General features: G+C 39.4%; 54 protein-coding genes and 5 tRNA genes (1 of these 59 running past the window's edge). 26 read left to right on the top strand and 33 right to left on the bottom strand.

The window, feature by feature from the left end; translation table 11 throughout:
* On the top strand, positions 1-529 hold the 3' portion of the coding sequence (locus tag FKX92_RS10675; RefSeq protein WP_002894223.1) for a TetR/AcrR family transcriptional regulator. It extends 2 nt beyond the left edge of the window; 529 of the gene's 531 nt are visible here — the last part of the coding sequence; its start codon straddles the left edge of the window (only 1 of its three bases is visible, at position 1); it ends in the stop codon at positions 527-529.
* A gap of 103 nt (positions 530-632) precedes the next feature.
* Here the strand turns inward: FKX92_RS10675 and FKX92_RS10670 are convergent, their stop codons facing one another.
* The 15 genes from FKX92_RS10670 to mnmA form a co-directional block, all read right to left on the bottom strand.
* Entirely contained in the window at positions 633-1,577 is a 945-nt protein-coding gene (locus tag FKX92_RS10670; RefSeq protein ID WP_316250858.1) for a 3-oxoacyl-[acyl-carrier-protein] synthase III C-terminal domain-containing protein, read from the bottom strand.
* Between the two features lie 100 nt (positions 1,578-1,677).
* On the bottom strand, positions 1,678-2,937 hold the full coding sequence (locus FKX92_RS10665) for a F390 synthetase-related protein (protein WP_187759430.1): 1,260 nt from the start codon (positions 2,935-2,937) through the stop codon (positions 1,678-1,680).
* Positions 2,906-3,733, bottom strand: a complete 828-nt coding sequence (locus tag FKX92_RS10660) for an MBL fold metallo-hydrolase (RefSeq protein WP_049553051.1) — start codon at positions 3,731-3,733, stop codon at positions 2,906-2,908. The genes FKX92_RS10665 and FKX92_RS10660 overlap by 32 nt, the downstream gene beginning before the upstream one ends.
* A complete protein-coding gene (locus tag FKX92_RS10655) occupies positions 3,708-4,739 on the bottom strand; it encodes an NAD-dependent epimerase/dehydratase family protein (protein WP_149566297.1) in 1,032 nt (343 codons plus the stop codon). The genes FKX92_RS10660 and FKX92_RS10655 overlap by 26 nt, the downstream gene beginning before the upstream one ends.
* Before the next feature lie 200 nt (positions 4,740-4,939).
* On the bottom strand, positions 4,940-5,551 hold the full coding sequence (rpsD, locus tag FKX92_RS10650) for a 30S ribosomal protein S4 (RefSeq protein WP_002899562.1): 612 nt from the start codon (positions 5,549-5,551) through the stop codon (positions 4,940-4,942).
* 262 nt (positions 5,552-5,813) lie between these two features.
* On the bottom strand, positions 5,814-6,536 hold the full coding sequence (locus FKX92_RS10645; RefSeq protein ID WP_002918010.1) for an ABC transporter ATP-binding protein: 723 nt from the start codon (positions 6,534-6,536) through the stop codon (positions 5,814-5,816).
* Positions 6,536-7,534: an ABC transporter substrate-binding protein gene (locus tag FKX92_RS10640; RefSeq protein WP_187759435.1), complete on the bottom strand. Its 999-nt coding sequence runs from the start codon at positions 7,532-7,534 to the stop codon at positions 6,536-6,538. The genes FKX92_RS10645 and FKX92_RS10640 overlap by 1 nt, the downstream gene beginning before the upstream one ends.
* 44 nt (positions 7,535-7,578) lie before the next feature.
* A complete protein-coding gene (locus FKX92_RS10635; protein ID WP_002910959.1) occupies positions 7,579-8,358 on the bottom strand; it encodes an ABC transporter permease in 780 nt (259 codons plus the stop codon).
* Positions 8,359-8,633: 275 nt separating this feature from the next.
* Positions 8,634-9,257 (bottom strand): HAD family hydrolase, encoded by a 624-nt coding sequence (locus tag FKX92_RS10630; RefSeq protein WP_187759429.1) that lies wholly within the window; start codon positions 9,255-9,257, stop codon positions 8,634-8,636.
* A gap of 96 nt (positions 9,258-9,353) precedes the next feature.
* Positions 9,354-9,629 carry a Veg family protein gene (locus tag FKX92_RS10625; RefSeq protein ID WP_002894239.1) on the bottom strand — a complete coding sequence of 92 codons (276 nt, stop codon included), beginning with the start codon at positions 9,627-9,629 and terminating at the stop codon, positions 9,354-9,356.
* Positions 9,630-9,631: 2 nt separating this feature from the next.
* Positions 9,632-10,987: a replicative DNA helicase gene (gene dnaB / locus FKX92_RS10620; protein WP_149566294.1), complete on the bottom strand. Its 1,356-nt coding sequence runs from the start codon at positions 10,985-10,987 to the stop codon at positions 9,632-9,634.
* Between the two features lie 26 nt (positions 10,988-11,013).
* Positions 11,014-11,466 carry a 50S ribosomal protein L9 gene (rplI, locus tag FKX92_RS10615; RefSeq protein WP_149566293.1) on the bottom strand — a complete coding sequence of 151 codons (453 nt, stop codon included), beginning with the start codon at positions 11,464-11,466 and terminating at the stop codon, positions 11,014-11,016.
* On the bottom strand, positions 11,463-13,454 hold the full coding sequence (locus tag FKX92_RS10610; protein WP_457654770.1) for a GGDEF domain-containing protein: 1,992 nt from the start codon (positions 13,452-13,454) through the stop codon (positions 11,463-11,465). The genes rplI and FKX92_RS10610 overlap by 4 nt, the downstream gene beginning before the upstream one ends.
* Positions 13,455-13,641: 187 nt before the next feature.
* Complete coding sequence (gene mnmG / locus FKX92_RS10605) at positions 13,642-15,549, bottom strand: tRNA uridine-5-carboxymethylaminomethyl(34) synthesis enzyme MnmG (protein ID WP_149566292.1); 1,908 nt, start codon at positions 15,547-15,549, stop codon at positions 13,642-13,644.
* Positions 15,550-15,686: 137 nt separating this feature from the next.
* Positions 15,687-16,808 (bottom strand): tRNA 2-thiouridine(34) synthase MnmA, encoded by a 1,122-nt coding sequence (mnmA, locus tag FKX92_RS10600; RefSeq protein ID WP_149566291.1) that lies wholly within the window; start codon positions 16,806-16,808, stop codon positions 15,687-15,689.
* Between the two features lie 298 nt (positions 16,809-17,106).
* On the opposite strand from mnmA, the gene sdaAB reads away from it, so the two are divergent.
* Genes sdaAB through FKX92_RS10585 form a run of 3 tightly spaced genes read left to right on the top strand, consistent with a single transcriptional unit; the run spans position 17,107 to position 19,358 of the window.
* Complete coding sequence (gene sdaAB / locus FKX92_RS10595) at positions 17,107-17,778, top strand: L-serine ammonia-lyase, iron-sulfur-dependent subunit beta (protein ID WP_002908339.1); 672 nt, start codon at positions 17,107-17,109, stop codon at positions 17,776-17,778.
* Between the two features lie 8 nt (positions 17,779-17,786).
* On the top strand, positions 17,787-18,659 hold the full coding sequence (gene sdaAA, locus FKX92_RS10590; RefSeq protein WP_011837715.1) for an L-serine ammonia-lyase, iron-sulfur-dependent, subunit alpha: 873 nt from the start codon (positions 17,787-17,789) through the stop codon (positions 18,657-18,659).
* Positions 18,660-18,710: 51 nt separating this feature from the next.
* Positions 18,711-19,358 (top strand): HAD family hydrolase, encoded by a 648-nt coding sequence (locus FKX92_RS10585; protein ID WP_149566290.1) that lies wholly within the window; start codon positions 18,711-18,713, stop codon positions 19,356-19,358.
* 133 nt (positions 19,359-19,491) lie between these two features.
* Here FKX92_RS10585 and FKX92_RS10580 read toward each other — a convergent pair whose 3' ends face one another.
* The 8 genes from FKX92_RS10580 to yfmF all read right to left on the bottom strand — a co-directional run bounded on the left by FKX92_RS10580 (position 19,492) and on the right by yfmF (position 26,719).
* Positions 19,492-20,082: a LysM peptidoglycan-binding domain-containing protein gene (locus FKX92_RS10580; RefSeq protein ID WP_002894257.1), complete on the bottom strand. Its 591-nt coding sequence runs from the start codon at positions 20,080-20,082 to the stop codon at positions 19,492-19,494.
* 210 nt (positions 20,083-20,292) lie between these two features.
* Positions 20,293-21,087, bottom strand: a complete 795-nt coding sequence (locus FKX92_RS10575) for an energy-coupling factor transporter transmembrane component T family protein (protein ID WP_149566289.1) — start codon at positions 21,085-21,087, stop codon at positions 20,293-20,295.
* Positions 21,080-21,919: an energy-coupling factor ABC transporter ATP-binding protein gene (locus FKX92_RS10570; protein WP_149566288.1), complete on the bottom strand. Its 840-nt coding sequence runs from the start codon at positions 21,917-21,919 to the stop codon at positions 21,080-21,082. Before FKX92_RS10570 ends, FKX92_RS10575 begins: the two co-directional genes overlap by 8 nt.
* Positions 21,895-22,731 carry an energy-coupling factor ABC transporter ATP-binding protein gene (locus FKX92_RS10565; RefSeq protein WP_187759428.1) on the bottom strand — a complete coding sequence of 279 codons (837 nt, stop codon included), beginning with the start codon at positions 22,729-22,731 and terminating at the stop codon, positions 21,895-21,897. Before FKX92_RS10565 ends, FKX92_RS10570 begins: the two co-directional genes overlap by 25 nt.
* A 1-nt stretch (position 22,732) precedes the next feature.
* Complete coding sequence (gene pgsA, locus FKX92_RS10560; RefSeq protein WP_125382957.1) at positions 22,733-23,272, bottom strand: CDP-diacylglycerol--glycerol-3-phosphate 3-phosphatidyltransferase; 540 nt, start codon at positions 23,270-23,272, stop codon at positions 22,733-22,735.
* Between the two features lie 16 nt (positions 23,273-23,288).
* The gene (gene rodZ / locus FKX92_RS10555; RefSeq protein WP_149566286.1) at positions 23,289-24,143 is read right to left on the bottom strand and encodes a cytoskeleton protein RodZ; all 855 of its coding nucleotides are present in this window, start codon (positions 24,141-24,143) and stop codon (positions 23,289-23,291) included.
* A 33-nt stretch (positions 24,144-24,176) separates the two neighbouring features.
* Complete coding sequence (yfmH, locus tag FKX92_RS10550; protein WP_149566285.1) at positions 24,177-25,472, bottom strand: EF-P 5-aminopentanol modification-associated protein YfmH; 1,296 nt, start codon at positions 25,470-25,472, stop codon at positions 24,177-24,179.
* Positions 25,472-26,719, bottom strand: coding sequence for an EF-P 5-aminopentanol modification-associated protein YfmF (yfmF, locus tag FKX92_RS10545; RefSeq protein ID WP_314830607.1), 1,248 nt, complete (start codon positions 26,717-26,719; stop codon positions 25,472-25,474). Before yfmF ends, yfmH begins: the two co-directional genes overlap by 1 nt.
* A gap of 187 nt (positions 26,720-26,906) precedes the next feature.
* Here yfmF and yaaA point away from each other — a divergent pair, with 187 nt between their 5' ends.
* Positions 26,907-27,305 (top strand): S4 domain-containing protein YaaA, encoded by a 399-nt coding sequence (gene yaaA, locus FKX92_RS10540; protein ID WP_002894275.1) that lies wholly within the window; start codon positions 26,907-26,909, stop codon positions 27,303-27,305.
* Between the two features lie 2 nt (positions 27,306-27,307).
* The gene (gene recF / locus FKX92_RS10535) at positions 27,308-28,402 is read left to right on the top strand and encodes a DNA replication/repair protein RecF (RefSeq protein ID WP_149566283.1); all 1,095 of its coding nucleotides are present in this window, start codon (positions 27,308-27,310) and stop codon (positions 28,400-28,402) included.
* Between the two features lie 178 nt (positions 28,403-28,580).
* Here the strand turns inward: recF and guaB are convergent, their stop codons facing one another.
* Entirely contained in the window at positions 28,581-30,062 is a 1,482-nt protein-coding gene (gene guaB, locus FKX92_RS10530; RefSeq protein ID WP_032908038.1) for an IMP dehydrogenase, read from the bottom strand.
* A gap of 205 nt (positions 30,063-30,267) precedes the next feature.
* Complete coding sequence (gene trpS / locus FKX92_RS10525) at positions 30,268-31,293, bottom strand: tryptophan--tRNA ligase (protein ID WP_002899532.1); 1,026 nt, start codon at positions 31,291-31,293, stop codon at positions 30,268-30,270.
* A gap of 290 nt (positions 31,294-31,583) precedes the next feature.
* On the opposite strand from trpS, the gene FKX92_RS10520 reads away from it, so the two are divergent.
* Both FKX92_RS10520 and FKX92_RS10515 read left to right on the top strand, forming a co-directional pair.
* Entirely contained in the window at positions 31,584-33,206 is a 1,623-nt protein-coding gene (locus FKX92_RS10520; protein ID WP_002899531.1) for an ATP-binding cassette domain-containing protein, read from the top strand.
* Between the two features lie 75 nt (positions 33,207-33,281).
* Positions 33,282-35,867, top strand: coding sequence for a YfhO family protein (locus tag FKX92_RS10515; RefSeq protein WP_149566282.1), 2,586 nt, complete (start codon positions 33,282-33,284; stop codon positions 35,865-35,867).
* A 114-nt stretch (positions 35,868-35,981) separates the two neighbouring features.
* Here the strand turns inward: FKX92_RS10515 and FKX92_RS10510 are convergent.
* The 7 genes from FKX92_RS10510 to rlmH all read right to left on the bottom strand — a co-directional run bounded on the left by FKX92_RS10510 (position 35,982) and on the right by rlmH (position 39,194).
* Positions 35,982-36,055, bottom strand: a tRNA-Asn gene (locus tag FKX92_RS10510).
* Between the two features lie 5 nt (positions 36,056-36,060).
* A tRNA-Glu gene (locus FKX92_RS10505) sits at positions 36,061-36,132 on the bottom strand.
* Positions 36,133-36,177: 45 nt separating this feature from the next.
* The gene (comE, locus tag FKX92_RS10500; RefSeq protein ID WP_149566281.1) at positions 36,178-36,942 is read right to left on the bottom strand and encodes a competence system response regulator transcription factor ComE; all 765 of its coding nucleotides are present in this window, start codon (positions 36,940-36,942) and stop codon (positions 36,178-36,180) included.
* A 5-nt stretch (positions 36,943-36,947) separates the two neighbouring features.
* Positions 36,948-38,282 (bottom strand): competence system sensor histidine kinase ComD, encoded by a 1,335-nt coding sequence (comD, locus tag FKX92_RS10495; protein ID WP_149566280.1) that lies wholly within the window; start codon positions 38,280-38,282, stop codon positions 36,948-36,950.
* Between the two features lie 28 nt (positions 38,283-38,310).
* Complete coding sequence (locus tag FKX92_RS10490) at positions 38,311-38,418, bottom strand: competence protein (RefSeq protein ID WP_149566279.1); 108 nt, start codon at positions 38,416-38,418, stop codon at positions 38,311-38,313.
* Positions 38,419-38,598: 180 nt separating this feature from the next.
* Positions 38,599-38,672: transfer RNA gene (locus FKX92_RS10485), tRNA-Arg, on the bottom strand.
* 42 nt (positions 38,673-38,714) lie between these two features.
* Positions 38,715-39,194 carry a 23S rRNA (pseudouridine(1915)-N(3))-methyltransferase RlmH gene (gene rlmH / locus FKX92_RS10480; protein ID WP_149566278.1) on the bottom strand — a complete coding sequence of 160 codons (480 nt, stop codon included), beginning with the start codon at positions 39,192-39,194 and terminating at the stop codon, positions 38,715-38,717.
* Positions 39,195-39,397: 203 nt separating this feature from the next.
* On the opposite strand from rlmH, the gene FKX92_RS10475 reads away from it, so the two are divergent.
* The 5 genes from FKX92_RS10475 (at position 39,398) to FKX92_RS10455 (ending at position 44,578) form a co-directional block, all read left to right on the top strand.
* Entirely contained in the window at positions 39,398-40,570 is a 1,173-nt protein-coding gene (locus tag FKX92_RS10475; RefSeq protein ID WP_002899524.1) for a S1C family serine protease, read from the top strand.
* Positions 40,571-40,633: 63 nt separating this feature from the next.
* Positions 40,634-41,395, top strand: a complete 762-nt coding sequence (locus FKX92_RS10470; protein ID WP_187759427.1) for a ParB/RepB/Spo0J family partition protein — start codon at positions 40,634-40,636, stop codon at positions 41,393-41,395.
* Positions 41,396-41,608: 213 nt separating this feature from the next.
* On the top strand, positions 41,609-42,961 hold the full coding sequence (gene dnaA / locus FKX92_RS10465; protein ID WP_149566276.1) for a chromosomal replication initiator protein DnaA: 1,353 nt from the start codon (positions 41,609-41,611) through the stop codon (positions 42,959-42,961).
* A gap of 158 nt (positions 42,962-43,119) precedes the next feature.
* Positions 43,120-44,256 carry a DNA polymerase III subunit beta gene (gene dnaN / locus FKX92_RS10460; protein WP_149566275.1) on the top strand — a complete coding sequence of 379 codons (1,137 nt, stop codon included), beginning with the start codon at positions 43,120-43,122 and terminating at the stop codon, positions 44,254-44,256.
* A gap of 127 nt (positions 44,257-44,383) precedes the next feature.
* Positions 44,384-44,578 carry a DUF951 domain-containing protein gene (locus FKX92_RS10455; protein WP_002931702.1) on the top strand — a complete coding sequence of 65 codons (195 nt, stop codon included), beginning with the start codon at positions 44,384-44,386 and terminating at the stop codon, positions 44,576-44,578.
* A 126-nt stretch (positions 44,579-44,704) separates the two neighbouring features.
* Here FKX92_RS10455 and FKX92_RS10450 read toward each other — a convergent pair whose 3' ends face one another.
* Complete coding sequence (locus tag FKX92_RS10450) at positions 44,705-45,196, bottom strand: DUF1307 domain-containing protein (protein WP_149566274.1); 492 nt, start codon at positions 45,194-45,196, stop codon at positions 44,705-44,707.
* 166 nt (positions 45,197-45,362) lie between these two features.
* On the opposite strand from FKX92_RS10450, the gene ychF reads away from it, so the two are divergent.
* The 13 genes from ychF to FKX92_RS10385 all read left to right on the top strand — a co-directional run bounded on the left by ychF (position 45,363) and on the right by FKX92_RS10385 (position 57,515).
* Positions 45,363-46,478, top strand: a complete 1,116-nt coding sequence (ychF, locus tag FKX92_RS10445; protein WP_032907115.1) for a redox-regulated ATPase YchF — start codon at positions 45,363-45,365, stop codon at positions 46,476-46,478.
* A 73-nt stretch (positions 46,479-46,551) separates the two neighbouring features.
* Positions 46,552-47,121 (top strand): aminoacyl-tRNA hydrolase, encoded by a 570-nt coding sequence (pth, locus tag FKX92_RS10440; protein ID WP_149566273.1) that lies wholly within the window; start codon positions 46,552-46,554, stop codon positions 47,119-47,121.
* The gene (gene mfd, locus FKX92_RS10435) at positions 47,114-50,617 is read left to right on the top strand and encodes a transcription-repair coupling factor (RefSeq protein ID WP_149566272.1); all 3,504 of its coding nucleotides are present in this window, start codon (positions 47,114-47,116) and stop codon (positions 50,615-50,617) included. Before pth ends, mfd begins: the two co-directional genes overlap by 8 nt.
* A 90-nt stretch (positions 50,618-50,707) precedes the next feature.
* Complete coding sequence (locus FKX92_RS10430; RefSeq protein WP_002931706.1) at positions 50,708-50,974, top strand: RNA-binding S4 domain-containing protein; 267 nt, start codon at positions 50,708-50,710, stop codon at positions 50,972-50,974.
* Complete coding sequence (locus tag FKX92_RS10425) at positions 50,967-51,335, top strand: septum formation initiator family protein (RefSeq protein ID WP_002894303.1); 369 nt, start codon at positions 50,967-50,969, stop codon at positions 51,333-51,335. Before FKX92_RS10430 ends, FKX92_RS10425 begins: the two co-directional genes overlap by 8 nt.
* Positions 51,336-51,337: 2 nt before the next feature.
* The gene (locus FKX92_RS12185; RefSeq protein ID WP_002922810.1) at positions 51,338-51,466 is read left to right on the top strand and encodes an SP_0009 family protein; all 129 of its coding nucleotides are present in this window, start codon (positions 51,338-51,340) and stop codon (positions 51,464-51,466) included.
* Complete coding sequence (locus FKX92_RS10415) at positions 51,459-52,742, top strand: serine hydrolase (protein ID WP_149566271.1); 1,284 nt, start codon at positions 51,459-51,461, stop codon at positions 52,740-52,742. The genes FKX92_RS12185 and FKX92_RS10415 overlap by 8 nt, the downstream gene beginning before the upstream one ends.
* On the top strand, positions 52,739-54,016 hold the full coding sequence (tilS, locus tag FKX92_RS10410; protein WP_149566270.1) for a tRNA lysidine(34) synthetase TilS: 1,278 nt from the start codon (positions 52,739-52,741) through the stop codon (positions 54,014-54,016). Before FKX92_RS10415 ends, tilS begins: the two co-directional genes overlap by 4 nt.
* Positions 54,017-54,020: 4 nt before the next feature.
* Positions 54,021-54,563 (top strand): hypoxanthine phosphoribosyltransferase, encoded by a 543-nt coding sequence (hpt, locus tag FKX92_RS10405; RefSeq protein ID WP_032908267.1) that lies wholly within the window; start codon positions 54,021-54,023, stop codon positions 54,561-54,563.
* A 17-nt stretch (positions 54,564-54,580) separates the two neighbouring features.
* The gene (gene ftsH / locus FKX92_RS10400) at positions 54,581-56,560 is read left to right on the top strand and encodes an ATP-dependent zinc metalloprotease FtsH (RefSeq protein WP_002894312.1); all 1,980 of its coding nucleotides are present in this window, start codon (positions 54,581-54,583) and stop codon (positions 56,558-56,560) included.
* A gap of 105 nt (positions 56,561-56,665) precedes the next feature.
* Positions 56,666-56,737 (top strand) — tRNA-Glu (locus FKX92_RS10395).
* Positions 56,738-56,742: 5 nt separating this feature from the next.
* A tRNA-Asn gene (locus FKX92_RS10390) sits at positions 56,743-56,816 on the top strand.
* A gap of 213 nt (positions 56,817-57,029) precedes the next feature.
* The gene (locus tag FKX92_RS10385) at positions 57,030-57,515 is read left to right on the top strand and encodes a sigma-70 RNA polymerase sigma factor region 4 domain-containing protein (RefSeq protein WP_060976337.1); all 486 of its coding nucleotides are present in this window, start codon (positions 57,030-57,032) and stop codon (positions 57,513-57,515) included.
* Positions 57,516-57,671 lie beyond the last annotated feature (156 nt).

Genomic DNA, 57,671 nt, shown 5'->3' with positions numbered 1-57,671 from the left:
GTTAGAAAGCAATAAACGCCGAAAAACCAAGGCTATTATTGAAAGAGCCATGGTTTCACTACTGCATAAGCAGTCCTTCGACCATATCACAACTGTACAGCTAGCTCAAGCTGCTGGCATCAGCCGTAGTAGTTTTTATACTCACTACAAGGATAAGTACGATATGATTGAACGTTATCAGCAAAACCTCTTTCATCAGTTGGGATATATTTTTGAGAATAATCAAGAAGATGTTCAAACTGCGATTACAGAGGTCTTTCAGTTCCTCCAGCTAGAGCCACTCTTGGCTGCTCTTTTGACAGAAAACGGCACGAAAGAGATTCAGAATTTTCTGCGCCATAAGCTGCAGGTAATGTTGGCAGATAGTCTGCAGGACCGTTTTAGTAGACGTGTTTACAATCATTTTGAAAAAGAATACAGCAGAGTCTTTCTCGCCAATGCCTTCTTTGGTGTCTGCCAAATGTGGATTGCTAGAGGAAAAAAAGAAAGTCCTGAACAAATAGCAGAATTTCTTTTGAAAATGCTGTAAGAAGTTGCTGGAACCCAATGGGTTCCAGCTCTTTTCATATTTTGAAAAATTAAACAGGGTGTACAAAACCTCTTTTGGTTCTGTACACCCTATTTTTATTGTATTATAATTTCATAGCCAGCATATTAACTGTCATTCCAGCTGCTGTTCCCATCAGAGCGATGGTGTCCCCTTCCTTGACTAGATTACGCTCCAGAGCATAGCAGAGAGAAAAAGGCACTGCTACTGACACCATATTCCCATAGTCTTGCACAATATTAAGGTATTTATCATCAGGAATACCCAAGCTGCGCATGACCATTGGCAGGGCACGACTGGCCTGATGCGGAATGATATAATCCAAGTCAGACAGACTGAGGCCACTCTTTTCTTTAAATTCTTTAAACATTTCTGGAATTTTTCTGGCAGAGAGTAAGAGGATCTTCTTACCATTCATGTCAAACATGTAGTGAGTCTTGGTAGCATCTGAATACTCCTTAGGCTGAAACGATGTCAAACCACCGCGAATCTCTGTATCATGAGCTCCCTCAGACCAGGTCCGCTGCAGGCTGGAGATAACCCCTCTTTCCTCCTCCGTTGCTTCAAAAATCAAAGCTGCCGCCCCATCACTGAACAACTCAAAACTTTCCTTCTGATTGGGATTAAGCCCCAAACTTCCAACCTCACTGGACACGATGAGGATCCTATGATACTCACCAGCCTCCAACAAATGAGACATGAGACTCAAAGCCGAGATAAAACTAGTGCAAGTCGTATTGATATCCATAGCTGGAATGGACAAGCCCTTGGCTACCAACTCATGAATCAGAGCCGCAGTGCAGGGAATAGGCTGGACGCCCACTGCACTGGCCGACACGATGCAGTCAATGTCTTTGATAGTCAAGCCCGCTTGCTCCAGGGCTTTTTCAATCGCCATGACTGCCATGGAAAGCTGGGTTTCTTCATTTTCCACCACTCGATATCGAGTCTGATCCTTAAAAGTCACGGTATTTCTAGGTAGATGCGTACCGTAACCAACTATCTTTATATGATTCTTTACTGCAGTCATATTAAACTCCTTCTTGTCAGACTTGAGACTGCTTGACAGTTGGGTAAACTGCCAAAGCGCTTCAGCCTCTGATTCATATATTTTTCCACTGGGGGCATTCTTAAGCCCGATAGATGCGTTTCAACTTACGGCTTCTGTCCCGCTGATAATTTTCAAAAGAAATAGCCGGTATAAGAAAGTCTTTATCAGTCGCTAAGTTCTGAAATTGCTGGACAAGCTCGTCTTCTCGCTGCTGACTACGATGTTCGATAGCAATGGTCAGCGAATGATCCTGTTCCTGAGCTACCTGATATTCTCCAATCCCATCAACTAAGAGCAGACAACGGCGAATAAAGTCTGGAAAGACCTCCACCGACTGACCCGCAGCATTTTCAAAAATGAAAATATCATCTGAGCGTCCCTCAATCCTGTCAATCCGTGTAAAGACCGAACCGCAAGGGCAAGGTTCAGGATTTTCCACCAAGATATCATTCAGCTCATATTGAAAAATTGGCTGAGAAGTCCGCTTAAAATCCGTAATAATTGGGTAAAAGCGCCTATCATCCAGGTAGCGCTTATCTACATGGACAATGTCTTCGTTTAGATGAAGATTCCCATGGACACAAATGCAAGCTAGAAAGCCCTCGGTCGCCTGGTAGACCTGATCCACCTTTTTTAGACCAAATCCTGCTTGAATTCTCTGCCGATCCGGCTCTTCCAAAATTTCTGCCACTGATACGACTTTGCTAGGAACAATTTCCAAATTTCCTGCCTGGACTTGTTTTGCCAGCTCCAAGAGCATTGATGCTGGCGCTACCAAAATCGTTGGCTGGTAAGCATTCAAACGCTCTACATGCTCTTCGGCTCCCTGAAAAGTATCAAAGTACTCCAGAGAAATCAAGCCTGAATTGACAGTCTGATAGAGCTGGTTGTCTGCCCGAAGAAAGAAGGCGATTTTATGTCCAAAGAGTTTGCCTTTAGGCAGCATCTTGGCCAAGATGGCTGCCGCCCACATACTGCGCTCCTTTTCAGTGGTAACAAATAAACCTCGGTGACCAGATGTCCCAGAAGACAGGCCGACAGCAATTTCTCCTATCATGGGGCTGAAATCACGTGTCCGCTCGCTCTCCAGAGCCAAGGCTAACAACTCATCTCGATCCAGCCCCTGAGTATTGAGCTCATTGAAATGCTCCATCATAAAGGCCTTATTCATCTTAAAATCTGCTGGAATACCTGATTTAAAATAAGGTGATTCCTGCTGCAGAAATTCCCGATAGGCTGCTAAAGCCTTGATTTGATAGCGTTCCAAGGCCTGTCGATCCTTAAATCGATGCCCCCAGCGCATGACGCTAAAGGTTTTTAGAAATGTTCCTAGTTTCATACAAAATCTGCTCCGCTCTCTCAGCCGGATCATGACTGACCAGCACCTGATAGCCGACAGCAAGCAACTGCCGTAGCAAGGCCACACCGGCCATGTATTCTTCCTTACTATCTTGGATGAGTGACGGCAAGAGACGCATCTGCTCCGTATAAGGCAACAGATCCACGCCCCAGCACAAATCAGCTCCGATAAACAGATGATAATCTGGCAAAAAGAGACAAGCTTGACCAGCAGCATGCCCATCAACTGAGGCCAGATATATACTGCCATCGCCAAACAAGTCAACTGTCTTGCGATAGAGGAATGCTGCTTGGACCTGCTGAGGTTCCACCACTTCCAACCGACTCTCAAAATCCTGCGGAAGAAATTCCTTGAAAATCAAATCCTTCAGTTTGGCATGCTGATACGTTTTGAAAACGGTCTTGGTCAGAATGAAGCGGGCCTTGGGAAAGAAAGCGGCTCCGCCGATGTGATCTGGATGCAAGTGCGACAAGATGACATAAGAAATATCTTCTGGCGCAATTCCTTTTTGCTCAAGCAGACGATCTACACGCTCCTCTTCTGACATATCAACAGGCGTTCCCAGACCATAGAGCCAGTATTTGAAGTTGGGTTTCAGAATAGCTGGAGAATAGCCAGTGTCGTAGAGGATATAGCCTTTCTCACGATGCTTCAAGAGGAAAACGCCAGCTGGAAAAATTATTTTTTTCTTGGCAACTCCCTTAAACATCTGCTGCAAGTGACTGCTACAGCGCCCAGGCTGAAGATACTCAATTTTCTCGATAATGTTGGACATATTTTGCAATCCCTTCACTGATTGTCAACTTGGGTTGATAGCCCAAATCCCTTACTGCTGCTGATATATCCAGCGTTTGACTGTAACGCATTAAGTAATAAGTGTAAAGAGTCAAAGGTGGCTCTTTTTCAATGTGAAAGAAGCGATAAAAGCTTTCAAATCCCTGTGCCAGAATACCTAGAAAAGCAGCAGGCAACTTAACATAACGTTTACGGACCTGTAAACCATCCAAAGCTTCATCCAGCATATCCCTGAAACGACAGGATTCTCCGTTGGTAATGTTGTAAACTTTTCCTTGCGCTTCTGGCATTTCCAAAGCCAGACGAACAGCCAAGGCCACATTTTCCACACAGGTCATGTCCATCATTTGCTGACCATTTTTGATGAGTGGAATTCCTATTTTTTGGCTTAAGCGCAAAATTCTAGGAAAGATACTGGTATCTCCAATACCAAAAAGCCCTCTAGGGCGCAAGATAACCGATGGAACTTGAGGGTAGCTTCGGACAATCCGCTCAGCCATGAGCTTGCTTTTGATATAAAAATTCAGCTCATTCTCCTGAGGAGCAGCCTCTTCTTTGATAGCAAGTTGGTCACGCGGCGCAGCATAAACACTCGGAGAGGAAATATAGACCAGTCGTTGCACTCCAAAATGTCGGCAGGCTTCCATAACCAACTTGGTTCCTACTACATTGGTCTGATAAAACTGCTCCCATGGTCCCCAAATCGTTGAGAGAGCACCAGCGTGCACCACTGCATCCACTCCTTCGCAGGCTGCAAAAATTTCTTCTTCTCTGGTAAAATCTCCAGCAAAAAACTCTACTGAAGGACCTTCTAACTGCCGACCAGCCTTCAGATTACGGCCAAAAGCCCGCACCTGATAGCCTTGTTCAGCTAGCTCTTCTACAACATACTTTCCTAGAAAGCCAGTCGCACCTGTCACTAGAACCTTCATCGCTACTCCTTTCATACAATTTTCTGTTTGTGTCTTGTCCCCATTATACACCATTTCAGCAAATCTTCCGTAAAAAAGCTGGAAAAAATCTTTACAGAGTGTCTCACCTGATTGGATAGGAGCAGAAAAAAATCAGATAATTTCCCAAAACAGCTGTCTCAATCTATTGACTTTTTTTAGTTGGAAATAGCTCTAATTAATTCATTGAGAGTATAAAAAAGAAGCCGAGAAACCGACTTCTGAACAAATACAAATTAAAGCATTTTGTTGTAGAATTCAACGATAAGTGCTTCGTTGATTTCTGGGTTGATTTCGTCGCGCTCTGGAAGGCGAGTCAATGAACCTTCTAATTTTTCAGCATCGAATGATACGAATGCTGGACGTCCAAGAGTTGCTTCAACAGCTTCAAGGATTGCAGGCACTTTCAATGATTTCTCACGAACTGAGATCACTTGGCCTGGAGTTACGCGGTATGATGGGATATCAACGCGTTTGCCGTCAACAAGGATGTGACCGTGGTTTACGAATTGACGAGCTTGACGACGAGTAGTCGCAAGACCAAGACGGTAAACAACGTTATCCAAGCGACGCTCCAAGAGAAGCATGAAGTTGAAACCAAGGATTCCTTCTTTGATTTTTGAAGCTTGAACAAACAAGTTACGGAATTGTTTTTCACCTACACCGTAAGTGAAACGAAGTTTTTGCTTTTCAGCCAATTGCAAACCGTATTCTGACAATTTGCTGCGGTTGTTTGGTCCATGTTGACCAGGTACATAGTTACGGCGAGCCAATTCTTTACCTGTACCAGTAAGAGAAAGACCTAAACGACGAGCTTGTTTCCAAGATGGTCCTGTATAACGTGACATAAAAATGTCCTCCTGTAAAATATTTTTGAGGAAATAGTCACTTAAAAAGCCCTGATTCGTGCAGAACATTTTCGCCCAAACAGCTAAGGCTACTTTTATAGCTGATGTTCTGTTGACGAGCTCCATGCTTTCCTGCTGCTATTTCACACAAAGGCTATTGTACCATTAATAAAGTCAAAAGTAAAGGGCCTCAGACAAAAAATCAAGCCAAAAGGCTTGATTAAAGTTGTTTCTTTAAAGCAAAGGAATTCCAACAGTTGCTTCACACTCCCAAAATCCTCAAAATCTCCTGCTTATATCGCAGCTTCTGCAATTCCTTATCCTCACTGTCTGACCAAGTCAGTTGGAGATCTGTAACGACTTCTCCAGGCCGATTTTTCAGAATATAGATATGGTCGCTGAGAGCCAGAGCTTCCTCGATGCTATGAGTAATGAGAAGGGTCGTCAGACCCAGCCTGCGATGAATATCCAGATACCAAGCGTGCAGCTCCATCTTAGTCAGCTCATCCAAGGCACTAAAGGCCTCGTCTAGAAGAAATAGCTTGTGACCGAACATATAGGTCCGTAGCAGAGCCACGCGCTGCCGCATCCCCCCACTCAGCTCATGTGGATACTTGTCTGCTACATCAAAGAGCCCGAACTCTTTCAAAATCTGAGTTGCCTGCTCCGTCGCTTCCTTTTTTGATACTTTTCGGATTAGCAGGGGCAAGATGACATTGCCCAGCACTGTCTTGTGCTCCAGCAGCAAGTCCTTCTGCAGCATATAACTCACCCGGCCCTTGGGATTTTCCTGCCCGTCTAGGACAATCCTGCCCGATTGGACCTCCAAAATCCCAGCAATCAGATTAAAGAGGGTCGTTTTCCCGACTCCGCTAGGTCCCAAAATCGCTACGACCTGACCTGCTTCTACCTGTAGGCTGATATCTTTCAAAATCTGCTGCTCATCATAAGCATAGCTTACATTTTCAAGTTTAATTTCTGTCATTATTTTATATAGTTGTTGCTAAATCCCTTGTCACTCAAGTCATTGTCCACGATACCCTTATCCTTGGCCCATTTGTAAAAGGCATTCCAACGGCTAGCCTCAAACTGACCCCACTTGTCCTTATCTGATGCATATTGCTCGGACAAATATTTTTGAGAAGCCAAGACAAAGTCGCGCTTGTTTTTCAATTCCGGCGCATGCTTGATTAAAATATCCGCTGCTTCTTCAGGGTGCTCCATGGCATATTGATAGCCCTTCTTGATAGCCTGCAGGACCTTTTTCGCCTCGTCCGGATTCTTCTTGAGATAGTCATTATTGGCAATGATCACTGGAGAATAATAGTCAAACTCCTTGACATAGTCCTTCATGTAAAAGAAATTAGTGTCCATGCCTTGCGTCTCTGCCATGATGCCGTCCCAGCCATGATAAATCCAGGCAGCATCAAACAAACCATTTTCAATCGGCGTAATAGAGTTGGAATCGTTGTTAGGAACCTTTTCTACCTCATCAAACTGGCCGCCTTGGCTTTCAACCAAGGTTTTGAGCATGCCCAGCTCGACTGGATCATTCCAGGTACCGTATTTCTTGCCAGCTAGGTCCTTAGGTCCAGTAATCCCTGCAGACTTCTTAGAAATAATGCCCGAAGTATTATGCTCTACAATGGCAGCGACAGCTGTGATTTCTGCGCCCTTATCTAGTTTTTTAGCCATAGAATCCTGGAAGTAAATACCAAAAGGCGCCTTGCCGTTGATAATCAGATCCGAACTGCTATCTTCAGGCGGCAACTTGATATCCACATCCACGCCTGCTTCCTTGAAATATCCCTTTTCCTGAGCCACATAAAGACCAGTATGGTTGGTGTTAGGTGACCAGTCTAGGATAAAATCAATCTTTTTACCCTTGCTCTCAGACGTAGATTTCGACTGGCTGCAGGCCGCTAGGCCAATGATTGACACAGCAGCCAAACCTGCCAACAAGACTTTATAACTTTTTTTCATCATTATCCTCTTTTCTTTATTTGGAAAATAGCAGAGCTTAGCTCCTATTTCCACTTGATGACATATTTTTCACTGACAGCCACCAGCTTCATCCCCAGAAGACTGATAACCGAAACTAATATGATAATAGCAAACATGGTGTCGTACTGGAAAAGTTTCTTAGACTGAATCATATAAACACCCAGTCCTTCAAAACCGCCCAGCCATTCGGAAACCACGGTCGTGATAAAAGCATATGAAACACTGACTCGCAAGCCCGCATAGAAATAGGGCAGACTGGCTGGAATCTTAAAATGCCAGAGAATTTGCCAGCGATTGGCCTGCATAAGCTCAAAGAGAGTTAGAGTATCCCGGTCACAATGCCGAAAACCGTCCAGGATACTGACGATAATCGGAAAAGTCGTCGTCAGAATAATCAGCACAATCTTGGGCAAAATCCCATAACCCAGCCAGAGAACCAGGATTGGCGCCAAAGCAATGGTCGGAATCGTCTGCACCACGACCATCATGGGGTAGATTAGATCATTGAGCCAGCTCATGCTGTCCATGAGTATAGCTAGTATACAGGCCAAGATGACGCCCAAGACTAAACCCAGCAAGGCTACTTTTAAGGTCGCCCAGCTATGACTTGCTAGAAATCCAGCATCTCTGATAAAGGCCTGACCGATTTCCAGAGGCGTCGGCAGGATAAACTTGGGCAAGAGCTTGAGCCAGCCCATGACCTGCCAGATGACAAGTACACCCAGCATACCTAAGAGACCGATTTGCTGCCGCATCAGCCTTTGTAGTGCTTTCATTAGAACGATTTTCCTCCCTTCCTGCATTTTAGCGCTGCAATTCTTCAAGATATCACCATCGATAAAGATGATAAAAGAAAAGACCTTTTCCGTATATGGAAAAGGCGCACAAATACCACTATTTTCGGTATGATTCCTACGCTGGCATTACCCAGATCAGGTGCGGTCGAAGCTTACACTTCCTCTCAGACTGTACACAGACTCCCATATATAGGACTATGATAGCGCAATCATCAGCAAATGTCAAGGTTGGAGCTTGGACTCACTCCTTTTCAACGATAAGTGAAGCAAACGATCATCAATCAGTCAAACTTTCCTTTCGCAGCCAGCAAAGTCTCCATAGCCCTGATATTCTCTGTCTCGCTTGTGGATAAGATGGTTTCAAAGCCCAATTCAGCTGCCGTATCTAAGTTAGCCTGAATATCATCAATGAAGACGGATTCTACTGGATTCAGATTATATTTTTTCAACAGCTTTTGGTAAATCTCTGCTTCTGGCTTGACGACCCCGACCTCTGAGGAAAGGATATAGCCTGACAACAGTTGGTAAATGGGCAACAAACCAGCTTTTTCAATATGGTAAAAAATCTCACAAGTGGTTGACAAGATATAGATTCGATAGCCCTGGTCAGCCCACAACCGAATCCTTTCCTGTAAACCACTGTAAACATGCACAACCTCATACCAATGATAAAAGATATTCTTAACGACAGAATGATAGGAAGCATCTAGCTGAGTCTGGACTCCCTCACAGGCTTCTTTCAAACTCAGCTCTCCTTTGTCTGTCTTATGCCAGACACCTGACTCAAAAATGGCCTGTCTAAGGACCTGCCGCCGCTCTTTCTCAGGTTCAAAATATGTCAGGATTTTCTTAGAATTCCATTCAATCAGAACATTGCCCAAATCAAAAACTAAATTTTTAATCATGATGACCACCTGTTTTCTTTGCTTATCATCCTCTATATACATCGATTTGACTGAGGAATTGCTTCAAATATAAGTAAAAAGACCCACTGGGCCTTTCTATTCATCAAAATAACGGATGAGGTTCTTTTCTGTCAAAATGTCAGAATAAGTATAAGACTCCACATAGGTATTGGAGATTTCCCCTGGCTGACCGCCTTCATTGGAATATTCCACGATAAACAAAGACGGATAGACTTCAATCAGACGGCCTTGCTTGCTTTTTTGGCGCTTACGACCGTTTTCCAGCGTCATCTCGACGATTTGTCCTTCATGCGCCTTGATATCTTCTTTGATTTTTTTCATTTTTGCCACATCTGTAAATGCATCACTCATCTTTATTCGTCCTCTCTTTTGGAAATACTTGAGAATTTATTATACTCTTTCTGGAAAATTAACTCTACTGTACCACGCGCCCCACTCCGGTTTTTCTCGATAATAACTTCGACCTTGTTGTTGGGAATGCCTTCTTCCTCCTCACCGGCTCGATCATAATAATCATCCCGGTAAAGGAAGGCAACGATATCCGCATCCTGCTCAATGGAACCTGATTCCCGAATATCAGACAGCACTGGTCGCTTATCCTGCCGCTGCTCCACGCCACGCGAGAGCTGACTCAGCGCAATAACTGGCACCTTGAGCTCCTTAGCCAAGATTTTCAACTGCCGGGAAATTTCCGAAACTTCTTGCTGGCGGTTTTCACGACCAGTTCCTGTAATCAGCTGCAGATAGTCAATCAAGATCAGCCCTAAATTGCCCGTTTCCTGAGCCAGTTTTCGAGCCCGCGAGCGAATCTCTGTAATCCGAATCCCTGGTGTATCATCAATATAGATACTAGCGTTAGCCAGATTAGCTGTCGCAATGGTATATTTTTGCCACTCTTCATCTGTCAGTTGCCCCGTACGAATGGAATGAGAATTAATCACCCCTTCTGAAGCCAGCATCCGGTCCACCAAGCTCTCCGCCCCCATTTCCAGAGAGAAAATGGCTACAGTCTTATCCAGCTTGGTTCCGATATTTTGAGCGATATTAAGGGCAAATGCCGTCTTTCCGACCGCTGGCCGAGCCGCCAGAATGATTAATTCTTCCTCATGCAGACCAGTCGTCATCTTGTCCAGCTCACGATAGCCAGTCGCAATCCCAGTGATATCTGACGTCTGCAGAGATCGAGCCTCCAGATTGCCAAAGTTAAGGTTCAGCACATCACGGATATTTTTAAAACCGCTGCGGTTAGCTGTTTCACTGACATCAATCAGTGCTTTTTCAGCTCCGGCGATAATTTCCTCTGACAGCCGGTCGCCATCGTAGGCTTGATTGATAGACTCTGTCAGACGTGAAATCAGCCGCCTTAGAATGGCCTTCTCTGCAACGATTTTAGCATAGTATTCAGCATTGGCAGATGTTGGCACAGAATTGACCACTTCCACCAAGTAACTGAGACCGCCGATATTCTGCAAGTCACCCTGACTGTCCAAAATGTTACGAACCGTCGTTGCATCAATGGCATCCCCGCGGTCAGCCAAGTCAATCATAGCCTTGAAAATCAAGCGATTGGCATACTTAAAGAAGTCAGCAGGCTCGATATACTCACGAACAAAGACCAGTTTGCTCTCATCAATGAAAATGGCTCCTAAGACGGACTGCTCCGCTAAAATATCCTGAGGCTGAGCTCGGAGTTCATCAATCTCTGCCATCGGTAAATCCTTCCTTCAAATCACTATTATCCTTCTTTAACCCGCAAACGAATCACCCCAGTTATATCCTGATAAATTTTCGCTGGAACATCTATCAGACCAATGGAGCGAATCGGTGAGTCCACTTTAATGTGACGTTTGTCAATTTTGATGCCAAACTGCTTCTGCAGCTCTTCTGCTATTTTCTTACTGGTAATAGAGCCAAAGGTGCGGCCGTCCGGACCAACTTTTTCAGTAAATTCAACAAGAGTAGCTTCTTCTGCTAACTTAGCTTTAATAGCTTGAGCTTCTGCCACTAGTTCTGCGTGAGCTTTTTCTTCGGACTTTTGCTTGCCGCGCAGTTCTCCGATAGCTTGCGCTGTTGCTTCCTTGGCTAAATTTTTCTTAATCAGAAAATTTTGAGCATAGCCAGTCGGCATTTCCTTGATTTCGCCTTTTTTGCCCTTGCCTTTTACATCTGCTAAAAAAATTACTTTCATCCTTTTTTCTCCTCGTCTATTATTACTTCCTCTTTAATGACTTGGTCCATAATTTCTTGATTCAGCGACTGAAGGACCTCAGAAACTGTTTTGCCTTCAATTTGAGCTGCCGCCAGATTGAAATGACCGCCACCGCCCAGCTTTTCCATAATTCGCTGAACATTGATCTTGCTGCGACTGCGAGCCGAAATAGACACATAACCTTTGGTATTCTTGCTCACAACAAAAGTGGCTTCAATTCCTGACATGGAGAGCATGGTATCAGCTGCCTTACTGATGACAACTGTATCGTAAGTGTTCTCCTCTGGACCAGCTGCTACAATGACATTAGGCAGAATCTTCTTGCCATTTAAAATCAGCTCATTAATCGCACGATATTCCTCAAAATTCGTAGCAGAAATATCCTGAATCACAACACTGTCACTGCCCCGAGTTCGTAGATAGCTGGCCACATCAAAAGTCCGACTAGTGACTCGAGATGAAAATCCTTTGGTGTCAAGCATGATACCTGCCATGAGAATGCTGGCTTGCATCTTGCTGAGACGGTTCTTTTTAGAATTCTGGAACTGAATCAGCTCCGTTACCAACTCACTAGCACTGCTAGCCCCACTTTCGATATAGGCAATCACAGCATTTTCCGGAAAATCTTCATCACGACGATGGTGGTCGACTACGATAATCTGACTGAATTGATCAAAGAAATCCTTAGACAGCGTCAGAGATATCTTGGAGTGGTCAACCATAATCAAGAGCGAACGATTGGTCACCATATTTACTGCTTCAGAAAGCGGAACCAGATAGTCAGCCCCTTCCTGCTTGAGCTTTGTAATGGACCGCTCAATGTCAGAAGCCATTTGAGACGGATCATAGACCACATAAGCTTTCTCAATGATATTACTAGCAAAGAGCTGCATACCAAGAGAAGACCCCAAGGCATCCATATCCAGATTTTTATGTCCGACTATAAAGACCTGATCCACACTCTTAATCTTATCAGAGATCGCAGTCATCATAGCCCGAGTACGGGTGCGCGTGCGCTTAACAGCTGACGCCGTTCCTCCACCAAAGAAGATTGGATTCATGTTGTCATTATTTTCTTTGACGACAGCTTGATCCCCACCCCGAACTTCAGCTAAGTTGAGGTTAAGCAGGGCGACCCGACCGATTTCATCATGATTGCCATCGCCATAAGAAAAGCCCATACTGAGTGTCAGCGACAGCTCTCGATTTTTAGCTTCCGTCCGGAATTGATCAATGATAGAAAATTTATTTTCCATCAGCTGTTCCAGCACTGTGTAATCCGTAAAAAGATAGAACCGATCCATGCCAACCCGACGGTAAAACATGTGAAACTGCTCAGAAAATTCTGCTACGAAGTTGGCCACAAAGCTATTGATATGACTGATATCTGTGTCTGAAACGACATCTTCCAAATCATCATAATTATCCACAGAGATAATCCCGATCACCGGGCGCGTTGTTACCAGACCAACGGTGGCTTCGTATTCATTGGATGCATCAAAAAAATAAAACACACTGGATGCACGGTCCAAGTAAACCGAATATTTCTTGTCTCCAACAGTAGCATAATGACCAGAGTCTGAATAAGCAGCCTTCATGATATTCTTGAGCATATCAGCATCAAAATCACCATCTTCAGTTGTAAAAATCAGTTCTGCATATGGATTAAACCACTCTACATCACCATTATCTTCACTGATTTTAATGACACCAACTGGCATCTTATCCAGCAAGGAAGCAAGGCTTCCTTCTGCTTGATGATTGACATAATGAATCTGCTCAATCTCATCTAGCTCGGATACTCTCTGTTGCTGGATAAAAAGCACAATCAAAAGAGCCAGCACAAGCATGAGAGCAGCTAGCATGGCCAAACTATCACCAAAAAGCCTCAGACAGATGGCTAAGATTATAAAGGAAATTAGACCCGCCATCGCCAAGTGAATTGGGGCAAAACGAAATTTTTTCATCATAGACCTCTTATTCCGCCATTTTACCATAAATCCTAGAAAAAAGCGAATTTCTCCCAATAATCAAAGCATTTAACAATGGTAAAGGAAGCGAAAAATAGTCTTTCAAAGTTTACAACATTGTAAACCTATTGTAAACTTACATAAAAAGGCTGCTTCCCAAAGGAAACTCAGCCTTTTACAAGAGTTACTTCGCTTGATTTTTAGAAATACTTCTAGATTTGCCTTCTAGGTAAACCATCAAAATAGAAATATCTGCTGGATTGACACCAGAAATACGACTAGCCTGACCAATTGTTTCTGGATTGATTTTCTTAAACTTCTGTCGCGCTTCTGTCGCAATCGAGTCAATATCATCCCAATCAATGTTAGCTGGAATCCGCTTCTCTTCCATACGCTTCATCTTTTCAACCTGATCGAGAGCTTTGGAAATATATCCTTCGTACTTAATCTCTGTCTCAATCAGCTCGATAATCTTTTCATCAAGCTCCTCTGCCGCCGGACCAATGAACTGAACTACATCTTGGTAAGATACTTCCGGACGCCGCATAAATTCTTTGGCAGTCACTGCATCCGTCAGAGGCTTAAAGCCAAGCGCTTCTACCTTAGCGTTTGTTTCCTTAACAGGCTTTAGTTTGATAGATTCTAAACGCTTCATCTCGTTGTCAAATTGATTCTTTTTAATCTCGAAACGAGCCCAGCGCTCATCATCTACCAGACCAATTTCTCGTCCCATCTCTGTCAAACGCATATCGGCATTGTCATGACGGAGAATCAAACGGTATTCAGCTCGGCTGGTCAAAAGTCGATAGGGTTCTACGGTCCCCTTGGTCACCAAATCATCAATCATGACTCCAATGTAACCATCACTGCGCTTCAAGATCAACTCCGGCTTACCTTGGATTTTCAAGGCCGCATTAATCCCAGCGATAATCCCTTGACCTGCAGCTTCTTCATAACCAGATGTTCCATTGGTCTGCCCTGCTGTAAAGAGTCCTGAAATTTTCTTGGTTTCTAAGGTTGCCCGCAACTGGTGGGGCATAATCATATCGTACTCAATGGCATAGCCTGTCCGCATCATCTCAGCATTTTCTAGACCTTTGATAGAGTGAACCAAGTCCTTCTGTACATCTTCTGGCAAACTGGTTGACAACCCCTGTACATAAACTTCTTCCGTATCACGTCCCTCAGGCTCTAAGAAAAGCTGGTGGCGTTCCTTGTCTGCAAAACGGACGATCTTATCCTCAATAGACGGGCAATAGCGAGGGCCCACACCCTTAACGATACCTGAAAACATAGGAGCACGATGCAGGTTATTTTGGATAATTTCATGACTTTCTGCATTGGTATAAGTCAACCAGCAAGGCACTTGATCTTTCACATAGTCTTCATCACGAGAAGTGTAAGAGAAATGATTGGCTTTTTCGTCTCCTGGCTGAATTTCAGTCACATCATAATTGATAGATGATGCCTTGACACGCGGTGGCGTTCCTGTCTTAAAACGACCAATTTCAAAACCTAGATCCCGCAGGTTATCAGCCAAAGGAATTGCTGCTAGACTATGGTTAGGACCAGATGAATACTTGAGATCACCAATGATAATTTCTCCCCGCAAGGCTGTTCCAGTCGTAACAATGACAGCTTTAGCTGCATATTCCTGTTGCGTCGCTGTCTTAACCCCAATGACCTTACCATCTTCTACCAAGATTTCATTAATCATGGTTTGCCGCAGAGTCAGATTTTCTTGATTTTCGACAGTCTTCCGCATTTCTTTGGAGTAGACTTCCTTATCCGCCTGCGCCCGAAGAGCCCGAACAGCGGGTCCTTTACCAGTATTGAGCATTTTCATCTGGATATAGCTCTTGTCAATATTCTTGGCCATCTCTCCGCCCAAAGCATCTACTTCACGAACGACAATGCCTTTTGCAGACCCTCCGATAGATGGATTGCAGGGCATAAAAGCCAGCATCTCAATATTGATGGTTGCCAAAAGAACCTTACAACCCATTCGACTAGCAGCAAGCGATGCCTCAACCCCAGCATGCCCTGCTCCAATCACGATAATATCATAACTTTCAGTAAAATTGTGTGACATTTCTTTTTCCTTCATTTTTTCACCAAAAAAGGCCAAATCTCTAGAAGTGCAGGACAAAAAAGCCTGCAACATCCATGAGCTTTGACCATCATAGGTATTGCTTATCTTATTTTAGCAGATTGAGCTGAATTGTCAATCTAAATGTATTGCAAGACTTGACCATTCTTATAAGCTCTGTCAATCAAGCCTCCACCCAGGCACTCATCTCCATCATAGAAGACGACTGCTTGACCTGGAGTAATAGCCCTTTGTGGTTTATCAAAGTTGACAACTGCCTTGTCACCCTTTACAGTAACTGTCACCTTGGAATCCGGCTGACGATAACGGAACTTAGCTGTACATTCCATAGTAAATTCTTCTGGCATTTCTTTTGTGAAATGAACCTGACTAGCGTCAAGACTGGTTGACATCAAATTGTCATGATAAAAGCCCTGACCTACGTAAAGAATATTTTGGCTTAGATCTTTTCCAACCACAAACCAAGGCTCATTATCTCCCCCGTGCTGACCACCAATTCCAAGACCACCTCGCTGGCCAATAGTATAATACATCAAGCCAGCATGCTGGCCCATATCTCGGCCTTCCAAGGTCATCATGCGACCCGGCTGGGCTGGTAAATATTGACTCAGAAATTCTTTAAAATTCTTCTCACCAATGAAGCAAATACCTGTCGAGTCTTTTTTCTTAGCTGTAGCTAAACCAGCTCTTTCAGCAATTGCTCGAACTTCTGGCTTTTCTAAATGACCCAGAGGAAACATAGTCTTTTGCAGTTGTTCCTGTGATAGTTGGCTTAGGAAGTAAGTCTGATCCTTATTGTTGTCCTTGCCACGCAGCATGTGAACCAAGCCATCTTTGTCTCTCTTCACCTGAGCATAGTGACCCGTTGCAACGTAATCTGCACCCAGTGTCAAGGCATAATCAAGGAAGGCTTTAAACTTGATTTCCTTGTTACACATAACATCTGGATTTGGAGTCCTACCAGCTCGGTATTCCGCCAAGAAGTATTCAAAAACACGTTCCCAGTACTCTTTCTCAAAGTTGACAGAGTAGTAAGGAATGCCAATCTGGTCTGCAACAGCTGCTACATCCTTGTAGTCCTCTGTGGCTGTGCAGACACCAAATTCATCTGTGTCGTCCCAGTTTTTCATGAAGATGCCAATTACATCGTAACCTTGCTCTTTCAAGAGCAAGGCAGTTACTGATGAATCAACACCTCCGCTCATACCAACAACGACACGAATCTTAGAGTTATCACTCATTGTGTTCTCCCATCTTTTCGTTATTTCACGATTGAAGGTCGTGCTGTGCTTTCAACGATTGAAGGTCGCTTGAGCAAGGCCTATTATAGCATGAAAGGCCTAGGAAAACAAATCAGAAATTCAACTAGAATTATCAACTGTAAAGAATATTTACAAAGTTGTAAATTCATTGATTTTCTCGTTTACTTTCCTCTCTAATGAAATTTTATAATATCCACTTTTAATTCATTTAAAAAATCAGCAGAAAGCCCTTAACTTTGTTATAATGAAAATAATAAATAAGCTGCAAGGAGAAATCATGACTTCACTAAGATTTCAATCTGTTTTTGATATTATCGGACCTGTGATGATAGGTCCATCAAGCAGCCATACGGCAGGTGCCGTCCGTATTGGAAAAATTGTCTCCTCTATTTTTAACGATGAGCCTACGGAAGTAGAGTTCCAGCTCTTTAACTCTTTTGCCAAAACTTACCGAGGTCACGGAACTGACTTGGCTCTTGTAGCAGGGATTTTAGGTATGGATACAGATGATCCAGAGATTCCTAACAGCCTTGAAATCGCCCATAAACGAGGCATCAAGATTGTCTGGACCATTCAAAAGGATAGCAATGCACCTCACCCAAATACGACAAAGATTACAATTAAAAATGACCATAAAACAATCAGTGTGACTGGAGTCTCTATAGGTGGCGGCAACATTCAAGTAACAGAGCTGAATGGCTTTTCAGTATCTCTGAGCATGAATACTCCGACCATCATTATTGTCCACCAGGATGTCCCTGGTATGATTGCCCATGTCACCGAAGCTCTGTCACGCTACAATATCAATATAGCTCAGATGAATGTTACACGTGAGAAGGCTGGAGAAAAAGCGATTATGATTATTGAAGTTGACAGCCGCAGCTGTGAGGAAGCCATTGATGAAATCCGTAATATTCCTCATCTGCACAATGTGAATTTCTTTAAATAGGAGAAAATATGTTTTATTCCATCAAAGAATTGGTAGAGCAAGCTGATTTAGATTACCAAGGAAATGTTGCTGAATTGATGATTGCTACCGAGTATGAATTGACTGGTCGTGAAAGAGATGAAGTCCTGCGGTTGATGCATCGCAATCTGGAAGTCATGAAAGCCTCTGTCCTTCTTGGACTTGATGAGAGCAAGTCTCGCAGCGGATTGACTGGAGGAGACGCAGCAAAACTTGACCGCTATATCCAGTCAGGAAAGGCTTTATCAGACCACACTGTGCTGACTGCTGCAAAAAATGCTATTGCTGTAAATGAACACAATGCTAAAATGGGCTTGGTTTGTGCTACACCAACGGCAGGCAGCGCTGGCTGTCTGCCTGCTGTCATTACATCAGCCATTGAAAAATTAGGCCTCTCAGAAGAAGAACAGCTAAACTTTCTATTAGCTGCAGGCGCTTTTGGCCTAGTTATTGCCAATAACGCCTCAATTTCGGGTGCTGAAGGTGGCTGTCAAGCTGAGGTTGGCTCTGCTTCTGCTATGAGTGCAGCTGCTTTAGTCCTGGCTGCTGGAGGTTCACCTTTTCAAGCCAGCCAAGCTATTTGTTTTGTCATCAAAAACATGCTAGGCTTGATTTGTGATCCAGTAGCTGGTCTGGTGGAAGTGCCTTGTGTCAAGCGAAATGCTATGGGAGCCAGTTACGCCTTTATTGCAGCTGATATGGCTCTTGCGGGAATCGAGTCTAAAATTCCTGTTGATGAAGTCATTGACGCTATGTATCAAGTCGGGTCAAGTCTGCCTACTGCTTTCAGAGAAACAGCTGAAGGTGGTCTAGCTACAACACCGACAGGTCGCAGACTTTCAAAAGAAATCTTTGGAGAATAACCTTGACAGATTTGTCAAGTAGATTTACTAGATAGTAAACAAGGAGACAAGATGAGTCATTTGAAACATATCTTCTTTGATTTGGATGGAACCTTAGTTGACAGTTCAAAAGGCATCCAAGAATCCTTTGAATACAGCTTCAAACAACTTGGAAAAGAGTGCCCTGAAGAAAGTATTATAAAAAGTTTTATGGGTCCTCCTCTGGAAGTAAGCTTCGCCTCTGTTCTTGAAGAAAGCCAAGTTCCAGAAGCGATTAACTATTATCGCAGCTTCTATAAGGAAAAAGGCATCTGGGGCGTCCGTCTCTATGAGGGGATACCAGAATTGCTGACACAGTTAAAAGAAGCTGGCTATCAGATTTATGTAACAACGAGTAAAAATCAACCCACAGCACAAGATTTATTAGCAAATCTAGCTATCTCTGACCAATTTGATGATATTTTTGGCTCACTTCCAGATTCATTCCACAAAGCAGATGTTCTGCGTCGAGCTCTGCGAACACTAGATGCAAATCCAGAAGAAACCATAATTATAGGTGATACAAAGTTTGATATAATTGGCGGTAAAGAAGTAGGAATCTCAACTCTAGGAGTTCTTTGGGACTTTGGCAGCCAAAGAGAGTTACTAGAAAATGGAGCAGATTTGCTGGCTAATTCTCCCAAGCATATTTTAAAAATATTGAACGAACACTTTTTATAACTTTACACATTTGTCAATTTAGATAAGATTGTTACCTTTAAATCTTTATCTACACTATCATTTTCTGCTTATAAATTGTCAACTTTATGTAAACTAAAAAACCACAGAAATCTGTGGTTTTTTAGTTTCTATCTTAATAGCCCCAAGCTGAAAGCCCTTGAGCACTGTAGGCACTATATGCTGATTGGATTTGATCATCAACAGTAGCAGTTGAGCCCCAACCTGGCATTGTTTGGAAAAGACCACTAGCACCTGAAGGGTTGTAAGCATCTACTTGACCATTTGATTCACGGGCAATGATAGCTTCCCAAGTTGATGCAGGAACACCTGTCATTTCTGCCATACGTGATGCTGCATAAGAACCAGTTGCACCAGCGGTATTACCATTGCTAAGTACAAGGCCTCCTGATGTTGCTGCTGAATTAGCTGTTGCTGCAGGTGCTGCATAATTATTTACGGGAGTTGCAGTTGCTGCTACGCTTGTTTCAGACGTTTTGGCACTATTTCCAAGTTCCAAGATTTGACCAACACGGATGTGATTTGGATCTGCAATCTTGTTTAACTCTACTAATTTCTCAAGAGTTGTATTTTTTTCGTTAGCAATAGCTGATAAAGTATCACCGGCTTCAACTGTATAGGTCTCAGCATTCGCAATACCTGAAACCAAGAAAGCCGCTGCAGCGACTGCACCTGTTAAAGTCCATTTTGCTGTTTTTTTGTTCATTAAAATGTAATTCTCCTTTCGGTGATAATACTATCTTACACATAAAATATTACCAAAAAGTTACATTACCAAGTCAAACGTTACAAGAACATTTAGTTTAGACGTTAAAAACAGACTTTTACAGCTTTTTTGCCAAATATTTTCTTTGACCAAGCAAAAAATAGACAAGTTTAACTTATACTATTCTCTAAAAACACTTTAAACAGCAGATCAGTTTTTCAATATATAAAGTAGAATACCTAATATAAGTAAGCTAATAATAGCCAAGCTGTCATTTCTTTTCCATGCTAATTGGCGAAAACGTGTCCGACCTTCACCTCCATTATAGCCACGTGCTTCCATGGCAATAGCTAGAGCATCTGCCCTTTTAAAACTAGAAGCAAACAAAGGGATTAGAATGGGAATAATAGATTTAACCTTTTGAACAAGCTTTCCTTCACCAAAGTCAACACCACGCGCTCTCTGGGCGTTCATAATCCGAGTAGTATCATCCATCAACGTTGGAACGAAGCGCAGGCTCATAGAGAGCATCAGGCCAATCTCATGTGCTGGCACCTTGAAAACCTTCAGAGGTTTCAGCAAAGACTCAACCGCATCGGACAAGCTTAAGGGCGTCGTTGTCAGAGTCAGAAGAGTAGAAAAGAAAATAATCAGAATAAAGCGGCTAAAAATAATACCAGCCTGTGACAGTCCTGCTTCTGTAATTCTGATAAAAGCAAACTGAAAAATTGTAGCGCCTCCTGAAGTCAAAAACAGCTGGAACAAGGTGGTAAAAGCTATGATAAAAACCATGGACTGGATACCCTTTAAAAAGAACTTCAAAGGAACCTTGGACAGCAAGACCAAACTAAAAACGAAAACAAACAGCAGCAGATTGGTCACAAGATTATTAGCCCAGAAAATTAATAGAATAAAAAGAAACATCGCTAGCAACTTGCTCCGCGGATCCAAACGATGAATAATTGAATTTCCGGGAATATAGCGACCTAAAATCAACTTATCCATGCAAGATCTCCTTGAATTCTTCAATTGTAATAGGATAATGCGAGAAATTCATCCCTTTCTCCGCCAATTCGTGAGCAAATTTTGTAATCTTAGGAACACCCAATTGAATACTCTCCATAAAATCCAAATCCTGAAAGACCTGAGCAGGCTGACCGCTCTTGACGACTCTGCCCTTATCTAAAACATAGACTGTATCAGCAAAGTTGGCTACATCATCCATTAGGTGTGTTACCAAAACAATGGTCATACCGGCACGATGCAGCTCTTCAAAGAGCCTCATCAGTTCTTTTCGACCAGATGGATCAAGTCCTGCTGTCGGCTCGTCCAAAACCAAGATATCAGGCTCCATAGCCAGTATACCTGCTATGGCCACCCTACGCATCTGGCCACCAGAAAGTTCGAAAGGACTGCGATTGAACAAATCCTCAGAAATTCCGACTAAGTGCAGCTTTTCACGCGCCAAAGCTTCCGCTTCTTCCTTAGAAACACCAAAATTCTGAGGACCAAAAGCCACATCTTTCAAAACTGTTTCATCAAAAACTTGACTTTCTGGAAATTGAAAGACCAGACCGACCTTCTTGCGTACCTGTTTAATGTCTTTATTGACGGAATCAGCTGTGATGACTGTACTGCCTACTTCAACACTGCCCTGATTGGGAACCAGCAAGCCATTTAAAAGCTGGAGAATGGTTGACTTACCGCTGCCTGTATGACCGATAAAAGCGGTATAGCTGCCGGATTTTATCTCCAAATCCACCCCAAAAAGCGCTGGTCCCTCAAAAGGGGTGCCAGCTTGATAAGTATAACTTACATTTTTGAGAGTAATGCCCATAGTTGATCCTGCAATTCTTTTTCTGTTAAGTAAGAGTCTGGCAGAGGAATCCCTGACTGACGCAAAGCCGTCTTTACCTGATTAACAAATGGCTGATCCAATCCTAGCTCTTCTAAATCTTCTCGAGAAAAAAGTTCTCTCGGGGTAGCAGTAGATTCAACCTGACCCTCTTTCATGACCAAAACACGGTCGCTTAAGGCTATTTCATCCAGGTCATGAGTGATAGAAATGACGGTCAGTTGATTACTATCTTTAATTTTTTTCACGGTCTGGATAAGATCCAAACGTCCCTCTGGATCTAGCATGCTAGTTGCTTCATCCAAAATAATAATATCCGGTCTCAGAGCTACCACACCTGCAACAGCTACCCGCTGTTTTTGCCCTCCGGAAAGACGAGCTGGTTCACGCTCCTTAAAATCCTGCATGCCGACAAGCTCTAATGCCTGCTGGACTCGCTCTACCATCAGATCGTAGTCCAGTCCTTGATTTTCCAAACCAAAAGCTACATCGTCTTCTACAGTTGCTCCAACAAACTGATTATCTGGATTTTGGAATACCATGCCAATCTGTCTGCGTTTTTCCCAGACATTTTCAGCTGTCAGTTTATCGCCTGAGATAATAATATCTCCGCTTTCCGCTTCTAAAAGACCGTCAATCAAACGAACTGTGGTTGATTTTCCACTCCCATTATGACCGACAATAGACAGCCATTCCCCTTTTTTTACTTGAAAGGAGACATCATTTAAAGTGTAATTCTCAGACTCACTATCGTATTTGTACTTAAGATTTCTTACTTCGATGATATTTTCCATATTATTTAAAGGTATCTTTAAAGAGATAGGCACTTCCCTTGAAGTAGTCATATCCAGAATAAATCGTAAAGATTAAAGCGATATACAGAAGGATTTGCCCTAAGAGAGTCCAATGAATCAGTAGAAAAATAATAGCAAACATCTGCGTGAAGGTCTTGATTTTACCAGGCATAGCAGCCGCCAAGACTGTACCGCCTGTTTCCACTAAAAGCAAGCGTAGACCTGTTACTGCCAATTCCCGGCAAATAATAATAGCCACAACCCAGGCAGGAGCCATTTTCATCTCAATCAACATGATAAAGGCAGACATCACTAAAAGCTTATCAGCCATGGGATCAGCAAATTTACCAAAATTTGTTACCACTTCCCACTTTCGAGCCAAATAACCATCTAGATAATCAGTTATACTAGCAAAAGCAAAGATAAAAGCTGCCAAAATATGCATGATGGAAGAATGACCGAATGTTAAAATCACAACAAATACAGGGATTAAAGCAATCCTGACAAGAGTTAAGGCGTTTGGAATATTTTCTTTTTTCATGGGATTCCCTTCGTTTCTATCCTTTCGTAATGTTCAAACTAATGGTTCCACTATCACTAGTCAAAGCCGAAGTATCTAGTTTTTGTCCCTCTATCGTTACAGTTGCCCCTTTAACAGGTGCTAACGTAATAAGATACTTATTGCCTGGCTCAAGAGCAACCGTCTGGCTTGATTTTTCAGGAGATAAGGTGATACCTTCGGCTAGTTCTGAATCGCTTATGCTTACCAAATTGGTCGTTTGCTCCACAGAAACGGTCACTTTGACAGGCTGACTTGCTCCGCTATACTCAGCAATCAAATTATCTCCGCTTCCACCAACTGTCAACTTGCTAGCCGAGGAAGAAACTGACTTAGAATCAGCCGAAGAAAAGGAACCCATCTGACTATTAGTACTTGTAGAAGACACCAGACTATAATTGCTGTTAGATGCTTTGAAACTTACCGAATTAGTGTGAGCATAGCTCCAGATATAGTATGCCACGAAAGCAGCAATAGCTGAAGCCAACAAGAGAAAATAGAACAAGGGCAGAAAAGAGCTTTTATTTTTATTTTTTCTGCTCCTGAATTCCTCATCTGCTGCCAGTGCCACTTCATCAAAAACTATCATCTCACCAGCTTCGTAAGCCTCCAAAATAATGGATTCATCCAAATCTACAGCCCAAGCATATTTCCGCAAGAAGCTACGTGCATAGAAAGGACTAGGAAGCAAATCATAGTCATTTCGTTCCAGCGCTTCCAGCAAATCCTGCTGGATATCTGTCTTTTTTGACAATTCCTCTAAGCTCAACCCTTGATTGGTCCGGGCAAGCTTCAACACTTCTCCTATCGTTTTTTTTCTCATACGTACTTTTCCCTTATTTCTATTCTTCACTATTTTAACAAAATTTTAAAAACGATTCTGGAATTATTTTGGAAAAATAGTAAAATCTGTCATATCACACTGATCGATAAATCGATGACCTAGTTTTATCACATCATTCAAGCTGATGTCCTGTAAAATTTTCGGCAAATCAAACAGATTCTCACCCGTCAAATGCGGTTCATATTGGGTTGCAATATACTCAAGCGAGTTTAAACCATGCAGAAAATCACCAAACATCTCACTTTTAATCGTATCCAAATGCTCTTCTGTCACATCTGGATCCTTGTCAAAATTCTTGATGGCTGAACGAAATTGATGAGAAAGTCCCACCGGTTCCTGAGTATCCATCGTCAGCATGACAAAGTGAAAATCTTTTTCTACTTCCACTTCCAGCGTTAAAGAATTATCCATTTTCCCACTTTCATAGAGGGATTGGAAACGCTTGGAAGTCCAGCCAAACATCATGGCAAATAAAAGTTTCAAAGTGATTTTATAGCGATACAACTCCGATTTATCAACAAAATCTGTACCTCGAATCCCAACTGCCAGTTTTGGACTAGCCACCTCCATTCGGTAGGTATCCGTTGATACCACTGGGTGAAGGCTAACAGGAATTTTTTCAATAGGTTCCGAACTCCCAGCAAAAACTAATTTTGCCTGCTGTTCTGCAATCTCTGCAGCTATCTGTTCCAAATCAAAATTACCAATCACAAACAAAGTCATATTAGAAGGATGATAAAAGTTCTTGAAATTTTCCTTCAAATTTTCGACGGTTATCTCAGAGATAGATTCCTTCGTTCCTGCAATGTCTTCTGCCAAAGGTGTTTGAGGATAGAGATTGGCCAAGGCTCCAAAAAAGAGACGATAATCTGGATTATCCTGATACATTTCAATTTCTTGGCCAATAATATCCTGTTCTCGCAAAATGGATTCTTTTGTGAAATCAGCCTGATGCACAAGTTCTTGCAAAAGCTGTAGGTTTTCTGAAATGTTATCCGTTGCAGAAAACAGATAACTGGTCCGAGTAAAGCTTGTAAAGGCATTGCTCTCAGCCCCTAGCTTAGTAAATTCCAGCAGCAAATCCTTTCCTTGCAGGCCTTCAAAAAGCTTATGTTCCAAAAAATGAGCTATTCCAGCCGGATATTGAGTGACCCGCTTGGTTTCACGTGAAACAATCCCAGTATCCACTGAACCAAAATTAGTTGAGATAATCCCATAAGTTTCATTAAAATCATTTTTAGGCAGAAGAAAAACACGCAAACCGTTTGCTAATACTGTCTGATAGACAGTTTCTCCTACTGCTGAATAATTGATTTTTTCTAGCACTTCTCCCTGCATTATTTTCCTTCCATAAAGTAAATAGCTTGTAATTTCAACTGACCAGCTGCCTTGATAATATCATCCTTACGAACCTGTTCCAAAGCTTCCAGCCAAGCTTCAAGAGATAAGAATTTTTTCCCTAAAACAGAAGCCATATAAGCTCTCTCTAAGATTGTATTCTGTCGATCCTGAGCTAACAATACTGAATTTCTCAGCATTTTCTTGGTTTGATTCAGTTCTTCCAGACTAAAATTCCCACGCTTCAAATCAGCAATCTGTCGGTTGATTAAAGCAACTGTTCTGGTCCGATTGCTACGATCAATACCAGCGTAAATCCGCATCATTCCTGAAAAAATATCAAAATTGCTAGAAATTGTATAAGCCAGCCCTTCCTTTTCACGAAGATTGACAAATAATTTCGAATGGGCAAAGCCACCTAGCAAAGCATTTAAAACGACCAAGGGCAGGTGCTCACTCTCTCCGTACTGAATAGGGAAGTGATAGCCTAACTCAATAATTGACTGATGAACATCTTTCTGCTCCAGTCCTTCTCGCAAAACATTGGAATATTCTTGCTGATAAACTAACTGAAGTTCTTGCTGGCGAGGCGCAAAATTGAAAGATTGAATTTTCTCCCGAACAGCCACTTCATTAAAGTCCCCAATAAAGAAAAAGTCAATCTGATTTTCCTGAAGCATCTGCTGAAAAGCAGCAAAACTGCTTGCAGCTGTCTCTTTCTGGATTAATTCAATCGTCCCAACACGAGGCATCTGCATTTCCTCTTCTTCATAAAAGAGTTTGTCTAATTCTCGATGAGCATGATAAAAATGATTCTCAATTTCTGCTTCCAAATCATTCAAGATATTTTTCTTCTCAATTTCAAAAGCAGATTCATCAAAAGCGTCCTGACTTACCAATGGAGAAAACAAGCTGGCTTTCAAAAAATCAAGCATGGCATCTGTCAGGACATTTTTGCGACTCAAAAATTTATCCCGCACAAAAGAAAGATTGATATCTAAATAATGGACCAATCCTCTCCTTGAAAGACTCGTTGAATAATCAGCACCATACAAATTGGCCAAACGTTCTCTGAAGGCCTGCGAAGTAGGATAAACAGCATTGACAGTCTCCAGCATACTGGCTGTTAAAACCCGACCAGCTACTGTTTCTTTGGACATAGGCGCTGAAAAACGAACCTTAATTTTGTTTGTTTTAAATTTTTCTGATTGAATAAAATGGAGACGAACTCCTTTAGTGATTTCCATGACGCCCCTCATACTGAATAATATAGACTACTATTATATCATGAAATGCCTCTGATTTGTTTGTTCTACCAAGCTTTTTGCTGATTAAAACGTTTTCTGATAACAGGAGAAAATTTCCACTTTTATCCAAAGCACCTCAGCACTTTTTACTAACAAATATGGTATAATGACAGGGTTGAGGTGAAATATGGAATATAAATTATTTGATGACTACATCACGCTACAAGCCCTTTTAAAAGAAACAGGAATTATCCAAAGCGGCGGAGCAATTAAAACATTTCTAAGTGAGTATCCAGTCCTTTTTAACGGTGAGCCAGAAAACCGCCGGGGGAAAAAACTCCGTGTCAATGATAGGATTTCCCTTCCTGAGCAAGGAATTGAAATTAATCTGACAGCTCCTAGTCAAGAAGAAATTCTGCAACACCAGAAAGAAATCGCAGAAAAAAAACGAGTTGCTGAACTTGTCAAAGCCATGAATAAGGATTTAAAAAAATCTCAGACTTCTAAAAAAGAAAAGCGTAAGAATACAGGGATACCTAAAAAGCAGAAAACTACTAAAAGCCCTGTTCGCTTCCCTGGTATCTAATCATGTGGCTGCAATCATTAAAAATCAAGCATTTCCGAAATTATCAGGAAGCTGATATTGACTTCCATCCTGGCTTAAATGTCTTTCTAGGCCAGAACGCACAAGGTAAAACCAATATTTTAGAAGCTATTTATTTCCTAGCCTTGACAAGAAGCCACCGTACACGCTCAGATAAGGATCTGATTCATTTTACAGAAAATGACCTCCTTGTTTCTGGTATCTTAGAAAAAAAGACTGGTAAAGTTCCCCTTGACATTAACTTGACACCAAAAGGTCGCATCACAAAAGTCAACCACTTGAAACAAAGTAAATTATCAGACTACATTGGAACTATGAATGTTGTCCTGTTTGCTCCTGAAGATTTACAGCTGATTAAAGGTTCTCCCAGTCTACGCCGTAAATTTATAGACATTGAACTCGGACAAATCAAGCCAGTCTATCTATCAGATTTATCCAATTACAACCATGTCCTCAAACAACGCAATGCCTATCTGAAAGCTAATGATAAAGTTGATGAAACCTTCTTGACTGTCCTTGATGAGCAACTGGTTGACTACGGCTGTCGTGTAATCAGGCATCGGTTAGATTTTTTGCAAAAATTAGAAAGCTTTGCTCAGGACAAGCACTGGGACATTTCTCAGAATCTGGAAAAGTTGACTGTCAAGTATCTGTCATCTATTCCTTTACAAAAAATTGACAATTTAGAAGAAACTTACCGCTCTTCCTTAATAAGCAGCCGTAAACGTGATCTATTCAAAAAAAATACAGGTGTTGGTCCTCATCGTGACGATATTGCTTTTTTTATCAACCAGATGGATGCCAACTTTGGTAGCCAAGGTCAGCATCGCAGTCTTGTTTTATCACTGAAACTAGCCGAAATCAAGTTAATAGAAAGCATTACAAAGGAAACACCTATTTTGTTGCTTGACGATGTAATGAGCGAACTTGACAATAACCGTCAACTAAAATTATTAGAAACTATCTCTCAGGATATTCAAACTTTCATCACTACAACAACTTTAGAACATTTAAAAAATCTTCCACAAGATATAAAAATTTTCACCATCCAGCAAGGACAAATTGTATCTCAATCCTAGCATTACACAAACTTTACGTTTTTGTAAATTTTATTTACAAAATATTGCTTATAGTGTAAACGAATTATATCGAATTGTTGTTAGAACAACTTTTATAGCCTTTTGATTTGTAAATATATATCAATTTAAATCGTAAATTTAAAACGAGGTTAGGAAAAATTCCCGACCTCGTTTTTTTTTATTGAACTGAATAGTTAGGAGCTTCATTTGTGATTTGTACATCATGAGGGTGGCTTTCCTTCAATCCAGCGCCACTCATCTCAATAAACTGAGCATTATCGTGAAGTTCTTGCAGATTTGCAGCACCAACGTAGCCCATTCCAGAGCGGATACCACCCAGCATCTGGAAGACAATATCTGCAGCAGCTCCCTTGTACGCCACACGGCCTTCAATTCCTTCTGGAACTAGTTTATTAGCTTCATTAACAGACCCTTGGAAGTAACGGTCACTAGAGCCCTTCTTCATAGCGGCGATGGATCCCATACCACGGTAAGTCTTAAATTTCCGACCTTGGAAGATTTCCGTCTCGCCTGGCGCTTCGTCTGTTCCTGCAAACATTGAACCTAACATAACAGCATTTCCGCCTGCAGCCAAAGCCTTGACAATATCTCCAGAATACTTAATTCCACCATCAGCAATGATGGTTTTTCCATATTCACGTGCCACAGCAGCTGCATCATAAATAGCAGTTACTTGAGGAACACCAACACCAGCAATGACACGGGTTGTACAGATAGAACCAGGACCAATTCCAACCTTAACAACATCCACACCTGCATCAAAAAGTGCACGCGCACCCTCAGCAGTTGCAATATTTCCAGCAATCAAGGTGCGATCAGGGAAATGAGCACGAATCTCAGCAATCTTGCGTAAAACTCCAGCTGAGTGGCCATGAGCAGTATCAATAACAATCGCATCTGCACCCGCTTCAAAGAGAGCTTCTGCACGTTCGAAAGTATCTGAAGTAACACCGACAGCACCAGCGACCAAAAGACGGCCAAACTCATCTTTAGCAGCATTTGGAAACTCAATAACCTTTTCAATATCTTTAATGGTAATCAAACCCGAAAGACAGCCCTTATCATCAACCAAAGGCAACTTTTCAATCCGGTGTTCTTGCAAAATACGCTCTGCAGTTCCCAAATCTGTTCCAACAGGCGCCGTTACAAGATTCTCACTGGTCATATGGCGAGAAATAGGTTGGTCATAGTCAGAAATAAAACGCAAATCACGATTAGTTAGAATCCCTACTAACTTACGATTTTCAAGAGTTTCTACAACAGGAACACCACTGATGCGGTAACGTCCCATTAGCTCATCTGCTTCAGCAATCGTATGCTCTGGCGTTAGGAAAAAAGGATCAATAATAACGCCATTCTCAGAACGTTTAACCTTTCGAACTTCATCGGCCTGTTGCTCAATAGACATATTTTTGTGGATAACTCCAAGACCGCCAGCACGGGCAATAGCGATAGCCATCTGACTCTCTGTAACAGTGTCCATAGCGGCAGTAATGATTGGGATATTCAAGGTCAAATTCTCAGCAAGCTTGGTACTCAAATCAGCATCATTGGGCAGTACATGGCTTTCAGCTGGAATCAGAAGCACATCATCAAAGGTAAAACCTTTTTTCAAAAATTTAGTGTCCCAGTTAGACATCCACAGTTTCCTCTTTTCCTTCTTATTTGAACTAATACCCAAAGAAAATTGAAGTTCAGTTTTCTTTGAATAAGAGCTGGTTTTTTTGTTGTTAATATCATACCATTCTATAGGAAATTGTCAATCATTATTATACAAAAAATAAAAACCATCATTTTTAAAACTAAAAACGATAGTTTTTGTGATTTATAATCAATAATGTTCGTTATTTAAAGTAATTAATCCCCATCGCAGACTTCACTTCTGAAAGAGTCTGAGAGGCAGTTTGACGAGCCTTATCACATCCTTCTTGCAGCATCTGATAGACCTGCCCCATGTCTTTAGCAAACTCCACACGACGCTCACGAATCGGACCTAACTCTCGCTCTAAAATTTCTAACAGATAGCGTTTGGTTTTGACATCTCCCAGACCACCTCTTTGATAATGCTCTTTCATTGCAGCAATATCAGCAGCATCTTCTGGGCGGCCAAAAACATCCAGATAGTGAAAGACCATATTTCCCTCAACTTTTCCAGGATCTTCCACTCTGATATGATTAGGATCTGTATACATGCTCATAACTTTCTTTTGCAGAATATCCATATCATCTGCCAGATAAATACCGTTATTGAGAGACTTAGACATCTTAGCATTGCCATCCAAACCAGGCAAACGTCCAGCTGCTTCATTTTCAGGATAAATCCCTTCCGGTTCTACCAAAACATCTGTCTGATAAGCATTGTTAAAGGATCGAACAATCTCCCGAGTCTGCTCAATCATAGGCTTTTGATCATGTCCTACTGGTACAAAATTAGCTTTAAAAGCAGTAATATCCGCTGCTTGAGAAATTGGATAAACTAAAAATCCAGTCGGTAAACTTTCCCCAAATCCTTTTTGCGCAATTTCTGTCTTGACAGTAGGATTGCGTTCAAGACGAGCCAATGACACCAAATTCATATAATACATTGACAACTCTGCCAACTCAGGAATCTGACTTTGAATAAAAATAGTTACTTTTTTAGGATCCAATCCAGCTGCTAGATAATCTAAAGCTACATTACCAATAGACTCAACAATTTTCTGAGGATCCTTTGCATGATCTGTCAAAGCTTGCTGATCAGCCAAAAATACGAACATCTCATATTTACCCTGATCCTGCAAAAGCACGCGGTTCCGTAAACTTCCTACATAATGACCAATATGCAATTTTCCTGTCGGACGATCTCCTGTTAAAATAATTGGTTTAGTCATTTATTACTCCTCAATTTATAATGAGTTCATTATATCATTTTCAATGAAAATGAGAAAGAAGTTTCTAGAAAAAAGCGAAAAATCCAGTTTTTACAGTTTGATTGACATCTCTTTACAGAATTTGTAAACTTAATTGACAAACTATTCTGGCTGTAAAACATAAAATTCTTAGTTCATTCTATTCTCCTTTTTTCTTTTTGCTCAGGTTTTTAGTTTTTATCTCAGAATTATTTGAAAAAAGTTCTGTTTTCTAGTAAAATGAAGAAGATTATATATATAGGAGAAAGACATTGCTTACAGTATCAGATGTATCACTGCGTTTCAGTGACCGAAAATTGTTTGATGAAGTCAACATCAAATTTACAGAAGGAAATACTTATGGATTGATTGGAGCTAACGGCGCTGGAAAATCAACCTTTTTAAAAATTTTAGCTGGCGATATCGAGCCAACAACAGGCCACATTTCTCTAGGACCAAATGAACGTCTTTCAGTCCTTCGCCAGAACCACTTTGACTATGAAGAAGAACGGGCTATTGATGTTGTAATCATGGGAAATGAGCATCTCTACAACATCATGAAAGAAAAAGATGCTATTTATATGAAGCCTGATTTTTCTGATGAAGATGGTGTACGTGCGGCCGAGCTTGAGGGTGAGTTTGCTGAACTAGGTGGCTGGGAAGCTGAAAGTGAAGCCTCTCAATTATTGCAAAACCTCAATATTCCGGAAGATCTTCACTACCAAAATATGAGCGAGCTCTCTAACGGAGACAAGGTCAAAGTACTCTTAGCCAAAGCCCTTTTTGGTAAACCTGATGTCTTACTTCTGGACGAGCCAACTAACGGTTTGGATATTCAGTCTATTACTTGGCTGGAAGACTTTCTTATCGATTTTGACAATACAGTTATTGTTGTATCCCACGATCGTCACTTTTTGAATAAAGTCTGCACTCATATGGCCGACCTTGACTTTGGAAAAATCAAGCTCTATGTCGGAAACTATGATTTCTGGAAAGAATCAAGTGAACTAGCGGCTAAGCTGCTCGCTGACCGAAATGCCAAAGCAGAAGAAAAAATCAAGCAACTTCAAGAATTTGTTGCTCGCTTTTCTGCCAATGCTTCAAAATCAAAACAAGCAACTTCTCGTAAAAAGATGCTTGACAAGATTGAGTTAGAAGAAATTGTTCCATCTAGCCGTAAATACCCATTTATCAGCTTTAAAGCAGAACGTGAAATCGGTAATGATCTCTTGACAGTGGAAAACCTTTCTGTCAAGATAGATGGAGAAACTATTCTTGATAATATTAACTTCATTTTACGTCCTGGCGATAAAACAGCTTTAATTGGCCAAAACGATATCCAAACAACAGCTTTGATTCGTGCCTTGATGGGTGATATTGAGTATGAAGGAACTGTCAAGTGGGGTGTCACAACCAGTCAATCTTACCTACCAAAAGATAATTCTCGTGACTTTGCTAGTGGCGAATCAATCCTTGACTGGCTGCGTCAATTTGCTAGCAAAGAAGAGGATGACAACACCTTCCTTCGAGGATTCCTTGGGCGCATGCTTTTCTCTGGAGATGAGGTTAACAAGTCTGTCAATGTCTTGTCAGGAGGAGAAAAAGTTCGGGTCATGCTATCTAAGTTGATGTTGCTTAAATCCAACGTTTTAGTCTTAGACGATCCAACCAATCACTTAGATTTGGAATCAATCTCCAGCTTAAATGATGGATTGAAAAACTTCAAAGGATCCATTATTTTTGCCAGTCACGACCATGAATTTATTCAAACCTTGGCCAACCATATCATTGTCTTGTCTAAAAACGGTGTGATTGACCGCATTGACGAAACCTATGATGAATTCTTGGAAAATCAAGAAGTTCAGGCAAAAGTCAAAGAACTTTGGAAAGATTAATTCCTTGTCAATTTACGTTTACAAAGCTTTACAGAGGCATGAAACAACGTTTCTGCCTCTTTCTATATAAGAAATATGAATCACATTAAAGAATATTTTAAAAAAAATTGGCCTTATTTTTGTGCCTTCTTTCTTCCATTTTTCATCATGTTCTTTGTCTACTTGATGTACGGAATTTACTGGAATAGCGAAACGTCTCCCTTGCTTGGTGATGGTTTTCATCAGTATGTCATTTTTGATACTAACCTAAGAAATATCCTCCATGGCACAGATAGTATTTTCTATACTTTCTCTAGTGGACTTGGTCAGAATTTCTATGCTTTATCCAGTTATTATTTAGGTAGCTTCTTATCTCCCTTGGTTTATTTCTTTGATTTGAAATCAATGCCAGATGCCGTCTATCTATTTACCTTAATCAAGTTTGGATTAATTGGACTTTCTACCTTTATCAGTATCAAAGGAATATTTAAAAAGATTCCAACTTTACTCATCATCACTCTTTCAACTTCATTTTCTTTAATGAGTTTTTCAGTCAGTCAATTGGAAATTAAAACCTGGCTAGATGTGTTTATCCTTGCACCTTTGATTGTGTTAGGTTTACACAGGTTGATAACTGGAAAAGGCAGAGTGCTATACTTTACAACACTGTCAATTCTCTTCATCCAAAATTATTATTTTGGATATATGATGGCAATCTTTTTGGTCTTTTGGTACCTTCTTCAATTATCTTGGGATTTCAAAAATAGAATTAAAAGTTTACTTGACTTTACAATCGTATCTGCTTTAGCAGGTCTGACTAGCCTAATCATGATTTTGCCAACTTACCTAGACATAAGTACTCATGGTGAAACCTTGACAAAAGTTTCTTCTTTGCTGACAGAAAAAAGTTGGTTCTTAGATGTGTTTGCTAAAAATTTTATTGGCAGTTTTGATACAACCAAGTATGGTTCTATCCCTATGATTTATGTCGGCACCTTCCCCTTGATTCTGGCTATCTTATTTTTCACCTTAAAATCTGTTAAGTTTCACGTGAAACTTTGCTACTTTTTACTCATTGCAGTTTTCATAGCTAGTTTTTATCTTCAATATTTAGACTTACTTTGGCAGGGAATGCATGCTCCGAACATGTTTCTTCACCGTTATTCTTGGTTATTTTCTCTGCTAGTTATCTATATGGCTGCTGAGACTTTAAATCGTTGGAAAGATGTGAAAGTAATGAATGTTGCCATTAGTTTCACTTTGCTCAGCCTTGGATTTATTATTACTTTTATTCAGAGAAAACATTATGACTTTTTGGGTCCTGAGAATTATATTCTAACATTAGAATTTCTGCTGGCTTATCTCTTGATTAGTTTTGTCTTAGCAAAATCTTCGATTCAACCAAAAATCATTCTCCCTGTCTTGCTTTTCTTTGTTACTTTTGAATTGTCGCTTAATTCCTATTATCAAGTTGGAGGAATTGCTAAAGAATGGGTATTTGCCACTCGTTCATCTTATGCTAGCCACCTTGACGAGATTGACAAGCTTGTCAATTATTCCAAAAAGGAAAATATTGACTTTTTTAGAACTGAAAGATTGAATCCACAAACGGGAAATGACAGTATGAAATTCAACTACAATGGAATTTCCCAGTTCTCATCTGTTCGAAACACTCAGGCAAGTTCTACTTTAGATAAACTTGGTTTTAAATCAGCAGGAACAAATCTGAATCTCCGTTATCAAAACAACAGTATTTTAATGGACAGTATTTTTGGTGTTCGCTACAATCTATCTGAAACAGATCCTCAAAAATTTGGTTTTCTTCCTGAGAAAACTGAAAAAGAAATGTCTCTCTACCAAAATGATGCTGCACTTGGTTTAGCTTTTCTGACCAATGATGTTTACCAGGATGTCAAGTTTACAAATTTGACTTTAGATAATCAGACAGAATTTTTGAATCAATTAACTGGCTTTGATTTTAAATATTATGATAAAGTAGATGCTATAACTACTAATGAAAATGTCAAGCAAATTGGTAACAGAGTGACAGTGGATATTGACAGAGAAAACAATACAAGCTTTGCTAGTGTAGTCTATACTGTCAATGTACCTGCTAACAGTCAACTATATGTCAATGTCGCTGGGATTGATTTTAGTAATGATGATCAGACAGATGTTGACATTACTGTAAATAACTTTACAGAACGTTATACAACTAATAATGTTTTTCCTTTCTTTAATGCTGGCTATTTCAGTCAAAGTCAAACAGTATCTATTCGCTTTACATTCCCAGATAATTCGACAGTTTCTTTTGATACGCCAGAATTTTTTGCCGTTAATACTGAGCAATATCAAAATGTCATTCAAAAATTAAAAGAGCAGCCCGTTTCCACAACTACTGATTTAAACACAGTAAAAACAAACTATAGAGCGGAAAAGGATACTTCATTATTCTTTACCATTCCTTATGATAAGGGATGGTCAGCCACTCTTAATGGGAAGCCTGTCACACTAAAACGAGCTCAAAACGGCTTTATGAAATTAGATGTGAAAAAAGGAGAAGGAAAAGTTGTCCTCACTTTCATTCCTAATGGACTGAAAGAAGGTGGCATTGCCTTCATATCTGGCATAATCTTATTTGTTTGCTATAATTTTCTACGTAGAAAACGGCAGAGAATGTAAATATATCAAAAAAAACAGCTCCTTACCAATATAAAAAATAAGGCTCTTCATTAAAATGCTAGTGAAGGCCTTTTTTTGAACAATAAAAAAAACACCCACTAGGAGTGTCTCTAGCTCCGGCAGTAGGACTCGAACCTACGACATCATGATTAACAGTCATGCGCTACTACCAACTGAGCTATGCCGGATAATATAGTCCGTACGGGATTCGAACCCGTGTTACCGCCGTGAAAAGGCGGTGTCTTAACCCCTTGACCAACGGACCATATGGTATGCTCTCTTTCAGAACATATTCCATTATATCAGGTTTTTAAGCTTTGTCAACTCTTTTCCCTTTATTTTCGAAAATATCTTTCAGATATTTCACTCTTAAACGAGTGACCGGACAGCGATGATTTTCGTAAAAAATAATTTCTCGATTTTTCTTGTCATAATCAACAATGTTGTCAATATTCACCAGATAAGATTTATGTGGTGAAAAAAATCGTTTAGATTGCTGATCTTTTTCTTGAATATCTGTTATCGTTCCATAAAACTCCTTGAGAAAATTTTTACCGACAATCCGAAGTTTATGAGAGCTCCCTGTCGTTTCGATATACAAAATATCGTTATAAGGCATTCGAACATCATTGCCACGATAACTATATTCGAAATAATCTACCATATTGGTATTTTCAATTAGTGTACTCTTAGTGTAAAGAATACTGTCTTTGATTCTATTTTTAAAAGCATCATTGTTGATATCTTTATCGATAAAATCAAGTGCTGATACTTTATATTTAAAAGTCATAATAGCAAATTCAGATTTTGAGGTTACAAAAACTATAATGGCATAAGGATTATGATGACGGATAAATTGAGCTACTTCCAGCCCTTTTGTTTCCTCCCCCTTAATGTCAATATCCAAAAAATAAAGCTGGTTAACGTCTCCATTTTCAATATATTTTTTGAATTCTTTGATTTTTCCTGTAACCTGAACCTGGATGTCAATTCCAAGTTCCTCAGCAATTTCTGCTAATGTCGTTTCCATCCTGACTTGATGAGATACGGTATCCTCTAAAACTAACACTTTCATAAATTCTATCTCCTAATTGTTAAAATCTGTGTAAAATTGCTTGGCTCAATTTGTGTATCAAGAGTGATAAATTCATACCTATCTAAAATTTCCTTGATGTTATTTAATCCGTAGCCTCTATTTTCTCCTTTAGTTGAAAACTCGGGCTGATAGAGTTCTTCCAAATCCAATTTTCCTTCTTTACGAGAATTTTGAACAACAAAAATGGTTCTATCATCCAGTTGAACCAGAGAAACATGGACAATTTTTTCCAGGCTGTCAATGGCACTCTCAATAGCATTATTTAATAAAATACTAGCAATTCTCACAAGATCTAACAGCTTGATTGGAAGGCGTTCCACTTTATCCTTAACTTCAAAAGTCAGCTGAATCTGATGTTCACGCGCTTGAAAGATTGTCTCAGTCATAACACTTCTTAAAGCTGAATCTCCTACATTATTCAAATCAAAAACTGTATATTTATCTGAACGCAGGTTCAAATTTGCATCAGCCAAGACCTCTTGATAAATGTGCTCAATTTCCTTGATATCTCCAGTTTGAATAGCCACTTGCATACTCGTCAACATGCTAGCATAATCATGACGAAATCCTTTGATTTCATAGTACAATCTCACAATTTCATCAGTATATTCCTGAAGTCGAAGCTGTTCAGATTCTTTTTGACGCAAACGCTCTTCTTTCTCGTATTTCTCACGGCTGTCCTTGAACGTCACCAAGGTAGAAAGAAAGGCCAAGAAACAAATAGTAGCAATCATACTGCTAAAACTGTTGAAATGCTTTATATTACTAATCCAGTGAGAGAGATTTAAAATCAGCCAATTCATTGCATATAAACTACTAATCATCAGAATCTGAGATTTAAAGAAACTTCTTTTAAGATAATCTATTCTGAAATCAAAAATATCAATAACCTTTACCATAAAGAACAAGGATATTAAGTTGATACATGTCAGAAACAAGCCCATGTACTGAGCTACAAAATCATCTCCTAAAACAGATGAAATAATAACTGAAAAGAAAGTAGTAGAGCTATCAATTGACAAACATAAAAAGAAGGAAAGTAAGAAAGATTGGTATCTTTTAATCTTTTCAACTCTACAAAAATACCAAACTATAAATAGAGGGAGAAAAAATGACAGCGCATATGATGGAAATGAGATTTCAAATGAAAACACATGCCCTAAAAAAGCAATTATAAACGGAATTATAATCTCAAGACCAAAGCAAACAGCTACAAAAAAGCGAGTATGCTTAATTTTAGTGATTTTTGATAAAATCACTAAAAATGCAGCTACATTAATAAAAGGATGAACAATTAATCCTATTATTTCAAGTGACATAAATTTCTCCCCCTAAACTTTAAAATTCTTATCTTCCAAAAATCCAATCCCATGGATTTGGAATACCTCTTATATCCCAAAAGGTTTGAACAAGTGAATTGCTATTTAAAGCAATTTGAAAAGAATAGATTTTCATAACTATCTCCTATCTTTTTATCTTGTAAGTCACCTTACATTTATCATTATAGAAAAATAGAAAGAGTTAGTGACAATTTTCCCTGAAATGTCATTTTTTATCCCCAAAATGACATTATACCAAAAAAATAGAAGAAAAAAACACGAAATATTGTAAAATATTTCGCATTTTTTGCCTTTCTGATCTCAGCAGGATTCGAACCTGCGACCGTTCGCTTAGAAGGCGAATGCTCTATCCAGCTGAGCTATGAGACCAATACCATCTCATTCTATCAGAAAATAGGGTTGCCGTCAAGATTACTTATGATAAGGACTCCCCTGCTGAATCATAAAAGCTCGATAGATTTGCTCTATTAAAACAAGGCGCATCAGTTGATGAGGCAGCGTTAATTTGCCAAAACTCATTAGAAGATTTGCCCGTTTTTTTACTGCAGGATATAAACCTAAACTTCCCCCAATAACAAAAGTGATATCAGAAAAGCCATGCACTGTAGTATCCATCATGAGCTGACTAAACTTTTCTGACGGAAATTGTTTTCCTTCAATTGCCAAAGCAATAACGAATTCACGCTCATTGATTTTAGCCAGAATTTTATTTCCTTCTTTTTCAAGAATCTGCTGATTTTCTAAATCACTAGCTTTATCAGGTGTTTTTTCATCCGCTAGCTCAATCATTTCCACCTTGCAGAATCGATTGAGACGCTTCATGTATTCAGCAATTCCATCCTTTAAATATTTTTCTTTCAGTTTTCCAACTGTTACAAGTTTTATTTTCATAAGTTTATTCTATCATATTCATCTATACTTCACACTTTATTAACAAGTAAAATTTATCTGGGAATCGGTTAATCTGTGTATTTTCTAATGCCTATCAACAGTTTTTCTAAGTTTTCCACAAGGTGTGGAAAACTTAGAGGATTTAAGTTATAATTAAGTTTAGCTAACTATAATTTCATCAATTGTAATTCAAGGAGGAAAACATGAAAAACTCTTCAAATGCCATCAAAAAGGCTTTATTGCTTTTTGCAGTGTTAATTGTAGGTTTTATCGGCGGAAGTTTAGGGAATTATGTTACTACATTAGTAACTTCACGTGTAAAAATGAATGGAAATTCAACAACTAGTGTAGCTACTTCATATAAAAACTCTACAGACATTTCAGAAGCTGTGAAAAAGGTTCAAAATGCGGTTGTTTCAGTAATTACTTATGCTGAATCTTCTAGTAGCGTTATTAATGATGAATCTTCCAACGATGAATCACAAATCTCCAGTGAAGGTTCTGGCGTAATTTATAAAAAAGATGGAAAATCAGCCTATCTGGTAACCAACACCCACGTTCTGAACGGATCAACTAATGTAGATATCTTGCTAGCTGATGGAAACAAGGTTCCAGGTGAAGTAGTTGGATCAGATGTTTATTCAGATATCTCTGTCGTTAAAATTAGCTCTGAAAAAGTAACTGATGTCGCTGAATTTGGAGATTCTGGTTCTCTGACAGTTGGTGAGACAGCTATCGCTATCGGAAGTCCTCTTGGAACAGAATATGCTAACTCTGTAACACAAGGAATCATTTCTAGCCTAGGCAGAAACGTTACGTTACAATCTGAAAATGGTGAAAATATTTCAACAACTGCACTGCAAACAGATGCTGCAATCAATCCTGGTAACTCTGGCGGCCCATTGATTAACATCCAAGGACAAGTTATTGGGATTACTTCAAGTAAAATTTCAACAAATGGCCAAACCTCTGTTGAAGGGATGGGATTTGCCATTCCATCTAATGATGTCGTAAATATTATCAATCAACTTGAGAAAAATGGAACAGTCACACGTCCTGCTTTAGGGATTCAAATGATGGATTTATCTAATCTGACAACTTCTGATTTTTCTAAATTAAATCTTCCTTCTTCAGTGAAATCAGGTATTCTTGTTCGCTCTGTTCAGCAAGGGATGCCTGCTGATGGCAAACTTCAAAAAAATGATGTCATTACAAAAGTAGATAACACAGATGTGGAATCCACTAGTGACCTTCAGTCTGCTCTCTACAAACATAGCATTGGAGATGAGGTAGAGATTACTTATTATCGAGATGGTAAATCTCAAACAGTCAAAATCAAACTCACTAAATCAACAAAAGAGTTAAGCTCAAATTAACCTATTTACAAGATTGTCAACACACCTTTACACAATCGTAAAGGTGTGTTATTCTATATACAAATGGAAAACTTTCAATATATTTCACTTAAAGATATTCGAACCAACCCTTATCAGCCTCGTAAAGAGTTCTCACAAAAAAAGATTGAAGAATTAGCGGCATCAATCAAAGAAAATGGTCTCATTCAGCCAATCATTCTTCGGAAATCTTCACTTTTTGGTTATGAAATTTTAGCAGGAGAACGGAGATTTAGAGCTGCCTCTTTTCTTGGCCTAGAAACAATCCCAGCTGTCGTCAAAGAATTATCTGATGATGAAATGCTGAAACAGGCTATTATCGAAAATCTTCAAAGAGAAGACTTGAATCCTATAGAAGAGGCTGAGTCTTATCAAAATTTGATTGACAAAGGCTTGACACATGATGAAATTGCTAAAATCATGGGAAAATCTAGACCCTATATCAGCAATATTGTCAGACTTTTACAGCTGGCTAAAGAAGTTCGCCAAGCTATCAAGAAAGAAGAGATATCTCAAGGACATGCTCGCCTGCTGGTCCCCTTAAAAGAAGAAGAACAGTTACTATGGCTGAACAAGATCTGTCGAGAAGATTTATCGGTTCGAGCAGTTGAAAAGCTTCTCCAGCAAAAAAAGAGTCTCAAAAAGAAACCTAATAAAGAACTGTTTGCTAAATCTGAAGAGGAAAAAATTAAAAAAATTCTCGGTCTGGAAGTTTCTATTCAGTTAAAAAGCCAGAGTAAAGGAAAGCTGATTATTCCTTTTGAAAGCGAAGAAGAATATCAAAGAATTATAAACAGTTTTAAATAAAACTGTTATTTTCTTTTTTTAAAATAACAAAATTATCCACTGTTAAATCAATTAGGAAGCCTATTAAAATAAGAAATTTTAGCTTTATTCACATTCTGTGGATAACTTTACCTAACAATGTGAATTCTTTTCCAGTTCTTGTGGAAAACTTTGAACCTTTATGATAAAATAAGATGCGTATGAATCAGAAAATTATAGAAAAGGAGGGAAGTTATGACCAAAGAACAGGACTTTTGGAATCGTATTTTAGAATTGGCTCATGCTCAGCTAAAACAGACAACTTATGATTTCTTTGTTGCTGAAGCCAAGCTTGTCAAAGTTGAAAAAAAGCAAGCTGTTATTTTCTTGGATAGTCCGGTGAAACAACTATTTTGGGAGCAAAACTTAGTAGGGGTTATTCTTACTGCAGGATTTGAGATTTTTAATGATCAGATTGCTGGAAAATATATTTTTGAAGAAGAAACTAACACTGAAACTCCGAAATCTGCAGTAACCAGTCCTCAAATCAGCACTGTTCAGCCAAGCTTGCCACCTATTGATACTGGCTTAAAGTCAAAATATACCTTTGATAATTTTGTTCAGGGAGACGGAAATATCTGGGCTAAAGCTGCTGCCTTAGCGGTATCTGAGAATCTAGCCACAACCTATAATCCTCTTTTTATCTACGGAGGACCTGGCCTGGGCAAAACTCATTTGTTAAATGCTATTGGCAATCAGATTTTAGAAAATATTCCAGATGCGCGTGTCAAGTATATACCGGCTGAAACCTTTATTAACGACTTCCTCGAACATTTAAGATTGGGAGAGATGGATAGCTTTAAAAAAATCTATCGTAGTCTGGATCTTCTGCTAATTGATGATATTCAATCTTTGGGCGGAAAAAAGGTTTCAACTCAGGAAGAATTTTTCAACACTTTCAATGCTCTTCATGGTGAAAATAAACAGATTGTTTTAACCAGCGACCGGAGTCCTGATCATCTGGACAATTTGGAAGAACGCTTAGTGACACGTTTTAAATGGGGCTTAACTCAGAATATTACACCGCCAGATTTTGAAACACGAATTGCAATTCTGCGAAATAAAATAGAAGATTTGGATTATATTTTCCCGAATGATACCTTGGAATATCTTGCAGGACAATTCGACTCCAATGTCCGCGACTTAGAAGGTGCTTTGAATGATATCAGTCTCATCGCTAGAGTTCGACATCTAAAAGAAATCACTATTGATATCGCAGCAGAGGCTATTCGAGCACGCAAGCAGGATTCAAGCCAGGTAACAGTTATCCCGATTGATAAGATTCAGTCTGAAGTTGGGAAATTCTATGGTGTTAGTGTCAAAGAGATGAAAGGTAGCCGCCGAGTACAAAATATCGTTTTAGCTAGGCAGGTAGCTATGTATCTGACTCGTGAGCTGACTGACAACAGTCTGCCTAAAATTGGTCGTGAATTTGGCGGGAAAGATCATACGACTGTTATCCATGCACATGGAAAAATCAAAACCATGATTGAATCAGACGACAATTTGCGTTTAGAAATTGAAAGCATCAAGAATAAAATAAAATAGCGTGTGGAAAACTACAGAATTTTTTCAAAACTTATCCACACTTTGTGAACAAGTCTCAAAACTTGTTAGAATAAGGACGAAGCTATTTTTCCACATAATTCACACAAACTACTATTACTATTAATCTTATAATCATAAATAAATAAAAAGGAGATCCCATGATTCATTTTTCTATTAATAAAAATCTCTTCTTACAAGCTTTAAATACCACTAAAAGGGCTATCAGTCATAAAAATGCAATTCCTATTCTTTCTACTGTGAAAATCGATGTTACCAAAGAAGGAATCACCTTAATCGGTTCAAATGGTCAAGTGTCAATTGAAAACTTTATTTCTACTCAAAATGAAAATGCAGGCTTGCTTGTCAACTCAACAGGCTCAATTTTATTAGAAGCGACTTTCTTTATTAATGTTGTTTCTAGCCTGCCAGATATTATTTTGGATTTTAAAGAAATTGAACAAAAACAAATCGTCTTGACTAGCGGCAAATCAGAGATTACCCTGAAAGGAAAAGACGCTGATCAGTATCCACGAATCCAGGAAATTTCTGCCAGCAATCCCTTGGTTCTTGAAACAAAAATTCTCAAAGATGTCATTAACGAAACAGCTTTTGCAGCCAGTGTTCAGGAAAGCCGTCCAATTTTGACTGGTGTTCACTTTGTTTTGACAGATAACCGTTCTTTGAAAACAGTTGCGACAGACTCCCACAGAATGAGTCAAAAGAAAATTACTCTGGAAAAAAACGGAGATAATTTTGACGTAGTCATTCCAAGTCGCTCTTTACGGGAATTTACGGCTGTTTTTACCGATGAAATTGAAACGGTAGAGGTTTTCTTTGCTAACAATCAAATTCTTTTCAGAAGCGAAAATACCAGCTTCTACACCCGCCTCTTGGAAGGAAATTATCCAGATACAGATCGTTTGATTCCGACTGAATTTACAAGTGTCCTTACTTTCAATACTTCTGATTTACGTGCAGCTATGGAACGCGCTCGTCTCTTGTCTAATGCCACACAGAATGGAACAGTTAAACTGGAGATTGCAGGCGGTGTTGTCAGTGCCCATGTAAATTCACCAGAAGTCGGCCGTGTTAACGAAGAAATTGATACAGAAAGTGTAACTGGCGAAGATTTGACCATTAGCTTTAATCCAACTTATTTGATTGATGCTTTGAAGGCTATTGACAGTGAAAAAGTAACGATTAGTTTTATCTCATCCGTTCGTCCTTTCACCTTGGTACCGAGTGAAGACACAGAAAACTTTATTCAACTGATTACACCTGTTAGAACTAATTAAGATGAAAAGCAGTGGGCCAAGTTAAAGATTTTTAATTCTTGGTTCTAAGCTCTTTTCATTTACAAAGTATGATAGATGCTTAAGTTTTCTTCCTGGACTATGCTAGTTCCTTGAAAGGAGAAAGAAAATGTATGAAATTGGTCATTTTATAGAGATGAAAAAGCCCCATGCCTGCACCATTAAAGCGACTGGGAAAAAGGCGAATCGCTGGGAAATCACAAGGGTTGGTGCAGATATCAAAATCCGTTGTACTAATTGTGAACATCTTGTGATGATGAGTCGTCACGATTTTGAAAGAAAAATGAAGAAAATAATTGATTGAACTAAAAATCATCATAAATGCTATTGTGGAAAACTAAGTTGCATTGCTGAAGATCAGATTTAGATTTTTTTCTTATTTTTCAATCAAAAAGGGATAGGACTAAAAAAGTCCTATCCCTTTTGCTTTTTATTTAAGATTTTCAAATTTACCGTCTTTGACTTCTTTATAACCTGCTTTTTCGAGTAATTTAGCAGTTTCTTTATAGCTGATATAATCTGCTTTTTGATTACCAGATGTTTGAAGAAGCTGTTTACTTTGTAGTTCTTCAATATCAGCTTTGCTGAAATCGATTGTCAGTTTTTCAGTTAAATAATCATCTTTGTACTCGATTTTATGAGTTAATCCTTTGATACCCTCAATAGATTTAGCATAGGCTTCTGTCTGCTCTTTAGCAGTGTCTTTTGTCAAGCCAACTGGTTTATAGTAGAAAGTGTTGTTTGTTTCGTTTATAAGAAGCTCATCACCTTTATATTCAACAGTGATGCGGCTATCTTGTTTAGTATTTTGGTCAATCAGCTGGAAATAAGCTTTTTTAGGACTGCTGCAGGCAGCTAAAACAAACAAAGCGGAAACCGCAAGGAAGGAAAGAAAAAGTGTTTTGAAAGTATTCTTTTTCATTAGGGACTCCTTTAATAAGAATATTAACTATATTATACCATTTTTTTCTTCAATTTATTTTACATTTTTGTAAAGAAAGCTAGAAAAAATAACTTAAATCCGCTGTTTAGGATAAGGAATTATGGTATAATGGTTTGGATTGAAAAGATGAATGGAGAAGATAAAAATGGCTTTGACAGCAGGAATCGTTGGTTTACCCAATGTCGGTAAGTCAACTTTATTTAATGCAATTACAAAAGCAGGTGCAGAAGCAGCTAATTACCCTTTTGCGACAATTGATCCAAATGTCGGGCGGGTAGAAGTTCCGGATGCTCGTTTAGATAAATTAACAGAACTCATCAAACCACAGAAGAAAGTCCCAACAACCTTCGAATTTACTGATATTGCTGGAATTGTGAAAGGTGCTTCAAAAGGAGAAGGACTAGGGAATAAATTCTTAGCCAATATCCGCGAAGTAGATGCTATCGTCCACGTAGTACGTGCCTTTGATGATGAAAATGTCATGCGGGAACAAGGCCGTGAGTCTGAATTTGTAGATCCAATGGCTGATATTGAGACCATTAATCTAGAATTGATTTTAGCAGACCTAGAAAGTATTAACAAACGTTATGCGCGTGTAGAGAAGATGGCTCGTACTCAAAAAGATAAGGATTCAGTGGCAGAATTTAATGTTTTACAGAAAATTAAGCCTGTCCTAGAAGATGGTCTGTCAGCTCGCACAATTGAATTCACGGAAGAAGAGCAAAAAATCGTCAAAGGGCTCTTTCTCTTAACGACTAAGCCAGTTCTCTATGTGGCTAATGTCAGTGAGGATGAGGTAGCTGATCCAGATAATATTGACTATGTGAAACAGATTCGTGAATTTGCAGCTACAGAAAATGCTGAAGTTGTTGTCATTTCAGCGCGTGCAGAGGAAGAAATTTCTGAATTGGACGATGAGGATAAGTCAGAATTTCTGGAAGCTATCGGCTTGACAGAATCAGGTGTGGATAAACTGACCAGAGCAGCTTATCATCTGTTGGGACTTGGAACCTACTTTACAGCTGGTGAAAAGGAAGTGCGTGCTTGGACCTTTAAGCGTGGAATGAAAGCTCCGCAAGCAGCTGGCATTATTCACTCAGACTTTGAAAAAGGCTTTATTCGAGCAGTCACTATGTCTTATGATGACCTAGTGCACTATGGTAGCGAAAAAGCAGTTAAAGAAGCTGGACGTTTGCGCGAAGAAGGAAAAGAATATATCGTTCAAGATGGCGATATTATGGAATTTAGATTTAATGTGTAAAGTATTTGTAAAGTTTAAAAATTCTAGGTTGGAAAATTTTTTCCAGCCCTTTTGGCTTTTATAAAGGAGAAAAATGGTAAAGTTAATAGTCGGTCTGGGAAATCCAGGAGAAAAATATATCGAAACCAAGCATAATGTTGGTTTTATGCTAGTTGACAAGATTTGTAAAGATCTTGATTTAAAGTTTACAGCTGATAAAATCTTTCAAGCAGATATTGCTTCTACTTTTCTAAATGGTGAAAAAGTCTATTTTGTAAAACCAACTACATTTATGAATGAGAGCGGAAAGGCTGTTCAAGCTTTACTGGTATACTATGGTTTAGATATAGAGGATTTATTGGTCATCTATGATGATTTGGATATGGAAGTTGGTAAGATTCGTTTGCGCAGCAAGGGTTCAGCTGGTGGCCATAATGGTATTAAATCTATTATCAAACACATTGGAAGTCAAGAGTTTAAACGGATAAAGATAGGTATTGGCCGTCCAAAAGAAGGCGTGACAGTGGTTCACCATGTTCTAGGAAAATTCGATAAAGATGATTATATAACGATTCTGAATACTCTTGATAAGGTTGACAACGCTGTGAATTATTATTTACAGTCAGGCAATTTTGAACAAACAATGCAGAAATACAATGGATAATAAAATGAACCTGATTGACTTATTTTGTCAAAACCAGCAAATTTCAGATTGGAAGAAAAATCTCCACAAAAGCAGCAGACAGTTGATAATGGGATTGTCTGCATCAACAAAAGCGATTACTATAGCTGCTGGATTAGAAGAAGCAGAGAAAATCCTTGTGCTGACTTCTAGTCAAAATGAAGCAGATCGTTTGGCTAGTGATTTGATTTCTTTGTTGGGAGAAGACAGGGTATATACTTTCTTAGCAGATGATACTCCTATAGCAGAATTTGTTTTTGCTTCACAGGAAAAAATATTTTCTAGATTAGATGCTCTAAACTTTTTAATAGACCATCAAAAGTCTGGAATTCTAGTTACTAATGTCGCAGCCAGCAAATTACTCTTGCCTGATTCTATTGATTTTAAAAATACCAATATAAATTTGATAGTTGGACAAGAATATGACCTAAATAATCTTGTAAAGATGTTGTCAAGATCAGGATACAAGAAGGTGTCTCAAGTTTTAAGTCAGGGAGAATATAGTCTAAGAGGAGACATCTTAGACATTTTTGAGCGCTCAGCAGAGGCACCTTATCGCCTGGAGTTTTTTGGCGATGAAATTGATGGTATTCGGATTTTCAATCCAGAAAATCAAACTTCAATTGATAACATAGAAAGTATTTTGATTAAACCTGCTTCTGATATCCTGCTTTCTGAGAAAGATTATGCTCGAGGACGGGAAAATCTGGAAGCTATTTTAGAAAAAGCTGTTGATCCTGCTTTGAAATCTTACTTAGAAGAGCTACTAATAAGTGCCAAAGAGGAGTTCCATCATGCAGATATTCGTAAATTCCTTTCTTATTTTTATCAGAAAGAATGGACTATTTTAGACTATTTGCCTGTTCATAGTCCTGTATTTTTTGATGATTTTCAAAAAATTGTGGATCGGCATGCTCAATTTGAATTGGAAACAGCTGGCTTATTGACAGATGATTTACAAAAGTGTAAAGCTTTGTCAAGCCAAAAATATTTTGCAGATAAGTACCAAGATTATCGTCAATATAAACCAGCAACCTTCTTTTCAAGCTTTCAAAAAGGTTTGGGAAATCTGAAATTTGATGCTTTGTATCAATTCAATCAGTACCCAATGCAAGAATTTTTCAGTCAGTTTCCCTTGCTCAAGGAAGAAATTAATCGTTATAAAAAATCTGGCTATACAACAATCTTACAAGCAAATTCTTCGTCAGGTTTACAAAGTTTACATAAAAATTTACAGGAATATGGTATTCATTTAGACTATATAAAAGAGGCTGAGATTCACAAAAATGCAGTTCAGCTTATAGAAGGAAATATTGTTCAAGGCTTTAATTTCGTAGATGAGAAAATTGTTCTTATTACAGAGTACGAAATTATTCACAAGAAAATAAAACGAAAAATCCGGCGTCAGAATATCTCAAATGCTGAACGACTGAAAGATTATAATGAGTTAGAAAAAGGGGACTATGTTGTCCATAATATTCATGGGATAGGACGTTATCTGGGAATAGAAACGATTGAAATCTCTGGTGTCCACCGTGATTATCTGACGATTCAATATCAAAATTCTGATCGTATTTCGATTCCAGTTGACCAGATTGATCTCCTATCAAAGTATGTTGCCAGCGATGGAAAAACACCTAATGTAAATAAGCTTAATGACGGTCGTTTCCAGAAGAGTAAGCAAAAAGTTCAGCATCAGGTTCAGGATATTGCGGATGATTTGATTAAACTATATGCTGAACGCAGCCAGCTAAAAGGTTTTGCTTTCTCAGCGGATGATTCTAATCAAGAGGAATTTGACAATGATTTTCCCTATGTTGAAACAGAGGACCAGCTAAGAAGTATTCAGGAAGTGAAGAAGGATATGGAAAGCAGTCGTCCGATGGACCGCCTCTTAGTTGGTGATGTAGGCTTTGGGAAAACAGAAGTAGCTATGCGGGCTGCTTTTAAGGCTGTCAATGATCATAAACAAGTAGCTGTATTAGTGCCAACAACGGTTTTAGCTCAGCAGCACTATACTAACTTTAAAGAACGCTTTAATGATTTTGCGGTCAATGTTGAGGTACTCAGCCGTTTCAGGAGTAAGGCAGAACAAAAACAGACTTTGGATAAGCTGCAGAGGGGACAAGTTGACATTATCATTGGAACCCACCGACTCTTATCCAAAGATGTAGAATTTGCGGATTTAGGTTTAATCATCATTGATGAGGAGCAGCGTTTTGGAGTTAAGCACAAGGAAACATTAAAAGAATTGAAAAAGAAAGTTGATGTCTTAACTTTGACAGCAACTCCTATTCCTCGAACTCTTCATATGTCTATGCTGGGGATTCGCGATTTGTCAGTCATTGAGACCCCACCTACCAATCGTTATCCTGTTCAGACTTATGTTTTAGAAAGCAATCCTACAGTGATTCGAGAAGCTGTCTTACGTGAAATAGACCGAGGTGGACAGGTTTACTATCTTTACAACAAGGTTGACACAATTGAACAGAAAGTTTCAGAGTTAAGAGAGTTAATCCCAGAAGCTTCTATAGGCTATGTTCATGGCCAAATGAGTGAGATTCGTTTAGAAAATACTTTACTGGACTTCATCAATGGAGAATACGATATTTTGGTGACTACAACCATTATTGAAACTGGAGTTGATATCCCCAATGCCAATACTTTGTTTGTAGAAAATGCTGACCACATGGGGCTGTCAACCTTGTATCAACTTCGTGGACGGGTTGGCCGCAGCAATCGGATTGCCTACGCTTATCTGATGTACAGACCAGATAAGATCCTAACAGAAGTTTCTGAAAAGCGTCTAGAGGCTATTAAGGGATTTACAGAGTTAGGTTCTGGATTTAAGATTGCCATGCGAGATTTGTCTATTCGAGGGGCTGGCAATATTTTAGGAAGTATGCAATCTGGCTTTATTGATTCTGTTGGTTTTGAAATGTATTCACAGCTTCTAGAAGAAGCCATTGCTAAAAAGCAGGGTAGAGAAAACAAGCGTCAAAAGAGCAATGCAGAGATTAATCTGCAGATTGATGCCTATCTGCCTAGTGACTATATTTCTGATGAAAGACAGAAAATTGAAATTTACAAGAGAATTCGTGAGATTGACAGTCGTGTAAACTATGAAAATCTACAGAATGAATTGATTGATCGCTTTGGAGAATATCCTGATGTTGTAGCTTACTTACTGGAGATTGGACTTGCTAAGTCTTATTTAGATCAGGCTTTTGTAAAGTCAGTGGAACGCCAGCAGAATGCAGTAATTATTCATTTTGAGAAAATTTCGCAGCAACTTTATCTGACGCAGGACTATTTTGAAGCACTTTCGATGACGAATTTAAAGGCTCGAATTGGCGAAAAAAATGGCTTGATTGAAGTAATTTTTGATGTGAGGAACAAAAAAGATTATGAGATTTTAGAAGGTCTGGTTAATTTTGGAGAAAAGATGCTGGAAATTAAACAGCGCAAGGCAGAATAAAGGTTACAATTCAGTGAAGTTTGGCTTTTTAAGTTCTATTTTTCTCAAAAAATGGTAGAATAATAAATTAAGAGAAAATGAGGTAATAGGATGAGATTAGATAAATATTTGAAAGTGTCACGGATTATCAAGCGACGTCCAGTGGCTAAAGAAGTAGCTGACAAGGGTCGGATAAAGGTGAACGGTATCTTGGCCAAGAGCTCAACAGATTTGAAAGTGGATGACTTGATTGAAGTACGCTTTGGAAATAAACTCTTGACTGTAAAGGTTTTGGAGATGAAAGACAGTACCAAAAAAGAAGATGCAGCTAAAATGTACGAAATCGTCAGTGAAACAAGGATAGAAGAAGATGCCTAAAAATATCGTCCAACTCAATAATCGTTTTATTCAAGATGAAAATCAACGCCGCAGATATGTGGATCAGGAACGGCGAAAACGCAACCGTTTTATGGGCTGGGTTCTGATTTTGGTGATTCTATTATTTATTCTACCTACCTATAATTTGTACCAGAGCTATCAAACCTTGCTGCAGCGTCGTGAACAGTATTCTAAACTGAAGGAGAAATATCAGACGCTCAGCGAAGAAAAGGTCTATCAATCTGATATAGCAACAAAGTTAAAAGATGACAGTTATGCTGCTAAGTATGCACGCGCTAAATACTCTTTTTCAAAAGAGGGTGAGTACATTTATACTATCCCAGATTTATTACCACAGTAGTTATGGAAGATTTATTAAAAACAATTGAGCAGTTCTTGGAATTTTCTGATGAAAAACTAGAAGAACTGTCTGAAAAAAATCAAGCTTTGAAACTTCAAGAAAATCAAGAGGAAAGGGGAAAACATGCGTAAGTTTTTGTTACTGATATTTTTGCTGCCGGCTTTATTTAGCAGTATCACAGTTATTAGTACCGAAAAAGATTTCGTATTAGACGAGGAAGAAAAATATCATTTTACAAGCACTACGTATGGACGCTATTATGATAGCATCCCGACAAATCCTAATGTTTATGAAGAAACTCCTACATTTACAGATTCTACTCTGAGTAAGACTGCTGGAAAGCTAGTTCCAGACCAGCCAATCCAGATAACAGGATTTTATGTAAATGAAGAAGAAGTCCCGATTTTCAAACTGAAAAATGGGCAGTTTGTGATAGCGGACAAAAACACAATTTACGAAGATACTGTCCAGTCAATCGAAGATATCCATCAAGAAATGTGGTTGAAACCTGGTTTCATTCTCTATGATAAAGCCAATATCAACGGAGCTAAAAAAATCAATGCAACAGTAGCCCCATATACAAAAGTAAACATTGTCCAAATTGTCCAGACAGTCAAAGGAACTTATGCTCAGGTTGAAGGACAGGGCTGGGTTTCTATGGAATTTCTGGATGAAACTGATAATCGAATGTACAAAGTTCAAGAAATTTTGAGCAGTAAGTACAACAAGGCGGACTACTCTATCTATGTGAAACAGCTGGACACAGGCAAAGAAGCAGGTATCAATCAAGATCAAGAGATGTATTCGGCCAGCGTTACCAAACTGCCTTATCTCTACTATGTGCAGGAACAGCTGGATCAGAAAAAACTTTCGTTAGATCAGAAGTTCAAGTATATTGGAGCAGTCAATGATTTTACAGGTGCTTATGAACCAGAAGGAAGTGGCAGCATTGCTAAGTCAGCTGATGACAAGGAATATTCAGTTCAGGATTTGATTAATAGAGTGGCCAAAGAATCAGATAATGTCGCCCACAATATTTTAGGCTATTATGCGACCAATCAATCTGATAAAAATTTTCAGCAGACGATCAACAAAATAGCTGGAAAGAAATGGGATGTGGAAGAAAGAAAAGCTTCTTCACGTATGGCTGGAAATGTTTTGGAAGCGATCTATGAGCAAAATGGCATGATTATCGATGCCTTGTCTCAGACAAATTATGATAATCAGCGGATTTCTAAAAATGTTGATGTTAAAGTAGCTCATAAAATTGGTGACGCCTATGATTTTAAGCACGATGCTGCGATTGTCTATGCAGATTCTCCTTTTATCATTGTCATTTTTACTAATAATTCAACCTACGATAATATTTCCCAGATAGCAGACGATGTCTATGGAGTCCTGAAATGATTAAGCAAGAATTTCTTAAAAAAATGCAGGAGAAAAAGTATTTCCAAGACCATCGAAAAGTTTTAGTTGCTGTATCAGGTGGACTGGATTCTATGACACTGCTGCAGCTGTTGATTGTTTCTCAAAAAGAACTGGCTATCGAGCTTGCGATTGCTCATGTCAATCACAAACAGCGGCCAGAGTCAGATCAAGAAGAAAAGGCATTGGTAAAGATTGCGGAACAGCTTGGTGTAAAGATTTTTACATCAAGTTTTTCTGGTAATTTTTCAGAAAATGCTGCTCGGCAGTTTCGTTATGATTTTTTCAGGAAAGTGATGCAGGAGGGGCACTATACAGCTCTGGTAACTGCCCACCACGCAGATGATCAAGCTGAGACTGTTTTTATGCGGCTGCTGCGTGGAGCTAGACTTCGTCATCTGTCCGGCATGAAAGCTGTCCAGCCTTTTGCTTGTGGGGAGCTGATTCGTCCTTTGCTTACTTTTCATAAGTCAGACTTTCCGGATATTCAGCATTTTGAAGATAGCAGTAATTTTCAAAATGACTATCTCAGAAATCGAATTCGCAATCTTTATCTGCCGGATCTAGAAAAAGAAAATCCACAATTTAAGGATTCTTTGCGGTATCTGGGCAAGGAAATTGAAGATTGGCAGACCGCTTTGTCTCACTTGACCAGAGATTTAGATATAGAAAATATCCAAGTCTTTCATCAGCAAATCCCCCAGGTTCAACGTTTTCTATTGCAGAACTATCTCGAAAACTTTCCTGGTCTGAATCTGAGCAAGCAGCAGTTTGAGGAGGTTTTAAACATCCTGCGGACTAAGACCAATTATCAGCACACTTTGAAAAAAGACTATGAGCTTATTAAAGATTACCAGCGTTTTGAAATTAGAAAAATCAGTCGTAAGCCCGATTTAAAAATGGATTCAATTTTGTTAGAATTTGAGAACCTGATTGAGTTTGGGCATTATCGATTTTCATTCGGGATTCCTTTGAGTGGTGAAAATATCCAGAAAATTTTTGTTTCGCGTGAAACTTCGCTGACACTCCGCTTCCGAAAAGAGGGAGATAGTATTTTGTTGAATGGTCATCACAAGAAGCTTCGTCGTCTTTTTATTGATAAGAAAGTTTCCTTTGAAGAACGGAATTCATCTGTAATAGTGGAACAAAATCATCAAATTTTAGCAATCTTAGATATTGCTATCAGTGATTTGAGTAAGGCATTAAAAAGTGATATAATGAGTACTGTACTTTATATTCAGAAAATAGATGGGTAAAATTATGCTAGAACAAGATATCAAAAAAATATTGATTTCCCATGATGAAATCGTGGATGCTGCAAAAAAGCTTGGTCAGCAATTAACCAAAGACTACCAAGGTAAAAATCCAATTTTTGTTGGAATTTTAAAAGGTTCCGTGCCTTTTATGGCTGAGCTAATCAAGCATATTGACACACATATTGAGCTTGATTTTATGTTGGTCTCCAGCTACCATGGTGGTACTGCTAGTTCAGGTGTCATTAATGTTATTAAGGACATTGATCAAGACATCACAGGACGTGATATCCTATTTGTTGAGGATATTATTGATACTGGTCAGACTTTGAAAAATCTGTGCAATTTGTTTAAGGAAAGAAATGCTGCATCAGTAAAAATTGCTACACTTTTGGATAAGCCAGAAGGCCGTGTTGTTGAGATTGATGCAGATTATACATGTTTCACAATTCCAAATGAATTTGTTGTTGGATATGGATTAGATTACAATGAGAACTATCGTAATATTCCATATATTGGTATTTTGAAAGAAGAAGTTTATACAAAATAAAGGTTTACTATTAATAGATGAAAAATAAGCAAAACAATGGTTTTATAAAAAATCCATTTCTCTATATTCTGATTATTGTTGTCCTAGTGACAGGGTTTCAGTATTTCTTCTCAGGAGATACTGGCGGTCGCAGTCAGCAAATCAATTACACAGAATTAGTGAAGGAAATTAAGGAAAATAATGTCACAGAGATGAGCTACCAGCCAAATGGTAGCGTCGTTGAGATTTCAGGTACTTACAAAACACCTCAGGAATCGAAAGAAGATACAGGGATTTTATTTTTCACTCCAAACATTTCTAAAGTAGAAAAATTCACAAGTATTATTTTACCGTCAGATATTACAATTTCTGATTTACAAAAACTAGCCTCTGAGCATAACACTGAAATCAGCATAAAGCGCGAAAGTTCAAGCGGAATGTGGATTACAATCCTCACTTCCATCGTTCCTTTTGTGATTGTCATCTTCTTCTTTATGTCCATGATGAATCAAGGTGGAGGCGGTGGTGCTCGCGGTGCCATGAATTTTGGTCGCAATAAGGCGCGTGCTGCTAACAAAGAAGATATAAAGGTTCGTTTCTCGGATGTAGCTGGTGCCGAGGAAGAGAAACAAGAACTTGTAGAAGTCGTTGAGTTTTTGAAAGATCGGAAACGCTACACCAAGTTAGGTGCTCGTATTCCTGCCGGTGTCCTTCTAGAAGGCCCTCCAGGAACTGGTAAAACCTTGCTTGCTAAGGCAGTTGCTGGAGAAGCAGGTGTTCCTTTCTTCAGTATCTCAGGTTCCGACTTTGTAGAAATGTTTGTTGGGGTCGGAGCAAGCCGGGTTCGTTCTTTGTTCGAAGATGCGAAAAAAGCAGCTCCTGCCATTATCTTCATCGATGAAATCGATGCAGTTGGTCGTCAGCGTGGTGTTGGCCTTGGCGGTGGTAACGATGAGCGGGAGCAAACCCTCAATCAGCTCTTGATTGAAATGGATGGTTTTGAAGGCAATGAAGGAATCATTATCATTGCGGCTACTAACCGTTCGGATGTATTGGATCCAGCCTTGCTGCGTGCTGGCCGTTTTGACAGAAAAGTGTTGGTCGGCCGTCCTGATGTTAAAGGTCGGGAAGCTATTCTCCGTGTTCATGCTAAGAATAAGCCGCTGGCTAAAAATGTTGATTTGAAACTAGTTGCTCAGCAGACACCAGGTTTTGTGGGTGCTGATTTGGAAAATGTTTTGAATGAAGCTGCTTTGGTTGCTGCTCGTCGTAACAAGAAAGTCATTGATGCAGATGATATTGATGAAGCGGAAGACCGGGTAATTGCAGGACCTTCTAAGAAAGATAAGATGGTTTCTGAACGCGATCGTCAAATGGTTGCTTATCATGAAGCTGGACATACTATTGTTGGTTTGGTATTATCAAATGCGCGTGTCGTACATAAAGTAACCATCGTCCCTCGTGGACGCGCTGGCGGATATATGATTGCCCTGCCTAAGGAAGACCAAATGCTTCTATCTAAAGAAGATATGAAAGAGCAATTAGCTGGTCTTATGGGTGGTCGTGTGGCTGAAGAGATTATCTTTAATGTTCAAACAACAGGTGCTTCTAATGACTTTGAACAGGCAACTCAGATGGCCCGCAGTATGGTAACAGAATATGGAATGAGCGAAAAACTTGGTCCGGTTCAATACGAAGGAAACCATGCTATGTTTGGTGCAGCCAGTCCTCAAAAATCAATTTCAGAACAGACTGCATATGAGATTGACGAAGAAGTAAGAGAACTTCTTAATGAAGCTCGTAACAAAGCTGCAGAGATTATCCAGTCCCATCGCGAAACTCATAAATTGATTGCTGAAGCGCTTCTTAAATATGAAACTTTGGATAGCAATCAGATTAAATCATTGTATGAAACTGGCAAAATGCCAGAAGAGTCTGAACTTGAATTAGACAAAGAAGCTCATGCACTTTCTTATGATGAAATTAAAACGAAAATGGAAGAAAAAAGTTCTGAGTAGAAGAAGTTGGAGAAATTCCAACTTTTTTCTCTTTTTCTGAAATAATTATTGACAAAGGAAGAAAAGCTGATATAATGGAATATGTTCTGCAGAAGGGCAAGAAATGGTCCGTTGGTCAAGGGGTTAAGACACCGCCTTTTCACGGCGGTAACACGGGTTCGAATCCCGTACGGACTATATAATCCGCCATAGCTCAGTTGGTAGTAGCGCATGACTGTTAATCATGATGTCGTAGGTTCGAGTCCTACTGGCGGAGCTAGGTTTAAAAAATCAAATGTGTAAGCATTTGATTTTTTTCTTGCTTTCATGCTTCGCACAATCCTCCCAAATGACTAAATATGTGCCTGAAATGACTTAAAAGCAATTATTCAAGTCAGAAGAGTTCCTAAACGATGCTTTTTAGAAGAAAAAGCCCACCTTGCTTTCTATTTACAGTAGAATTAAGCCAAGTAAATTTTAAGGAGGAACTATGGATTTTAAAGCTACTTATGAGAAGGTGAAATGGATAGTTTGGAAGTGTAAGAAAGATTACTATATACACTTGTGGGAACATAGCGATTGGGAGCAAGAAGGGATGTTAGTTTTATACGAACTTCTGCTTAAAGAAAAAGGAATTGAAAATGATGAGGAAAAACTCTATCGTTATTTCAAAACAAAATTCAGGAATCATATACATGATAAAATTCGTAAACAAGAAAGCCAAAAGCGCAAATTGGATCGCCAGCCTTATGAAGAAGTGAGTGAGATTGGTCATCGACTAAAATCAAAAGAACTGTTTCTAGATGAGTTAGTTGCCTTCAGAGAAGCGATTGACAATTATAAAAGAACTCTTGATGATGTTGGATTGGATAACTACCAGCGATTGATGAGCAACGAGCGCTTTAAAGGAAGAAGAGCTATGCTCAAAGATTTGAAAAATCACTTAAAAGATTTTCAAGATAATACAATTTTATAATGATCAAACTTGATGACTCTATATCTGTTTTACTAGAACAGGTTCGAGCATCAAGTTTTTTATTAAATAAAAAAACAAAAAAATTGGAAAAAGGTATTGACAGGTAGTAGGTATAGGTGATATACTAATATAGTTGTCGCGAAAGACAAAGCCCTT

The organism is Streptococcus sanguinis (assembly GCF_008329445.1).
GTDB classification, from domain to species: domain Bacteria; phylum Bacillota; class Bacilli; order Lactobacillales; family Streptococcaceae; genus Streptococcus; species Streptococcus sanguinis_O.
This window is presented reverse-complemented; position numbering and strand designations above follow the sequence as displayed.

Excerpts from the sequence above, each read along its gene's own strand:
- FKX92_RS10670 (WP_316250858.1), bottom strand. The coding sequence starts at position 1,577 with ATGACTGCAGTAAAGAATCATATAAAGATAGTTGGTTACGGTACGCAT.
- FKX92_RS10665 (WP_187759430.1), bottom strand. The coding sequence starts at position 2,937 with ATGAAACTAGGAACATTTCTAAAAACCTTTAGCGTCATGCGCTGGGGG.
- FKX92_RS10660 (WP_049553051.1), bottom strand. The coding sequence starts at position 3,733 with ATGTCCAACATTATCGAGAAAATTGAGTATCTTCAGCCTGGGCGCTGT.
- FKX92_RS10655 (WP_149566297.1), bottom strand. The coding sequence starts at position 4,739 with ATGGTGTATAATGGGGACAAGACACAAACAGAAAATTGTATGAAAGGA.
- rpsD (WP_002899562.1), bottom strand. The coding sequence starts at position 5,551 with ATGTCACGTTATACAGGACCATCTTGGAAACAAGCTCGTCGTTTAGGT.
- FKX92_RS10645 (WP_002918010.1), bottom strand. The coding sequence starts at position 6,536 with ATGACAGAAATTAAACTTGAAAATGTAAGCTATGCTTATGATGAGCAG.
- FKX92_RS10640 (WP_187759435.1), bottom strand. The coding sequence starts at position 7,534 with ATGAAAAAAAGTTATAAAGTCTTGTTGGCAGGTTTGGCTGCTGTGTCA.
- FKX92_RS10635 (WP_002910959.1), bottom strand. The coding sequence starts at position 8,358 with ATGCAGGAAGGGAGGAAAATCGTTCTAATGAAAGCACTACAAAGGCTG.
- FKX92_RS10630 (WP_187759429.1), bottom strand. The coding sequence starts at position 9,257 with ATGATTAAAAATTTAGTTTTTGATTTGGGCAATGTTCTGATTGAATGG.
- FKX92_RS10625 (WP_002894239.1), bottom strand. The coding sequence starts at position 9,629 with ATGAGTGATGCATTTACAGATGTGGCAAAAATGAAAAAAATCAAAGAA.
- dnaB (WP_149566294.1), bottom strand. The coding sequence starts at position 10,987 with ATGGCAGAGATTGATGAACTCCGAGCTCAGCCTCAGGATATTTTAGCG.
- rplI (WP_149566293.1), bottom strand. The coding sequence starts at position 11,466 with ATGAAAGTAATTTTTTTAGCAGATGTAAAAGGCAAGGGCAAAAAAGGC.
- FKX92_RS10610 (WP_457654770.1), bottom strand. The coding sequence starts at position 13,454 with ATGAAAAAATTTCGTTTTGCCCCAATTCACTTGGCGATGGCGGGTCTA.
- mnmG (WP_149566292.1), bottom strand. The coding sequence starts at position 15,549 with ATGTCACACAATTTTACTGAAAGTTATGATATTATCGTGATTGGAGCA.
- mnmA (WP_149566291.1), bottom strand. The coding sequence starts at position 16,808 with ATGAGTGATAACTCTAAGATTCGTGTCGTTGTTGGTATGAGCGGAGGT.
- sdaAB (WP_002908339.1), top strand. The coding sequence starts at position 17,107 with ATGACTTCACTAAGATTTCAATCTGTTTTTGATATTATCGGACCTGTG.
- sdaAA (WP_011837715.1), top strand. The coding sequence starts at position 17,787 with ATGTTTTATTCCATCAAAGAATTGGTAGAGCAAGCTGATTTAGATTAC.
- FKX92_RS10585 (WP_149566290.1), top strand. The coding sequence starts at position 18,711 with ATGAGTCATTTGAAACATATCTTCTTTGATTTGGATGGAACCTTAGTT.
- FKX92_RS10580 (WP_002894257.1), bottom strand. The coding sequence starts at position 20,082 with ATGAACAAAAAAACAGCAAAATGGACTTTAACAGGTGCAGTCGCTGCA.
- FKX92_RS10575 (WP_149566289.1), bottom strand. The coding sequence starts at position 21,087 with ATGGATAAGTTGATTTTAGGTCGCTATATTCCCGGAAATTCAATTATT.
- FKX92_RS10570 (WP_149566288.1), bottom strand. The coding sequence starts at position 21,919 with ATGGGCATTACTCTCAAAAATGTAAGTTATACTTATCAAGCTGGCACC.
- FKX92_RS10565 (WP_187759428.1), bottom strand. The coding sequence starts at position 22,731 with ATGGAAAATATCATCGAAGTAAGAAATCTTAAGTACAAATACGATAGT.
- pgsA (WP_125382957.1), bottom strand. The coding sequence starts at position 23,272 with ATGAAAAAAGAAAATATTCCAAACGCCTTAACTCTTGTCAGGATTGCT.
- yfmH (WP_149566285.1), bottom strand. The coding sequence starts at position 25,472 with ATGCAGGGAGAAGTGCTAGAAAAAATCAATTATTCAGCAGTAGGAGAA.
- yfmF (WP_314830607.1), bottom strand. The coding sequence starts at position 26,719 with ATGGAAATCACTAAAGGAGTTCGTCTCCATTTTATTCAATCAGAAAAA.
- yaaA (WP_002894275.1), top strand. The coding sequence starts at position 26,907 with ATGGAATATAAATTATTTGATGACTACATCACGCTACAAGCCCTTTTA.
- recF (WP_149566283.1), top strand. The coding sequence starts at position 27,308 with ATGTGGCTGCAATCATTAAAAATCAAGCATTTCCGAAATTATCAGGAA.
- guaB (WP_032908038.1), bottom strand. The coding sequence starts at position 30,062 with ATGTCTAACTGGGACACTAAATTTTTGAAAAAAGGTTTTACCTTTGAT.
- trpS (WP_002899532.1), bottom strand. The coding sequence starts at position 31,293 with ATGACTAAACCAATTATTTTAACAGGAGATCGTCCGACAGGAAAATTG.
- FKX92_RS10515 (WP_149566282.1), top strand. The coding sequence starts at position 33,282 with ATGAATCACATTAAAGAATATTTTAAAAAAAATTGGCCTTATTTTTGT.
- comE (WP_149566281.1), bottom strand. The coding sequence starts at position 36,942 with ATGAAAGTGTTAGTTTTAGAGGATACCGTATCTCATCAAGTCAGGATG.
- comD (WP_149566280.1), bottom strand. The coding sequence starts at position 38,282 with ATGTCACTTGAAATAATAGGATTAATTGTTCATCCTTTTATTAATGTA.
- FKX92_RS10490 (WP_149566279.1), bottom strand. The coding sequence starts at position 38,418 with ATGAAAATCTATTCTTTTCAAATTGCTTTAAATAGCAATTCACTTGTT.
- rlmH (WP_149566278.1), bottom strand. The coding sequence starts at position 39,194 with ATGAAAATAAAACTTGTAACAGTTGGAAAACTGAAAGAAAAATATTTA.
- FKX92_RS10475 (WP_002899524.1), top strand. The coding sequence starts at position 39,398 with ATGAAAAACTCTTCAAATGCCATCAAAAAGGCTTTATTGCTTTTTGCA.
- FKX92_RS10470 (WP_187759427.1), top strand. The coding sequence starts at position 40,634 with ATGGAAAACTTTCAATATATTTCACTTAAAGATATTCGAACCAACCCT.
- dnaA (WP_149566276.1), top strand. The coding sequence starts at position 41,609 with ATGACCAAAGAACAGGACTTTTGGAATCGTATTTTAGAATTGGCTCAT.
- dnaN (WP_149566275.1), top strand. The coding sequence starts at position 43,120 with ATGATTCATTTTTCTATTAATAAAAATCTCTTCTTACAAGCTTTAAAT.
- FKX92_RS10455 (WP_002931702.1), top strand. The coding sequence starts at position 44,384 with ATGTATGAAATTGGTCATTTTATAGAGATGAAAAAGCCCCATGCCTGC.
- FKX92_RS10450 (WP_149566274.1), bottom strand. The coding sequence starts at position 45,196 with ATGAAAAAGAATACTTTCAAAACACTTTTTCTTTCCTTCCTTGCGGTT.
- ychF (WP_032907115.1), top strand. The coding sequence starts at position 45,363 with ATGGCTTTGACAGCAGGAATCGTTGGTTTACCCAATGTCGGTAAGTCA.
- pth (WP_149566273.1), top strand. The coding sequence starts at position 46,552 with ATGGTAAAGTTAATAGTCGGTCTGGGAAATCCAGGAGAAAAATATATC.
- mfd (WP_149566272.1), top strand. The coding sequence starts at position 47,114 with ATGGATAATAAAATGAACCTGATTGACTTATTTTGTCAAAACCAGCAA.
- FKX92_RS10430 (WP_002931706.1), top strand. The coding sequence starts at position 50,708 with ATGAGATTAGATAAATATTTGAAAGTGTCACGGATTATCAAGCGACGT.
- FKX92_RS10425 (WP_002894303.1), top strand. The coding sequence starts at position 50,967 with ATGCCTAAAAATATCGTCCAACTCAATAATCGTTTTATTCAAGATGAA.
- FKX92_RS12185 (WP_002922810.1), top strand. The coding sequence starts at position 51,338 with ATGGAAGATTTATTAAAAACAATTGAGCAGTTCTTGGAATTTTCTGAT.
- FKX92_RS10415 (WP_149566271.1), top strand. The coding sequence starts at position 51,459 with ATGCGTAAGTTTTTGTTACTGATATTTTTGCTGCCGGCTTTATTTAGC.
- tilS (WP_149566270.1), top strand. The coding sequence starts at position 52,739 with ATGATTAAGCAAGAATTTCTTAAAAAAATGCAGGAGAAAAAGTATTTC.
- hpt (WP_032908267.1), top strand. The coding sequence starts at position 54,021 with ATGCTAGAACAAGATATCAAAAAAATATTGATTTCCCATGATGAAATC.
- ftsH (WP_002894312.1), top strand. The coding sequence starts at position 54,581 with ATGAAAAATAAGCAAAACAATGGTTTTATAAAAAATCCATTTCTCTAT.
- FKX92_RS10385 (WP_060976337.1), top strand. The coding sequence starts at position 57,030 with ATGGATTTTAAAGCTACTTATGAGAAGGTGAAATGGATAGTTTGGAAG.